41 protein-coding genes are annotated in these 41,983 nt (G+C 31.6%); 24 read left to right on the plus strand and 17 right to left on the minus strand.

The window, feature by feature from the left end; genetic code table 11:
- Positions 1–174: 174 nt before the first annotated feature.
- Positions 175–780 (minus strand): DUF4126 domain-containing protein, encoded by a 606-nt coding sequence (locus HX088_RS09235; RefSeq protein WP_171622213.1) that lies wholly within the window; start codon positions 778–780, stop codon positions 175–177.
- Between the two features lie 337 nt (positions 781–1,117).
- Here HX088_RS09235 and udk point away from each other — a divergent pair, with 337 nt between their 5' ends.
- The 10 genes from udk to HX088_RS09285 all read left to right on the plus strand — a co-directional run bounded on the left by udk (position 1,118) and on the right by HX088_RS09285 (position 13,418).
- On the plus strand, positions 1,118–1,786 hold the full coding sequence (udk, locus tag HX088_RS09240) for a uridine kinase (protein WP_348650875.1): 669 nt from the start codon (positions 1,118–1,120) through the stop codon (positions 1,784–1,786).
- Complete coding sequence (locus HX088_RS09245) at positions 1,786–2,175, plus strand: FtsB family cell division protein (protein WP_171622215.1); 390 nt, start codon at positions 1,786–1,788, stop codon at positions 2,173–2,175. The genes udk and HX088_RS09245 overlap by 1 nt, the downstream gene beginning before the upstream one ends.
- Complete coding sequence (locus HX088_RS09250) at positions 2,168–3,442, plus strand: methylmalonyl-CoA mutase family protein (RefSeq protein WP_225539509.1); 1,275 nt, start codon at positions 2,168–2,170, stop codon at positions 3,440–3,442. The genes HX088_RS09245 and HX088_RS09250 overlap by 8 nt, the downstream gene beginning before the upstream one ends.
- Before the next feature lie 123 nt (positions 3,443–3,565).
- Positions 3,566–4,732, plus strand: coding sequence for an RsmD family RNA methyltransferase (locus tag HX088_RS09255; RefSeq protein ID WP_286483986.1), 1,167 nt, complete (start codon positions 3,566–3,568; stop codon positions 4,730–4,732).
- A gap of 57 nt (positions 4,733–4,789) precedes the next feature.
- Entirely contained in the window at positions 4,790–6,973 is a 2,184-nt protein-coding gene (locus HX088_RS09260) for an FUSC family membrane protein (protein ID WP_286483987.1), read from the plus strand.
- 130 nt (positions 6,974–7,103) lie between these two features.
- The gene (locus tag HX088_RS09265; RefSeq protein WP_171622218.1) at positions 7,104–7,781 is read left to right on the plus strand and encodes a hypothetical protein; all 678 of its coding nucleotides are present in this window, start codon (positions 7,104–7,106) and stop codon (positions 7,779–7,781) included.
- A gap of 147 nt (positions 7,782–7,928) precedes the next feature.
- Positions 7,929–9,308, plus strand: coding sequence for a TolC family protein (locus HX088_RS09270; RefSeq protein WP_286483988.1), 1,380 nt, complete (start codon positions 7,929–7,931; stop codon positions 9,306–9,308).
- Between the two features lie 4 nt (positions 9,309–9,312).
- Positions 9,313–10,305 (plus strand): HlyD family secretion protein, encoded by a 993-nt coding sequence (locus tag HX088_RS09275; RefSeq protein ID WP_188319920.1) that lies wholly within the window; start codon positions 9,313–9,315, stop codon positions 10,303–10,305.
- Between the two features lie 6 nt (positions 10,306–10,311).
- The gene (locus HX088_RS09280) at positions 10,312–11,532 is read left to right on the plus strand and encodes an ABC transporter permease (protein ID WP_286483989.1); all 1,221 of its coding nucleotides are present in this window, start codon (positions 10,312–10,314) and stop codon (positions 11,530–11,532) included.
- On the plus strand, positions 11,529–13,418 hold the full coding sequence (locus HX088_RS09285) for an ABC-F family ATP-binding cassette domain-containing protein (protein ID WP_260542726.1): 1,890 nt from the start codon (positions 11,529–11,531) through the stop codon (positions 13,416–13,418). The genes HX088_RS09280 and HX088_RS09285 overlap by 4 nt, the downstream gene beginning before the upstream one ends.
- A 39-nt stretch (positions 13,419–13,457) precedes the next feature.
- Here the strand turns inward: HX088_RS09285 and HX088_RS09290 are convergent, their stop codons facing one another.
- Positions 13,458–14,945 (minus strand): helix-turn-helix domain-containing protein, encoded by a 1,488-nt coding sequence (locus HX088_RS09290; protein WP_286483991.1) that lies wholly within the window; start codon positions 14,943–14,945, stop codon positions 13,458–13,460.
- 117 nt (positions 14,946–15,062) lie between these two features.
- Between HX088_RS09290 and aceB the strand changes: the two genes are divergently transcribed.
- Together aceB and aceA are read left to right on the plus strand one after the other, a co-directional pair.
- A complete protein-coding gene (gene aceB / locus HX088_RS09295; protein WP_284584288.1) occupies positions 15,063–16,646 on the plus strand; it encodes a malate synthase A in 1,584 nt (527 codons plus the stop codon).
- Between the two features lie 67 nt (positions 16,647–16,713).
- Positions 16,714–17,991 carry an isocitrate lyase gene (gene aceA / locus HX088_RS09300; protein ID WP_348650874.1) on the plus strand — a complete coding sequence of 426 codons (1,278 nt, stop codon included), beginning with the start codon at positions 16,714–16,716 and terminating at the stop codon, positions 17,989–17,991.
- A gap of 156 nt (positions 17,992–18,147) precedes the next feature.
- On the opposite strand, the gene HX088_RS09305 is transcribed toward aceA, so the two are convergent.
- On the minus strand, positions 18,148–18,354 hold the full coding sequence (locus HX088_RS09305) for a hypothetical protein (RefSeq protein ID WP_286483993.1): 207 nt from the start codon (positions 18,352–18,354) through the stop codon (positions 18,148–18,150).
- A 47-nt stretch (positions 18,355–18,401) separates the two neighbouring features.
- Positions 18,402–18,746, minus strand: coding sequence for an arsenate reductase (glutaredoxin) (arsC, locus tag HX088_RS09310; protein ID WP_286483994.1), 345 nt, complete (start codon positions 18,744–18,746; stop codon positions 18,402–18,404).
- A 39-nt stretch (positions 18,747–18,785) separates the two neighbouring features.
- Between arsC and HX088_RS09315 the strand changes: the two genes are divergently transcribed.
- From HX088_RS09315 to HX088_RS09335, 5 genes are read left to right on the plus strand one after another with little or no spacing between them, the layout of a single operon-like run.
- Positions 18,786–19,193 carry a DUF6146 family protein gene (locus HX088_RS09315; protein ID WP_221411932.1) on the plus strand — a complete coding sequence of 136 codons (408 nt, stop codon included), beginning with the start codon at positions 18,786–18,788 and terminating at the stop codon, positions 19,191–19,193.
- 33 nt (positions 19,194–19,226) lie between these two features.
- The gene (locus HX088_RS09320) at positions 19,227–19,625 is read left to right on the plus strand and encodes a hypothetical protein (RefSeq protein WP_171622229.1); all 399 of its coding nucleotides are present in this window, start codon (positions 19,227–19,229) and stop codon (positions 19,623–19,625) included.
- Positions 19,626–19,667: 42 nt separating this feature from the next.
- Entirely contained in the window at positions 19,668–20,768 is a 1,101-nt protein-coding gene (gene prfB / locus HX088_RS09325) for a peptide chain release factor 2 (protein ID WP_260542719.1), read from the plus strand.
- A gap of 20 nt (positions 20,769–20,788) precedes the next feature.
- Entirely contained in the window at positions 20,789–22,156 is a 1,368-nt protein-coding gene (gene trkA / locus HX088_RS09330; protein ID WP_286483995.1) for a Trk system potassium transporter TrkA, read from the plus strand.
- A complete protein-coding gene (locus HX088_RS09335) occupies positions 22,156–23,697 on the plus strand; it encodes a TrkH family potassium uptake protein (protein WP_260542714.1) in 1,542 nt (513 codons plus the stop codon). The genes trkA and HX088_RS09335 overlap by 1 nt, the downstream gene beginning before the upstream one ends.
- On the opposite strand, the gene HX088_RS09340 is transcribed toward HX088_RS09335, so the two are convergent.
- Entirely contained in the window at positions 23,694–24,668 is a 975-nt protein-coding gene (locus tag HX088_RS09340) for a glycosyltransferase family protein (RefSeq protein ID WP_286483996.1), read from the minus strand. The genes HX088_RS09335 and HX088_RS09340 overlap by 4 nt on opposite strands.
- A complete protein-coding gene (locus HX088_RS09345; RefSeq protein WP_286483998.1) occupies positions 24,669–25,493 on the minus strand; it encodes a UDP-2,3-diacylglucosamine diphosphatase in 825 nt (274 codons plus the stop codon).
- 92 nt (positions 25,494–25,585) lie between these two features.
- On the opposite strand from HX088_RS09345, the gene HX088_RS09350 reads away from it, so the two are divergent.
- A complete protein-coding gene (locus HX088_RS09350) occupies positions 25,586–25,798 on the plus strand; it encodes a heavy-metal-associated domain-containing protein (RefSeq protein WP_225541465.1) in 213 nt (70 codons plus the stop codon).
- A gap of 62 nt (positions 25,799–25,860) precedes the next feature.
- On the opposite strand, the gene HX088_RS09355 is transcribed toward HX088_RS09350, so the two are convergent.
- The gene (locus HX088_RS09355; protein ID WP_225539501.1) at positions 25,861–26,631 is read right to left on the minus strand and encodes a T9SS-dependent surface endonuclease, AS87_RS02955 family; all 771 of its coding nucleotides are present in this window, start codon (positions 26,629–26,631) and stop codon (positions 25,861–25,863) included.
- 141 nt (positions 26,632–26,772) lie between these two features.
- Positions 26,773–28,164 (minus strand): dihydrolipoyl dehydrogenase, encoded by a 1,392-nt coding sequence (gene lpdA / locus HX088_RS09360; RefSeq protein WP_286483999.1) that lies wholly within the window; start codon positions 28,162–28,164, stop codon positions 26,773–26,775.
- An 87-nt stretch (positions 28,165–28,251) separates the two neighbouring features.
- Between lpdA and HX088_RS09365 the strand changes: the two genes are divergently transcribed.
- Positions 28,252–28,602 (plus strand): hypothetical protein, encoded by a 351-nt coding sequence (locus HX088_RS09365; RefSeq protein ID WP_286484000.1) that lies wholly within the window; start codon positions 28,252–28,254, stop codon positions 28,600–28,602.
- A 29-nt stretch (positions 28,603–28,631) separates the two neighbouring features.
- Here the strand turns inward: HX088_RS09365 and HX088_RS09370 are convergent, their stop codons facing one another.
- The gene (locus HX088_RS09370) at positions 28,632–28,838 is read right to left on the minus strand and encodes a hypothetical protein (protein ID WP_286484001.1); all 207 of its coding nucleotides are present in this window, start codon (positions 28,836–28,838) and stop codon (positions 28,632–28,634) included.
- A gap of 93 nt (positions 28,839–28,931) precedes the next feature.
- On the opposite strand from HX088_RS09370, the gene HX088_RS09375 reads away from it, so the two are divergent.
- Positions 28,932–29,537: an alpha-ketoglutarate-dependent dioxygenase AlkB family protein gene (locus HX088_RS09375; RefSeq protein WP_188319908.1), complete on the plus strand. Its 606-nt coding sequence runs from the start codon at positions 28,932–28,934 to the stop codon at positions 29,535–29,537.
- Between the two features lie 9 nt (positions 29,538–29,546).
- Here HX088_RS09375 and HX088_RS09380 read toward each other — a convergent pair whose 3' ends face one another.
- Together HX088_RS09380 and HX088_RS09385 are read right to left on the minus strand one after the other, a co-directional pair.
- A complete protein-coding gene (locus HX088_RS09380; RefSeq protein WP_286484002.1) occupies positions 29,547–30,119 on the minus strand; it encodes a hypothetical protein in 573 nt (190 codons plus the stop codon).
- Between the two features lie 63 nt (positions 30,120–30,182).
- A complete protein-coding gene (locus HX088_RS09385; RefSeq protein WP_286484003.1) occupies positions 30,183–30,947 on the minus strand; it encodes a M15 family metallopeptidase in 765 nt (254 codons plus the stop codon).
- A 51-nt stretch (positions 30,948–30,998) separates the two neighbouring features.
- Between HX088_RS09385 and HX088_RS09390 the strand changes: the two genes are divergently transcribed.
- Entirely contained in the window at positions 30,999–32,285 is a 1,287-nt protein-coding gene (locus HX088_RS09390; protein ID WP_286484004.1) for a hemolysin family protein, read from the plus strand.
- A 120-nt stretch (positions 32,286–32,405) separates the two neighbouring features.
- On the opposite strand, the gene HX088_RS09395 is transcribed toward HX088_RS09390, so the two are convergent.
- The 3 genes from HX088_RS09395 to HX088_RS09405 form a co-directional block, all read right to left on the minus strand.
- Complete coding sequence (locus HX088_RS09395) at positions 32,406–32,942, minus strand: hypothetical protein (protein WP_286484006.1); 537 nt, start codon at positions 32,940–32,942, stop codon at positions 32,406–32,408.
- 83 nt (positions 32,943–33,025) lie between these two features.
- On the minus strand, positions 33,026–33,463 hold the full coding sequence (locus HX088_RS09400; RefSeq protein WP_286484007.1) for a hypothetical protein: 438 nt from the start codon (positions 33,461–33,463) through the stop codon (positions 33,026–33,028).
- 9 nt (positions 33,464–33,472) lie between these two features.
- A complete protein-coding gene (locus HX088_RS09405; protein WP_286484009.1) occupies positions 33,473–34,663 on the minus strand; it encodes an MFS transporter in 1,191 nt (396 codons plus the stop codon).
- A 292-nt stretch (positions 34,664–34,955) separates the two neighbouring features.
- On the opposite strand from HX088_RS09405, the gene HX088_RS09410 reads away from it, so the two are divergent.
- Positions 34,956–35,831 carry a helix-turn-helix domain-containing protein gene (locus HX088_RS09410; protein ID WP_260542698.1) on the plus strand — a complete coding sequence of 292 codons (876 nt, stop codon included), beginning with the start codon at positions 34,956–34,958 and terminating at the stop codon, positions 35,829–35,831.
- 93 nt (positions 35,832–35,924) lie between these two features.
- Entirely contained in the window at positions 35,925–37,874 is a 1,950-nt protein-coding gene (locus HX088_RS09415) for an oleate hydratase (RefSeq protein ID WP_125349231.1), read from the plus strand.
- A 253-nt stretch (positions 37,875–38,127) separates the two neighbouring features.
- Here the strand turns inward: HX088_RS09415 and HX088_RS09420 are convergent, their stop codons facing one another.
- The 3 genes from HX088_RS09420 to HX088_RS09430 all read right to left on the minus strand — a co-directional run bounded on the left by HX088_RS09420 (position 38,128) and on the right by HX088_RS09430 (position 40,039).
- Positions 38,128–38,475, minus strand: a complete 348-nt coding sequence (locus tag HX088_RS09420) for a hypothetical protein (RefSeq protein WP_260542694.1) — start codon at positions 38,473–38,475, stop codon at positions 38,128–38,130.
- 146 nt (positions 38,476–38,621) lie between these two features.
- Positions 38,622–38,876, minus strand: a complete 255-nt coding sequence (locus HX088_RS09425; protein WP_312067372.1) for a helix-turn-helix domain-containing protein — start codon at positions 38,874–38,876, stop codon at positions 38,622–38,624.
- 521 nt (positions 38,877–39,397) lie between these two features.
- Positions 39,398–40,039, minus strand: a complete 642-nt coding sequence (locus HX088_RS09430; RefSeq protein WP_260542692.1) for a DUF6266 family protein — start codon at positions 40,037–40,039, stop codon at positions 39,398–39,400.
- 559 nt (positions 40,040–40,598) lie between these two features.
- Here HX088_RS09430 and HX088_RS09435 point away from each other — a divergent pair.
- Positions 40,599–41,765 carry a tetracycline-inactivating monooxygenase Tet(X2) gene (locus tag HX088_RS09435; protein WP_008651082.1) on the plus strand — a complete coding sequence of 389 codons (1,167 nt, stop codon included), beginning with the start codon at positions 40,599–40,601 and terminating at the stop codon, positions 41,763–41,765.
- Positions 41,766–41,983 lie beyond the last annotated feature (218 nt).

Here is a 41,983-nt window from a genome sequence, read left to right on the forward strand (position 1 = left end):
CATTCAACTTAAAAGACATACTGTAATCGCGCTGAGTACGTTTGACATAATTGCTTCTTTCTTCCATAATAACGATTATTTTTTTTGTGTCGCTATTTCAGGACGGGACAAAATAAACTAAAAAGGTTTACTCAAAATTTTGAATAGACCTTTTTTTATTCCTTAATATTTATTTTACAATTCTTCTGCTAATAATTGATCTCCTTTTTTTTGAACACTTTTATATGCTCTATAACAAACATATAATATAAACAATACAAAAATAAACGCTAATGGCGCTAATACAATTGCTGTAATACTTAATACAATAGAACTAAAAGTTTCACCTGTATTAACCAAAAAATTACCAGCACCAGCAGTTGTAGTAGTTGAAACTGCTCGTGCAGCAGCAGTAGTTCCGCTAATCGCTGCCGCAGTTCCACCACCAGCTATAATTGCTAAAGCCCAAGTTGCTACCTCATTCATTTCTGGTAACGTTATGCCAACCGCGATCGTTCCTGCAATCCCTGCCAAAGGTACCGCTACGGTATCTAAAAGATTATCAATAATTGGAATATAATAAGCCCCAATTTCAACCAACATCGCTACACCAAGCGTAATCAACGCTGGTGTACTTCCTATCCACATCCAACTATCATCAAGATTAATAAAACTTCCGCCAAATTTCACCACTAAACTTAAAACAAATAATGGTAAAAAAATCCTAAAACCAGCTGCAGCAGCCAATCCAATTCCGAGAAATAAAGAGAAAACAGTAGTCATTGATAATAAATCATTCATAGTATAGTATTTTATATAGTTCTGATTTAATAAATATAACAATAAAAAAGATAAAGTTTTTATTTTTTTTCTTTCCTTTGCATTCGATTAAGAAAAACCAAGTGCTACAAAGTACTTTTATTTTGTAATTAAGTCTAAATGTTTGAAGTACATCTAAATAATCGATTAATAACTCAACCTATATTGAAGTGGATTGATCATTATTTCTTTTCACAAAATCAATCAACCAAAACTTTTTCACGACACCCTTTAATATTTTGCAAGAATCCATTTCTTTTTATTTTAATTTCTAATAAGAAAATTTTATCTTTAAGGAAATTTTATGAGAACTCTTGCAATGGAAATATCAAACGAAATAAAAAATAATAATAAAACAAAAATGCTGGTAATAGGAATTGCAGGAGGTACAGGATCGGGAAAAACGACCGTTGTAAACAATATTTTGAGAGATCTTAACGCTGAAAGTGTCATCGTTATTTCTCAAGATAATTATTATAAAGATCATCCTGAATTATCATTTGATGAACGTTCTAAAATAAATTTTGATCATCCAAGATCTATTGATTTTGAATTGTTAAAAGAACATGTTGCTTTACTTAAAAATGGAGTTTCAATCGAGCAACCTGTTTATTCGTTCATTACGCATAGTCGCAAAGAGGAAACAATATTGACACATCCTCAGTCTGTTATTATCGTAGAAGGAATTTTGGTACTTACAGATCCAGAATTACGCGATTTGTTTGATGTAAAAATCTTTGTTCACGCAGATTCTGACGAAAGATTAATTCGCCGTGTACGCCGTGACATACAAGAACGCGGTCGAGATTTGGATGAAGTTTTAACGCGTTATCAAAAAACACTGAAACCAATGCATCAACAATTTATCGAACCTTCTAAAAACTATGCAGACATTATTATTCCAAATATGAAAAAGAAAAATTCTGTCGCAGTAAAAGTTTTATCAACTGTAATTAAAGAAAAACTTAACTCAAAAACTGCTGTATAATGAAAGAAAAATCGGAAGAAATCTTTGACGAAGAGCTAATACCAGAAGTGCCGAAAAGAAAAATTAAAGATACTTTTGTCTTCAAATTTGTTTGGAATCGTTACTTTATATTAACGGTATCGTTTGCTATTTGGATGATTTTTTTCGATCAAAACTCTTTTTTCGTACATCGCGAGTTAGATAAACAAATCAAATTATTAGAGGTTGATGAACAATATTATCAAGAACATTTGGATAAAGAAACAGAGAAATTAAATCAATTAAATAGTAATCCTGCTGAAATAGAACGCATCGCAAGAGAAAAACATTTCTTGAAAAAAGATGATGAAGATATTTTTATCATTCAGCAAGAGAAAATTGAGAAGCCACAAAATAAAGAAAATGAATAAATTATTTCAAGATTTCGATACGATTTCTGAAAAAGAATGGAAAAATAAAGTTCAAGTAGAACTGAAAGGATTAGAATATAATGAAACGTTGGTTTGGGGAACAAATGACCAAATTAACGTTAAACCATTGTATACAAAAGATGATGTTGATTATTCAACTATTCAACCTTTACCAAAATCTTCTAAAGATTGGAAAATAATTTCAAAATATACGGGAAATAAAAATCAAGATTATAGCTTTTTATATGGTTATTTGATCAATCAAAAAGAAGCAAATTCTACGTTAGATCTTCCTAATTACTTGGATTTATTTATTCAGTATGATGGCTCATCAGCTTTAAAATCTCTTGAAAAACTTCCGAATTTAAAATATTTGGATATAGATCCTTATGGTTATTTGGCTCAAAATGGCTTGTGGCAAAATGATTCTGAGAATGCAACAAAAGAATTGATAAAAGAAGCTTTAGCTTTAGAAAATTTCGAAAAAGTAATTTCAATTCAAGGAGATATTTATCAAAATGCAGGAGCAAATCATGTACAACAAATTGCGATTACACTTGCACATGCTGTCGAATATTTAGAGAACTTTGGTGCTGATGTTGCTGATAAAATCTATTTTAAATTTGCTGTAGGAAGCAATTATTTCTTCGAAGTGGCAAAATTAAGAGCGTTCCGTTTTTTGTGGAAAATGATTTTAGAACAATACAATAAAGAAAGTGAAGCCTTTGTTTTCACCTCAACTTCTGATCGTAATAAATCTAAATTAGATATTTACAACAATGTTATTCGTTCTACTGTAGAAGCTTCTTCTGCTATTTTTGGTTCGAGTGATGCTGTTTTTGTAGGTGCTTATGATGAATTAAATAACGAATCTGATTTTGGGTTAGAATTAGCAGCAAAACAACAATTGTTATTGCAAAAAGAATCCTATTTAAATCAATTTGCTGACCCTGCTGCAGGTTCTTTTTATATTGAAACCTTAACAAACCAAATGGCAGAAAATGCATTAGAATTATTCAAAACAATTCAAACTGCAGGTGGATTTATTAAAGCCTTACAAAGCGAAACCATTCAAGATTTTATTTATACAAGTGCGAAAAAAGAACAAAAAGATTTTGATGAACAGATTATCAAATTGATTGGTGTAAATAAGTTTAGAAACCCTTCTGATGTCATTGAAAAAATGCCAAAAGAAAAAATAGTTAAACCAGCTCTTTTTATTCCTATTGTACCAACTCGTTTAGCAGAAAAAGAAGAAAATAAATAAATTTCGCAAATGAAATTGACAAGCAATTTCATTCCGAACAAAATAATAATAAGACTTCAGTATCCTTGTGTTACTGAAGTCTTGTTTTTGATAAAACATTAGCTTATTTCTAAAAAAATCGTTTTGAATCAAAATATTTTAACACAAGAATTTCAAGATTATTTAAAAATAATCAAGCAAGAAGATTTCAAATCTATTAGTTTAAAAAAATCGTTATTTGATGGTATTTCTTCGGCAGAAATTGCACAACAATTAAAAGGAATTCAAGTAGCAAAACATAAATTCCCAACACTTTATTCGACAAAAAACATTTATTTTCCGCCATCTATCAATTTAGAACAAGCAAGCTCTGAAGCTGCTGCAAATTATAAATCGAGTTTGGTTAAAGGAAAAACATTAATCGATTTGACCGCGGGTTTTGGAATTGACACCATGGCTTTTGCTAAAAATTTCGAAAAAGTATATCATATCGAACAAAATCCAGAATTAAGTGAAATTGTACAACATAATGCACAAATTTTAGCTCCAAATTTAGAAACATACACTGGTACTTTTCAATCATTTTTTGAAACCAATCCTGAATCTAAGTTTGATGTTATTTATCTTGATCCAGCCCGAAGAAATTCGAGTGGAAGAAAATTTATTTTAGAAGATTTAGAGCCAAATATTTTAGAATGGATGCCAACTTTTTTCGAGAAATCTAATAAAATCATCATCAAGCTTTCTCCATTATTGGACATCACTTCTACCCTACAGCAAATTGATTCCATTTCAGAAATACATATCGTTGCTTTAAAAAATGAAGTGAAAGATTTTCTACTGATTATTGATAAAAATTGCTCCACTAAAAACCCTTTGATTAAAGCAATTAATTTAGAAAGTAATCAACCTGAATTTTCATTCAACTTTGAAGACGAATACAATTCTAATGCAAATTTTGGAACAGTACAACAGTATATTTACGAACCAAATGTTGCTATTCTAAAAACGGGCGCTTTCAAATTATTGTGCGAAAAATTTAATTTGTATAAATTACATCAAAACACCCATTTATATACGTCGAATGAACTTTTGAACGAATTTCCTGGAAAAATATATTCAGTGGAAAAACACATCAATCATCCTAAAAAAGAAATTTTAAAATCTAAAGCTAATCTTTTGGTAAAAAACTATAACCAAGCAATAGATGTTGTCAAAAAGAAATTTAAAATAACAGATGGTGGTGAAACAACATTAATTTTTACACAAAGTATATATGGTTTTCATATTCTAAAAACTTCGCGTGTTTAGTTGGGTTTCGAGAAAAGTTGTGCTAATTTTATACAACAATTTTACAACCCTATAATTTTGCATTTGAAACTTAAGAATAAAATCGAAAACTTTATATATGGAGAAGCGCTTTCTGATGGTTTAAAAACCTCTTTGGCGATTGTCATACCTCCTATTGTCGCAAGTTTTTTTGGCGATTTGTATGCTGGTGTTACCATAAGTCTTGGCGCAGTTTTAGCGCACATGACAGACACTCCTGGTCCATTCAAAGAACGTCGAAACTTGATGTGGCTTTCCGTTTTATTAATTTTTATTGTTTCATATTTAACAAAAACGATTAATAATTTTCCAATTTTATTAGGAATTTGTTTAACGATTATCGTATTCTTTTCTAATATTTTAACCGTTTGGGGACAACGACTAAGTGCACTCGGAATGGTCATCATGATGTCGATGGTGATGAATATGAACGACTTGAGACAAGAATTAACTCCATTACATACAGCCTTATACGTTACTGCTGGTGCGGCATGGTACACTATTTTTAGTTTAGCGATTAGTACATTTCGTCCCTACAGAATGGCGCAACAAAATCTTGCTGATGCCATGATTCATATTTCGGAATACATCCGAATTAAAGCTTCTATGTTTGATAAAGATTCTAATTATGATGACATTGTCCAAAAACTTATTGACGAACATGTTGTCATTAATGAAAAGCAAAATTTGGTCAGAGACTTAGTTTTTACCAATAAAAAATTGGTAAAAGACCAAACACCAATCGGACGATCGATTGTTTTTATGTTCTCAGATTTAATGGATATTTTCGAAAATATTACTGCAACTCAATACGATTATGTCAAAATTAGGGAAGTATATGGCGATACAAAGGCGATGCGCAAAATTTATAATATGATGAATAAATTAGCGCACGAACTAAAAATGATTGCTTATCATATCAATTCGAACAAACGTCCCAAAAAACCTTCTTTTGATTTTGATGCTGAATTAAAAAAGATTGATGACGCAATAAAAGAATTGTATGCTGAAGGCAAAAAACCTATCGTTTTATCCAAAATTTATATCAATCTAAAACAAGTTGTTTATAAAATAGAATTTATTCATAAATTCTTTTACGATGATTCTTTTACCGAAAAAAAGAAAAATCCGTTGGATCATGCAGAGCATTTTCAACCAACAGTCGATTATTCGTTCGGAAAAATAAAAGATCATCTCAACCTAAAATCTTCTATTTTCAGACATGCTATTCGTTCCTCTATTGTCATGCTTTTAGCATATTGTATAACATTTATTATTCCCATGACCTATCACAGTTATTGGCTATTAATGACTGTTCTTGTTATCTTAAAACCTGGTTTTAGCGTGACAAAAAAGAGAAACTTACAGCGTTTAAAAGGAACTATTTTTGGTGGATTAATCGGAATTTTAATCCTACTTATTTTTCCACAACTATCTGTACGATTTGTATTGATGTTATTCTTTATGTTAATGGCGTATACATTCATACGTCACAAATATGCTGTTGGCACCTTTTATTTAACAGCTTACATCTTGATTTCGTTTAGTTTTTATTCGCAAAAAGATTCACTTTATATCATACAAGAACGAACAATAGATACATTAGTTGGTGGTTTAATGGCCTTTATTTCATGCTACATTATTTTACCTTCTTGGGAAAAAAATAACATGAATGAATATATTCAAAAAGCGTTAATTGCTAATTACGAATTTGTTTTTCTTATTTTTAAAAAATTAGCTGATAATGACGTTACCACAACAGATTATAAATTAGCGCGTAAAGACGTGTTTATTGCAATGGCAAATATCAATTCAGTTTTTCAACGTGTCATTTCAGAACCAAAAGATAAACAAGAAAATGCAGATGATTTGAATAAATTTACCATTTTCAATCAATCATTTGTATCCTATTCACTTGGATTAGTGAAAATTCTAAAGAAAAACAACTCGGTTATTTTAACTTCCGAACACATACGATTAATGAAAAAAATATTGCAATTATTACTTCAAAATATTCGACTTTATGGTGAATATGAAACCGAAAATTTACCCAAAACAATCGAGTTTAAAGAAAAAACAATTGCATATACTGAAATCGAAACGGAGGCTTTACAAAATGACTCTGAGTTGATTGAAGATTTACTTGAGTATTTGTACGAAATCTCTTACGATTTCACGAAAGTTGGACATGTTTTTGTAAAAGAAAAACCGTTAAAAGAATAAATATAATTTAACTATTCAAAATCTAAAATCATACGTTATAACTACCTTTTTTGGTTCAATAAAAAATAATTTTAAAAAAAACATACTAAAACATTATTAATCACTATATTTAAAGAGTAAAGGTTGGTATATGAAAAAAATAGTTTATTTCGCGATAGGAAGCTTGTTTATAATGCAATCTTGTGAGCAAAAGAAAGAAGCTCCAAAAGAATTAGCTGTTAATACAACAACTACGTACGAGAGTGCCTTAGATGTTCCTGTGAGTAAAGTTGGTGTGGTAATTAATATTGATACTGTTGGATTTTTTAATCATAATTCTCAAGAATTAAACCATAATATCGATTCAAAATCAATCCAAAATCAATTGATACAATTAAATTCGAAAGTTGACATCATTAAAATAATTCGTGAAAAAGCAATCAAAATTTTAGACGATCATCAATATGATTATCAAATAATTGATAAATTTGACAATAAAAACGTACCAAACGAATTAATTACACAAGAAAATGTTCATTTAGTTAAATTTGATAACTTGAAAAATTTAATATCTCAAGATGATTTAGTCGTTATCAATGTAAAATCTGGTTTGGATTTTGATCCCGAAAACAAACTAAAATACATTGCTAAAACCTATGTTTATATCAATATTTTAGACTTAAAAAACAATTCGTTAAAATATAGCGAAACAATTGGAGGAACAAAATACATTGAGGAGACAATCAAGCAAGGATCAATAGATTATTTAGAGAAAATGATGAAAGAATCGTTAAACGAGACCTTAAATATAATTGATAATAAATATTAAATACATTGAACTATGCGCCAATTATGTTGGCAATTATTGGAAGTCCTGAACCTTTAAAAAGTTTCAGGATTTTTATTTTTAATCATATTCTAATACTAGTTTTTATTCATGGTATATTTTTTGTTAATTTTATGCCAAAATTGAGCAATGCCTATCCATCGATATTATAGTTATTTCGTTCTTATCTCTTCATTTTCTTTTGGTCAACAACTAATTGACCCTCAACTAAAACTACCTGTTGAAAAAGCAATTGAATCAAGTTACAATTTAAAAAATAAACAACTCGAAGTTGATAAAAACAACTCTAAATATGATGAAATAAAAGGTAAACAAAAACCAAGTTTGTCTGCAATTGCTTTGGGAAGTTATTTAAATTCGAACGGAACAATTGATATTCCTACAAAATCTATTGATCTTATTTCGACCGAATTATTTGCAGGAAATCAAAGATTTAATACCTCAACTGGATTATTTACAATTGGTATAAATGCATCTCAAGTCATTTTTTCAGGATTGCAAATACCAAATGCTTTAAACGCTATTCAAGAAAAAAGCGTAGCTTTAGATTACTTAAAAGATGCAGAAAAAGATGTCATAACAAAGGACATTTTACAAACTTATGATCAATTGATGTTGATACAAAAAGTAGAAGAATTGATTTCAAATTCTGCAAAACGTTTAGATAAAGAACATCTTAAAGTTCAGAAAGCAATTCAAAACGGTTTGGCAATACCATATGATCGTGAAAAAATAAAATTAGCATTGCTCGAGTTAGAGGCTCGACAAGTTGAAGTAAATGGAAGCCGACAATTACTTTACAAGAAATTAGAAACATTAACACATTTATCGATAGAAGATTTACAACAAATAGAGTATGAACTTACTCCTATTCATATAATTTCGGCTGAGTATACATTAGAAAATAAAAAGGAGTTGAAAGCGCTTGAACATTCAATAAAAGCATACGAATTTTTGTACAAGAAAGAAAAAGGTTCTCACCTTCCGCAAGTTTTCGCTTTCGCAAATACCAATTACACTTCTATTTTTGGAAGTCGTTTCAAGTTAAAAGATGTCGATTTATTAGGCGATGTCAATCTAAAAATGAACCAATTTACGTTATTCCCAAATATTTTGATTGGAATTGGTGCAAAATGGGAATTATTAGATGGTGGTCAACATAAAAATAGATTATTGCAAGCAAAAACAGATATCTTAATTAATGAAAATAAATTGAAAGATTCGCAAGAAAAATTAAATCTCTTGTTAAGTAAAAATAAGATTGATTACGAAACTTCTTCCGAAAAATTAAAAGTAAACCATCAACAAAATACCATTGCAACAAATAATTTAGAAATTGCTTCAAGACGATTTCAAGAAGGATTAATTGATGTAACAGAACGTTTGGCAGCAGAAAATGATTTTTATAAAGCAAATCTTGGTTACTATTCTCAAATTATAGATCAACGATCTAAAACCTATGAATTACTACAAACTTCTGGTGAATTATTTAATCAAATCTCAAATTAAAATCATGAAAAATACCTTATACTATATATTTGCATTAAGCGGACTAATACTTTTTTCGAATTGCACATCTACTGATAAAGAAAATAAATCAACCGAAGAAACTGTTTTTCAAGGAAAAATTGAACGTGATCAAATTACAGTTGTCACAAAAATACCAGGTAAAATAGATCAAATATTGGTTCACGAAGGCGATGAAGTAAAAAAAGGACAAACACTTTTTGTTTTACAATTACCAGAAGTTGATGCCAAAAAAAGTCAAGCCGAAGGTGCTGTAAATTCAGCTGAAGCGCAATATGAAATGGCAAAAAAAGGTGCGACAGATAATCAATTGAAACAATTACGTGCAAAAGTTGCTGGCTTGAAAGAGCAATTAGATTATGCTGAAAAATCGAATCATCGACTAAAAAATATGCTTCGTGATAGTCTTGTACCGCAACAAAGTTACGATGAAGTTTATGCAAAATATCAAGGTGCAAAAAATCAATATTTAGCCGCAAAAGCCGAATTAGCTGATGCCGAAAATGGAGCTCGTGTTGAGCAACAACAAATGGCTTTGGGACAAAAAGAACGTGCATTAGGTGCTTTGCAAGAGATTGATGTTGCAGAAGCAGAAAGATACATCAAAGCGCCACAAAATATGACAATCGAAACAATTAATCTAAAAGTAGGAGAATTAGCATTGGCTGGTTATGCTATAGCGAACGGAATTCTGGAAGAAACTACATTTTTTAGATTTACCATTCCTGAAAATAAAATTAGTCAACTTCAGAAAAATCAAATTGTCAAATTAAAGATTCCTTATAAAAATAATTTAGAACTCAAAGGTAAAATTGTTTCGATAAAAGCGCTGAATTCCTATGCAAACATCTCGACTGCTTATCCAGATATTGATCAGCAACAATCCCTATATGAAGTAAAAGTAGTTCCTGTTGATAACAAACAAGCTGCTCAACTCTTGACAAAAGCAACTGTTATTTTGGATCTTAACACTAAATAAATTCTAATGAAAACAATTTTTCATTTAATTATACGAGAGTTCAAACTTTTCTTCAAGAATCCTGTTTTACCCATTTTATTCTTGGGTGCGCCTATCATGTATGGTGTTTTGATTGGAAATGTCTATAAAAAAGGAAATGTAACCGATTTGCCAATTATTGTCGTTGATGAAGATCGCACAACAACAAGTCAAAAAATTATTCAAATGTTAGATGAAAATGAATCGGTTCACGTAGCCGAAATTTTAGCATCTACATTCGACTCTAAAAATAAAGCATTAGCAATCGGAGCAGAAATAGTCGTTGTGATTCCTCGCAATTTTCAATCCGATGTACAACAAAAGAAATTGCCCGAAATTACATATTTCGTAAATGGATCAAATACTTTAACATCCAACACAGCTGCTATTGCTGTAACAACAGTATTATCTACTATGAAAGCTGGAATTTCAATTGAAACAGCTCGAAAACAAGGCGTACCAGAATATATAGCGACTCAAAGTTACGAACCATTCAAATCAACTATGATTCGACAAAATATACGCAGTGGAAACTACTTATATTTTATGCTTCCTGGTGTATTACTAACTGTATTGCAACAAGTTTTATTATTAGGATTAGCGCTTTCTTTTGCATCAGAATTTGAAAATAAAACATTCAACACCTTAATTTCAAAATCATCCAATCCATTTACACTATTATTTACCAAAACATTTCCATATCTAATCATGTCGATTTTCATTTTCATACTATACTATTGCTTTGGAATGTTTTATGACATGAAATTAGAAACAGAATTTTGGCCTTTCTTCTCTTCTACTCTTGCCTTTATTTTAGCTGTTTGTTTTATGGGATTTTTAGTCAGCATCTTACTTCCAAACCAACTAAAAGCTACAGAAGTCTTGATGGTCGTGGCTACTCCAAGTTTCATTTTAAGTGGATTTACTTGGCCATTGAGTCACATGCCAAAATGGATACAAACAATTGCAGATGCCATTCCATTAACGCATTATCTCAAAATATTTCGTATTCTTTTTATCGAAAAAGGAGATCCAAGGTTAATTCAACCACATTTAAATAATCTAATTATTATAGGAAGTATTTGCTTTGTCTTATCTTTGGCTCTCTTAATCGTTAAAATAAGAAAAGCTAAACAGTCGATCAAGCAAATCGAAACAGAAAAAGATTTAGTTTCTTTTTTAACTCACAAAACAGATAATAAACCATGAATTTTCTTACAGTTGAAAATCTAACCAAATCATACGGAATCCGAACACTATTTAAAGATGTTAATTTTCATGTCAACGAAGGAGACCAAATCGCATTCGTAGCCAAAAATGGAAGTGGAAAATCTACTTTACTTAAAATTTTAGCTGGATTAGAAACAGCCGATTCTGGTGAAGTTCGCCCAAACAAAGGGGTCAAAATTTTAATGTTAGACCAAAGTGATGATTTCGACGAAAATTTAAAAGGTGAAGAATATATTTTTAATCATTCGAATGAAGTATTAGATGTTGTTCGTCAATATGAAAACATGATTGAGAATGACCCAACAAATCCAGAATTAGTTGATTTAATGGGAAAAATGGATGTCTTAGATGCATGGAAAGTCGAACCGACAATCAAAGAAATTTTATCAAAATTGAAGATTGATTTCTTGGGTCAAAAAATTGGAAAGCTTTCTGGTGGTCAACGTAAACGTATTTCTTTAGCAAAGTTTTTGATTGATTTGAGTTTCGAAACAGGATATGTTCTTCTAATTTTAGATGAGCCTACCAACCACTTGGATATCGAAATGGTAGAATGGTTAGAATATTTCTTAAACAAAGAAAACAAAACCTTGATTCTTGTTACACACGACCGTTATTTCTTAGATGCTATATGTACCAAAATTTTAGAAATGGAGGACAAAACATTGTATGTACATTCAGGAAATTACGAAACTTATATTACAAACAAAGCATTGCGTATCGAAAATCAGAACGCAACAATTGATAAAGCAAAAAATCTTTACCGCAAAGAAATTGAATGGATGCGTCGTCAGCCACAAGCGCGAACAACAAAATCTAAATCTCGTATTGATGCTTTTTATGATACAGAAAAAGTTGCCAAACATAAAATTGTCGATCAAAAAGTAAAATTAGAGATGGTCATGACACGCTTAGGTCAAAAAATCATCGAGATGGAACATGTTTCGAAAGCATTTGGTCAAAAGAAAATTTTAGATGATTTCTCGTATATTTTTGCACGTGGTGGAAAAATCGGCTTAGTCGGTAAAAATGGTGTTGGTAAAACTACTTTCTTGAAAATGCTTGAAGGAATTGAACCTGCTGATAGTGGCGTTATTGAACGTGGTGATACATTAAATATTGGACATTTTAAACAAGACGGAATCGACTTTAAACAAGATGAGCGTGTTATAGAATTTGTAAAAGATATTGCAGATTTCTTTCCTCTTGCAAATGGAAAGGAAATGCGTGCTGAACAATTCTTAGAAATGTTTTTATTTACGCCAGAACAACAACATACTCATATTTCTAAATTAAGTGGAGGAGAGAAAAAACGCCTTCAATTACTGGCTATTCTGTACAAAAATCCAAACTTCTTGATTTTGGATGAGCCTACAAATGATTTGGATTTACCGACATTAACTGTTTTAGAAAGTTTCTTAGAAGATTACCAAGGTTGTTTATTAGTCGTTTCCCATGACCGTTATTTTATGGATAAAGTGGTTGATGAATTAATGATTTTTGAAGGAGAAGGAAAGGTTTCTCGTTATATGGGAACATACACTGAATACCATATCGAGAATAAAAATAAACCTGAAATTGACGATAATAAAAGTGAAAAAGTAATCGCAACTCAAGATAAAATTGAATCTAAAGAAAAGATCAAAGAAACAAAACCTCGAAAGTTATCGTTCAAAGAACAACGAGAATTAGAAGAAATTAATAAATCTTTACCAATTCTTGAGGTTAAAAAGGAAGAATTAACAAATTTACTTTCAGATCCTAATTTAAGCTACGATAAAATTGCTACAATTGGAGATGAACTACAAAAAATTGTGGACGAAATTGAAGAAAAAGAATTTCGTTGGTTAGAATTAAGCGAATAAAAAAAGGAACTTTAAGTTCCTTTTTTTATTTTTCATATTTTATTTACTTTGTTTTTTTATAAAATCATTAATGGTAACATTTAAACGTTTGTTACGAATATCTTTTTCAAAACGAATTGGTTCAGCAGCTCTTTCAGCACAATCTTTCATTCCACAGTTCTCACACGTTACCGCCACTTCTTTTACTGGAATAGAAGGATCGTTCATAAATTTAATTTTACGTTGAGCCGATTTATATAAAACACCTATCGTTACACTTCGTAAATAACTTGGATTAAATGGATCTTTTGTCGCTGAAGAAATTACATAATATTTTTGATTATTATTGAATGGATACAACGAAATCTGAGCAGAAATTGTATGCTGATCTTCTGGATTATTTTCTAATTCTTTCAACACATTCAACGAAACCCAACGTCGACAATAATGTTCATCTGTTTCATTTGCTTGAGGCGATTGTTGTTGATTAAGATGTAATTCTTTGGTTAATTTAAACGAATTAGAACCCGCTTTAGTTGATAATCGCAAAAAGAATAAATCGCGAATATTGAAATGCTTCGGTAATAAATTAGTCATTCGTTGATATACAGTTTCTGGTGATTCGGTATATTTTCCTAAAATTTCTTGAAATTTAGACAAATCATGGTGCTCCACAGCAAATAGATCTTTCATATCCGCCAACAGTTTATCTTCAGGTAACAATAACGCTCCCGCAAAATAAGAAGCATAAAAATTATTCAACAATTGATCAAAATTGTCAAAACTAGCCCAAGAAAAAGTATACAAACGCTCCTTTAAATCTAAATAATTATACCCTAATTCTTTTGCTAAAATAAATCGTTTCTGATCGTTATCCGAAATCGAATTGATATACAATAATTTTTTATCCTTGATATAAATCGAACGGAGTTTAGCTAAATCTTTTCCTTCAAGATGGTCAAAATCTTCATAAACAATTGTATAATTAAACTCTTCTTTTAGAATTTCTTCCATGGTATCATTCGATACAAAACCATCATAATCAACTAAATATTCTTGTAAAAAACTTTTTGCAGCTTTTTCTATATCTGGAAAATAATTGTCGTTTGCTTCCTGAAAAGAACGCAAAGAAGCTAAGAAAAAACTTTCTCGTGTCAAATTATAATTATTCCCTATTTCGATCAAGGTTGATATAAATGCATTCACCTTCATAGGTGCATTCGAAATGATCTCAATTAAGTCTCTTTCTTCTATACCAAACAACTCTAATGGTATTTCTTGTAACAAATTAGATTGTAAAATTTCAGCAACTGGCGCTAAATTTTTATCTAATTTTAATGAAACTATCTCATCGTAAGGTATTTCCAAAGCCTCTGCAAGCAATACTATTTTATCAGTTTTCGGATATTTTTTACCTTTTTCGATCTCATTTAAATAAGATTTTGAAAGCCCTGTTAACTTAGATAACTTAAACAATGACAAATCTTTAGCAGTTCTAACTTGCTTTAATTTTAATCCAAAAATTAATTTAATGTATTCTTCTTGCATAATTTTCTCAAAAATATTTGGTAAATGTAAACGAATTTTTATAATTTAGCGAACGTTCGCTGGAAGTAAAATTCCGCTCGAATGACCAAAACCAAAATTACAACAAAAACACAAAAAATGGATACTATTACAAGTGAATTAAAATTATCGCACAAAGTGCTGGATAGTTATCCAGACATTTTGACAAATGAAGCTGTTACATTTTTGACAGCTTTACACAAAAAATTTAACGATAGACGATTAGAACTATTGGCTGAAAGAAGCGAAAGACAAATCTTTTTTGATTTAGGAAATTTCCCATCTTTTCTTTCAGAAACAAAGGATATCAGAAATAGCGATTGGACAGCCGCTCCTATTCCTGAAGATTTACAAGATCGTCGCGTTGAAATAACTGGTCCGGTTGACCGTAAAATGGTAATTAACGCCTTAAATTCTGATGCTAAAACCTTTATGGCTGATTTTGAAGATAGTAATTCTCCTACATGGGATAATAACCTTCAAGGACAACAAAATTTAAAAGATGCAATAAATGGTACAATTTCTTTCGAATCGAAAGGAAAAATGTATCAGTTAAATAATAAAACGGCAGTTTTAATGGTTCGTCCAAGAGGACTGCACCTTAATGAGAAACATGTTGTAATCAACAAGCAAGAAATATCAGGCTCACTATTTGACTTTGGTTTATATTTTTTCCATAATGCACACACGTTACTTTCCAAGCAAAGTGGGCCTTATTTCTATCTTCCTAAATTAGAACATCATGCTGAAGCCGCATGGTGGAATGATGTTTTTGTATTTGCACAAGATTATTTAGGATTAAAACAAGGAACAGTTAAAGCAACTGTATTAATTGAAACGATTACAGCAGCATTTCAGTTAGATGAAATTATTTATGCGTTAAAAGATCATATCGCAGGACTAAATTGTGGTCGTTGGGATTATATTTTTTCTTATATCAAAAAATTCAAAAAACATCCAAACTTTATTGTTCCAGATCGATCGCAAGTTACCATGACTTCTCCTTTTATGGCTGCTTACTCGCAGGCTGTAATTCAACGTTGTCATAAACGAAATATACATGCAATTGGAGGGATGGCTGCTCAAATTCCGATTAAAAATAATGAGGAAGCAAATCAAGCAGCATTCGATAAAGTAAAAAATGATAAACTGCGAGAGGTTAAAAATGGTCATGATGGAACATGGGTTGCACATCCTGCATTAGTAGAAATTGCACGAAATGTTTTTGATGAATATATGCCTCAAGCAAACCAGATTGATAACAAACGTGAAGACGTTTTAACTACTGCCGAAGCATTGTTAGAACTTCCTAAAGGAACAGTTACTGAACAAGGTATTAGAGAAAATATCAATGTTGGCATTTTATACCTTGAGAGTTGGTTAGCTGGTCGTGGAGCGGCTGCATTATACAACCTAATGGAAGATGCTGCGACTGCAGAAATATCACGTACACAGGTTTGGCAATGGTTACGTCAACACATCACGTTAGAAGACGGATGCGAATTTAATTGTGATAAATATAAAAAATTAAGAGCCGAAGAGGTTCAAAAAATAAAAGAATTAGTTGGAGAAGAAAACTACAAAAACGGAAAATATGAATTAGCAATTCAGATTTTTGACGAATTAGTTTTATCTCACAAGTTTACAGAATTTTTAACATTAGAAGCCTATAAGTATATCTAAAAGCACACTATAACCCAAGAAACACACAACACACATACACACACAAACAAAACACAAAAACACAATTATGAGCAATCAAGAAAGAATTCAGAAAATTCAGCAAGATTGGGCTACCAATCCACGTTGGAAAGACGTTACTCGTCCTTATACGGCAGAAGATGTTATTCGCCTGAGAGGTTCTTTGGACATCGATTACACTTTAGCAACTATGGGAGCTAAAAAGCTATGGGAAGGTTTAAACACTAAACCGTTTATGGCTGGACTTGGCGCTTTGAACGGTAATCAGGCAATACAGGAAGTTCAAGCTGGCTTAGATGCAATTTATCTATCAGGATGGCAAGTAGCAGCAGATGCAAATCTTTCTGCTGAAATGTATCCAGATCAATCGCTTTATCCAGCTAATTCTGTACCGATGGTTGTAAAACGTATCAACAATGCTTTACGTCGTCGCGATGAAATTCAGTCCGTAACCGAACAAGGAAACATTGATTATATGGTTCCAATTGTTGCAGATGCAGAAGCTGGTTTTGGTGGAAATTTAAATGCTTACGAATTAATGAAGCAAATGATTGAAGCTGGAGCAGCAGGCGTACATTTTGAAGATCAATTGTCTTCTGCAAAGAAATGTGGGCATTTGGGCGGAAAAGTTTTAGTTCCTACCCAAGAAGCAATTAACAAATTAGTTGCTGCACGTTTAGCAGCTGATGTTTGCGGAACGCCAACTTTATTAGTTGCAAGAACAGATGCGGAAGCAGCTAATTTAATTACATCTGACATTGACGAAAGAGATCAACGTTTTATACTTACAGGAAGTCGAACTTCTGAAGGATTTTATAAAGTAAAAAATGGTTTAGAACAAGGAATTGATCGCGGATTAAGTTATGCAGCATACGCTGATTTGATTTGGATGGAAACATCAAATCCAGATTTGGGAATGGCAAGAGAATTTGCTCAAGCAATTCGAGAAAAATATCCTAATCAATTATTAGCTTACAACTGTTCGCCATCATTCAACTGGGCTAAACATTTGACAGAAGCTCAAATGGAGACGTTCCGTGAAGATTTAGCTGAAATGGGATATAAATTCCAATTCATCACATTAGCAGGATTCCATGCCATGAACACATCAATGTTCGAACTTTCAAGAGCTTATAAAGCAAAAGGAATGGCTGGATACTCGCAATTACAAGAACGAGAATTTGCGTTACAAGAAGAAGGTTTTGCAGCCGTAAAACATCAATCTTTTGTTGGAACTCAATATTTCGATTACGTACAAAATACCGTGCAACAAGGTATTTCGTCTACTACGGCTATGGCCGAAAGTACGGAAACCGCACAATTCTAATACATACTTTTCAATAAAAAGGACGTACCGCAACTACGTCCTTTTTTCATTTTATTCACTTTTTTATAAGTTAACACATAATCAACTTTAATAATCCGATTAAATAAATTAATAGCTATGAATACATTTTTTTAATTATTCAGCCAACTAATTAAATTATTGATTAGCGTTCAACTTTTTCTCATATCTCTTGCGAATATATTCGGCAGCTAATGTAACAGCAATTCCACCAACTATTCCATATACCGACCGTTTACCAAAAAATTTTGCTACAGTAACACCAGTTGTAGCCGCTGTTGCTAATAATCCTATTTTGGTATTTTTCTCTCTTCGGTTTTTTATAAATTTATTTAAAACATTCATCGTTAATTGTTTAATTTTATAAAAACTAAACAATTATCAAACCAAATTTACTTTATAAAATCCTCTACTAATTCTTTTGGTCGTCCAACTACTCCACTTTTTTCATCAATTACAATCGGTCTTTGAATTAACTTTGGAAATTCTATCATTGCGTTCAAAACCTCATCTTCAGACAATTCTTTGCCTTTAAAATTAAGTTTCCATTCCTCTTCATTTGTTCTTACAATGTCTATTGGTTTCAAACCTAACTTCGTCAAAATATCTTTTAATTCTTCTTTTGTTAGAACTTCTTTTAAGTACTCTCTCACTTCAAAATCTTTTCCAGATTCTTCCAAAACTTTCATCGCTTCTCTACTTTTTCCACAGCGTGAATTATGTAAAATCGTATACATTCTCGTTATTTTTTAGTAAATTTAATCAAATTAAAAATTATGAAAAAGCTATTTTTATTAATATGTCTTCCTCTCCTATTTTTTGCGTGCACTACCAATCAAACATCCCAAAATTCTGTTGCAAACAATGATGAAAATTCTCTTAAATTTGAACCTAATGAAGATGGAGATTATGATATTGTAGTTTTTGATCCTCAATACGACATTTACCTTAAAACAGTTGCTTTGCCTAAAGAATATTATTCAAAATCATATTACGAACAAAAAAATCGTCAATATGTGATGATTTGGAATCAACGTCACATGCAACCTTTTGTTTATAACCCTGATTTGTACGCGGTTAGTATAGATTTAGATCCTACAATTGATTATGGATTAGAGTTTGAATATAAGTTATTTAACTTTTTCCGATTTATTGAAAGTAAATATCGTGTCAGAATTAGATAATATCGTTTATTTTTGTAGCCTAATTTTAGAAAGATGAACGATTTTTCAACCACTATATACAATCAAATTATAGAAACCATGCCTGATTTGGCAGGACTTCATAAAAAAGATACTGAGTTATTAGAGTTTCATATCGAAAATGAATATAAATCATCCTTTGGAGATTTATATATTCAGACTTCAGAAGATGATAAAATTTGGATTAGATCTACTTTTCCTTTTACAACATACGAAGTGGACTCTGTTGAAGAACTTTTGTATATTATTGAAGGATTATTATTTAACGTATTATTTTGGGTAATCAGTTACGAAGATAACGATTGGGACGATACATTCTTAATTCTAAAAGATCAAGAAATTAAAACAGAACAAGGCTTTACTTATAAAATCCTTTCGTGGAATGGAAAAGATGATAAAGTGATTAATGCTTAAACTCGTACCTATAAAATCTCCTATTTTTATACATTTGCAATTATGTTTAACAACGAATTACTAAAAGACATCCAAAAACGTACGCAGGATTTGCACGAATATTTGGAAATCGAGCAAAAAGAAATCGAAGTTCAGAACGAAGAAGAACATGCAGCTTCACCTGAATTTTGGAATAATCCCAAAGAAGCGGAAGCTTTTATGAAAATTTTGCGTGGAAAAAAGAAATGGATTGAAGAATACCAAACCATTGCAAATGCGGTAAACGATGTAGAAGTTTTAGTAGAATTTAACCGCGAAGGTGAAGTGACAGATGAAGAAGTGACGGAACAGTATAATGTTGTCACAAAACTTTTAGAAGATATCGAATTCAAGAATATGCTTTCAGAAGAAGGAGATAATCTTGGAGCTATCTTACAAATCACTGCTGGAGCTGGTGGTACTGAATCATGCGATTGGGCATCAATGTTAATGCGTATGTATTTGATGTGGGCCGAAAAACATGGGTACAAAGTAAAAGAATTAAACTTCCAAGCAGGTGATGTTGCAGGTGTAAAAACAGTGACATTAGAAGTTGATGGTGAGTTTGCATTTGGCTATCTAAAAGGAGAAAATGGTGTACATCGATTGGTACGTATTTCACCTTTTGATAGTAATGCTAAACGCCACACAAGTTTCGTTTCGGTTTATGTTTCACCGATTGTAGATGATTCTATCGAAATTGAAATCAGTCCAGCTGATATCGAGTTACAAACATCTCGTTCTGGTGGAGCTGGAGGTCAAAATGTAAATAAAGTAGAAACTAAAGTTCAATTAACCCACAAACCTACAGGAATTGTAGTTGTTTGCCAAGTTGAGCGTTCACAATTAGCAAACCGTGAACGTGCGATGGAAATGTTAAAATCTGAATTATACAAAATAGAATTAGACAAAAAAATGGCTGCTCGCAACGAAATTGAGGCAAATAAAATGAAAATCGAATGGGGTTCTCAGATTCGCAACTATGTGATGCATCCATATAAATTAGTAAAAGACGTCAGAACAGGAACAGAAACAGGTAACGTGGATGCTGTAATGAATGGAGAAATTGACGAATTCTTAAAATCGTTCCTTATGTTAATGGGACAAAAAGAAACGTCTAAATAATTATATCCTAAATTTCTTTCATGAAAATATTAATCGGAGGTGCTGGAGAAGTTGGTTTTCACTTAGCAAAATTACTTTCCAACGAAATGAATGACATCGTCATCATGGACATGGACAAAGACAAATTGTTGATGATAGAAAACAGTTTGGATGTAATGGCTTATCGAGGCGATATCACTTCTTTCAAAGCTTTACGAGAAGTTGGAATTGATGAAATAGATATTTTTATATCAGTTACTCATCTACAAAATACAAATCTTACAAGTGCTTCAATCGCAAAAGATTTAGGTGCAAAACGCACTTTAGCTCGAATTTCGAATCCCGAATTTTTGTACAAAGAAAATCAATTTTGGGTGCAAGGTATGGGAATTGATGCGCTTATTAGCCCCGAAAAATTGGCTGCTGACGAGATTTATTCCCTTGTTCAACAATCTGCTTTTAATGCCATGCATCCATTTGCAAATGGTCAATTATTTATGGTTGGAACCGTTTTGGATGCGGATTGTAAAATTTTGGACAAAAAATACAAAGACATGTATTTGACAACAAAAGGTGGTGAAGACAATCTTTTGATGCCAATTGCTATTATTCGAAGCAACGAACGTGGCGAATACAAAACCATTATTCCAGAAGCTGAAACTGAATTTTACATTGATGATCACGTCTATTTTATAGTCAAAAAAGCAGGTATTTTAGAAACTTATAAAATTCTTGGCAAAAAACAAGAATATTACAAAAATGTAATTGTACTGGGAGGTGGAAGTATTGGAGTTAAAGTTTCTAAACTTTTAAAAGATAATAAACACAATGTTAAATTATTGGAAATCAACCGAAACAAAGCATTTGATTTAGCCGATGATTTAAATAATATATTAATTATAAATGGTGATGGTCGAGACGGAGAATTGTTATTAGAAGAAGGAATCTCAGATTCTGATGCATTTATTGCCGTTACTGGAAGTTCTGAAACCAATATTATGTCATGTTTATTAGCAAAATCTAAAGGTGTTAAAAAAACAATTGCTTTAGTCGAAAATATCGACTATATTCATCTTAGTCAAGAAGTTGGAATCAATGCTTTTATCAATAAAAAACTTTTAACAGCTGATAGCATTTTCCGTTATATTCGACAAGGATCTGTGATGGATGTAACAGGTATTTCGGATTTAGATGCGGAAGTGTTAGAGTTTAGAATTCATGAAAATTCTGAAATTGCAAATAAATCCGTTTCTGATTTCCCTTTTAAAGAAGGTGCTATTATTGCAGGAATTGTTCGTGGAAATGAAGGGTCTATTCCAACTAAAGATTTCATTATCGAACCTAAAGATCATGTGGTTGTTTTTAGCCAAGCGAATTTAATTCCAAAAGTGACCAAATATTTTAAATAATGAAATCGCTTAACATCAAAGTAATCCTGAATCTTTCGGGTGTTTTATTATTATTAAATGCACTTTTCATGTTTATTTCAACATGTGTAAGTGTTTATTTTAATGACAATTTAATCTACCCTTTTTTACTATCGGGAAGTTTAGTGGGATTAGGAGGTACTGCAATGATGTATTTTACACGAGACAGAAGAAAACACATCAATAAACGCGAAGGCTATATTGTGGTTTGCGTGGGATGGCTTTTCTTGATTCTTTCTGGCTGTTTACCTTATGTCACCTCTTTGATATTATTGCCAAACGATCATATTATCAACGAAAATTTTAGTTTTGTCAACATCATTTACGAAACCGTTTCAGGTTACACTGCTACCGGAACTTCGATTTACGATGATGTAGAAAGTTTGCCTAAAAGCATTTTATTTTGGCGAAGTACAACCAATTGGATTGGCGGAATGGGAATCATCGTTTTGACAATTGCAATTTTACCATTTCTTGGAATTGGCGGTCGACAGCTCTTTATGGCAGAAGCACCCGGAATTTATACCGATAAAATCCATCCACGAATTACTGAAACTGCTAAAAACCTATGGTTAGTATACTTAGGTTTAACTGCTTTTTTTGCCTTGTTGCTTTATTTTGGAGGAATGAATTTATTTGACGCTGCAAACCATTCGATGAGTGTGATTGCAACAGCGGGTTTTTCGACCAAAAATGAGGGATTAATGTATTGGAATGACAATGTTTTTATACAATATGTTCTAATTGTCATGATGTTTTTGGGCGGAACTAATTTTGCATTAATCTATTTATTAATCAAAGGACAATTTAAAAAAGTATGGAGTAACGAAGAGTTTCGCTGGTGGGTTGGCTTACTTGCAGTCGTAACATTTATAGTTTTCGTTGTATTATTTTTTAATATTTATCCCAATTATTCCATCGAAACCTATTCTTGGTCCAACTTAGAACACTCATTTAGAAGTTCCTTATTCCACGTCGTTTCTATCGCTTCCACAACTGCTTTAGCTATGGAAGATTATACCAGTTGGTTAACCGTAACCACGTTAATCTTTTTCTCTTTATTCTTTATTGGCGGTTCAGCAGGTTCTACTTCAGGTGGAATCACGGTTATTCGACACGTTATTTTATTAAAAAATAGTTGGATAGAATTCAAACGTATTTTACATCCAAACGCAATTATTCCTGTTCGTTATAACAATCGTTCACTGAATCAATCCATCGTTTTCCACGTCATGGCATTCTTTGTTATGTTTATGTTTACGTGGATTGTAAGCTCTATTTTATTTGCTCTTTTAAATTATGGTATAACAATGAGTTTCCAAGATATTTTGGCCTCTTTAACATTAACTGCTTCCACTTTAGGAAATGTTGGTCCTGGAATCGGCGAATTTGGACCAGGAACTTCAATGAATTCTTTAACAGATAATGCAAAATTATTATGTTGTTTTCTAATGGTTTTAGGACGATTAGAGCTTTATACAATCTTAATTTTATTTACGCCAGCATTCTGGAAAAATAATTAATGAGACGCTTCTAAAATTACTTTCTGAATGATTTCTTCAGTTTGATCTGGGAAATCTTTCTCAATAATTTTATTCGAATCCACCCAACATTGCAATTGTTGGACATTCAAATCATATGAATAATCAACGCCAATCATTTTTAAAGCTTCGCAATTACATAATTGTTCGTATTGACCTTTGATCGGAATCACAAAAAGCTTCTTTTTAAGATAAATACTTTCGGCTGGTAATTCGAAACCTGCTCCACATAAAACACCTTTACAATTTTCGAGCGCTTTTGTAAAAAGTCGTTCATCAATAGGATAAATTTCAACATTAAATTGCTTAGAAATTTGCTTCGTAAAAGGTGAGAACACTTTCCATTTAGAATCTTTAATAAACGATAATTTTTCAATGATTTCTGAAGGATGAAAACTTGGTAAATAAACCAAATAATAATCTTCTACTTTTGGATTGAGCATTCGAATTTTATCTCGGATAATGGGCAAAAAAATAGAATCATTGTATGCTTCGAAATGAAAACCATACTGTTTAGTGGTTGGTGCATAATATTTCAAAATTGTTTCACCTGTTTTATTCTTCACCTTAGGCGTTTCATCAAATAATAATGACGCTTGATGACTTAAACCTATACTAATTTTCTTTTTCTTACGAGCTGAATGAGCTGTAATTGGCTCAAAATCGTTAATAATCAAATCATATTGCTCTATTGGAAAATGATTCACTTCTTTCCAAAATGATTTAAAGCTATTTTCTTTCAATATTTTTTTATACGAAACTTTACCGACTTGATTATAAAACAACGATAGCCCCTTATGATGTTTAAATTGATAATTTTCGAGTTGCAATTGCGAATTAGAACCACTCACAAAAACGTCTAAATCTCCGTATTCTTCGAGAATGGGTAATATTTTTTGCGCACGAGCCAAATGTCCATTTCCTGTCCCTTGTAAAGCATATAAAATCCTCATTTACTTCTTATTAAGAATAGAAACAATCAACTCATCTAATGAATAATTAAATTCGATTTCTTCTAAATTTTGCATCAAAATATCGTGATGTTCTTCAAAATAAAATACAGACCAGTTTCCATCTACACACTCTAAAGCCGATAAATTCTCGATCCAATCACCCGAATTCATATAAACACAACTACCTTTTTCTACTATAACGTGACGCATTTGTGGTTGATGAATATGTCCACAAATCACATAATCATATTCATTTTCTATCGCAAGTTCAGCAGCTGTTTGTTCAAAATCATTGATATGTTTAACTGCTTTTTTAACTGAATTTTTTATCTTTTTTGACAAAGAATAACGTTCACGACCAAAAAACTCTAAACATTTATTGATAAAATAATTGAATTGTATCAATTTATCATATCCCCAACCTCCTAATTTCGCAATCCATTTCGAATGTTGAATCGAAGCATCAAACACATCTCCATGAAAAATCCACGCTACTTTATCACCTTGTTTCAATATAAATTTATCAGTTAACAGAATATTCCCAAAATGCATAGTCGAAAATTTACGTAACAATTCATCGTGATTTCCTGTAATGTAAACAATTGGAATTCCTCTCTCTGAGAGGTTTATTAGGTAACTGATAATTTGAAAGTGAGATTCAGGAAAATAACTTTTCTTAAAATTCCAAATGTCTACGATATCACCATTTAGAATTATTTTTTTTGGATTGATGGATTGAAGGTAGGCTAATAATTCTTGAGCCTTACAACCAAAAGTTCCTAAATGTACATCAGAAATTACAACAACATCAAGATTACGTTTCATAGATTTTTATTTAAATATCCAAATCAAATATTACTTGAACGTTTTTTTAATCTTATGAAATCTTTATAAATTTGAATTTAAATTGTAAAATTATGAACGAAATAAAATTCAAAACAAATATAAATTGTGACAGTTGTATCAAATCTGTGAAACCTTTTTTAGATGAAGCTGTTGGAGAAAATAACTGGAAGGTCGATACGACTGACGAAAGAAAGGTATTAACTGTAAATACGACTGAGGACGAAGAAGAAATTGTGGAAGCTGTAACCGATGCAGGTTTTAAAATTCAGAAAATAGAGGAATAAAATAAAAAGGGATTCAGTGAAGTACTGAATCCCTTTTTTTATTAATTGAAGAATATTAATTCTTATTTTTTAACTACTTTTTGAGTAGCTGTTTTCCCATTAGAAGTTGTTTTAACAATGTAAATTCCTTTTGCTAAAGAAGACACATCAACTGTTTGAACTCCTTTCACTTCAAAAGATTTTACTAATTGTCCGTTCATGTTGTAAACTTCTACAACCGATTTTTCTTTTACATTAAAAGAAGCTGTATTTGTCCATAAAGTATTAGAAACTGCTTTAGCTGCTTCAGAATAATCAATAGTAGCTAAAGATTCTTCTACTTTTACATCATCTAACATAAAACGAGCAGATGCAGGTTGAAATCCTTTAAAAGTAATTTTTGTTTCTGAAGTCCCACCAATAATATCTACAGAAAAATCATTAAAAGCACCTTTTGTTAATTCTACTTCAGATACACTTAATGTACCTCCACCAGTAATTTCTAATAATAATGTAGTTTGCTCACTAGTAGAATTCCAAGCTCCTGCTCTAAAAGTTAATTTAGCATTCCCGTTTAGTCCAGCTAGTTTAGGAGTTGTTGCAAATCCCTGTGCTTTTCCAGTCCCAATTTTAACTGCACCATCAGCTTGATAAGCTTTTAGATATTCAAATCCTGTTGCTTCATCAACACCATCAGCTATAGCTGGTTGATTCAATCCACCGCTCCATCCACCATCATTTCCTCCTTCACCTTCATAAGTGTCAAACGTTTCATTAAAAATAACATCTTGTGCTTGAGCAACACCAAAAGAAGTAAATGCAGCAACTGCTACTAAAGAATAGAATTTTTTCATATTTATTATTTTTAAATTATTTTAACGCAAAGGTACTTAAAAAAAGTAAATTAATCTCAATCTATAACAAATTAACAATTTAGTAATAATAAAAAAAGCAGCTATAAAGCTGCTTTTTAACTTATATTATTATTTTTCGTTTTAGATGTGAATTGCATGTCCATAAGCATCTTCAACAGCTTCCATTATAGCTTCTGCCATTGTAGGGTGAGCATGTACAGATTTCATAATCTCGTGTGCTGTTGTTTCTAATTTACGTGCAACAACTGCTTCTGCAATCATTTCCGTAACACCATCACCAATCATATGACAACCTAACCATTCTCCATATTTCGCATCAAAAACAACTTTTACAAAACCATCAGCAGCACCATTCGCAACAGCTTTTCCATTTGCTGAGAATGGAAATTTACCAACTTTAACTTCGTAACCTGCCTCAATTGCTTTTGCTTCTGTCAAACCAACAGATGCAATTTCTGGTGAACAATATGTACAACCTGGGATATTTCCGTAATTAATAGGTTCTACTTTTTCACCTGCAATATGCTCCACACATAAAATTCCTTGTGCTGATGCTAAGTGTGCTAAATCTGCTCCTTTTACAACATCACCAATTGCGTAGTACCCTTTCACAGAAGTTTCACAAAAATCGTTAATTACAATTTTACCTCTTTCTGTAGCGATCCCTACTTCTTCTAAACCAATATTTTCTGTATTTGGAACAACACCAGCTGCAGATAAAACAACTTCTGCTTCAAGAACTTCTTCTCCTTTTGAGGTTTTAACAGTCGCTTTTACTAAATCGCCAGATGTATCCACACCTGTAACTTCTGCATTGGTTAAAATTTTAATTCCAGATTTTTTCAAAGACAATTGCAATTGTTTTGAAATATCTTCGTCTTCAACAGGAACAATTCTTGGCAAATATTCTACAATTGTTACCTCTGTTCCTAATGTATTGTAGAAATGAGCAAACTCAACGCCAATCGCACCAGAACCTACTACAATCATAGATTTTGGTTGTTTCTCCATTGCTAAAGCACCGCGGTAACCAATAACTTTTTTACCATCTTGTGGCAAAGCAGGTAATTCACGAGAACGTGCTCCAGTTGCAATAATTATATTTTCTGAAGATAATTCACTAACAGATCCATCTGCAGCAGTAACTTTTACTTTTTTACCAGGTAAAACTTTTGCTTCACCTTGAATCACTTCAATTTTGTTCTTTTTCATTAAGAATTGAACTCCTTTACTCATACGATCTGCAACTCCTCTACTACGAGCAACTACATTTCCAAATTCGAATGATATATCTGAAGGCAAGTTAATTCCGAAATCTTCTGCATGGTTCAAGTATTTAAAAACTTGTGCAGATTTTAATAATGCTTTTGTAGGAATACATCCCCAATTAAGGCAAATTCCACCTAATTCCGCTTTTTCTACGATTGCTACTTTTTTACCTAATTGTGCTGCTCTAATTGCTGCTACGTATCCACCAGGACCACTTCCAATAACTATAATGTCGTAACTCATTTTTTCCATAATTTGAATGCTAATTTAAACATTCTGCTTCGAAAAAAAAGGAATTCCAGAAAATAGATTAAAATTTCTTACTTTTGCATGGTGAAAATATTCTTTGAAAATTACGCTGACGACTTACAAGTCGAGACTGAATTACCTTTGGATGGTAGCTTGTCTCAAGCTATCGAGATTTTTCATAACCTACCAGATTATGACGGAAGTTTTATTGGTTTGATTAATCGAAATGGGAATACTGTTCAAATTTCGAAATATGATCGATTTCTATTTTTAGTAGAAATACCTGTCTATCATGAACAAGCTTCATATTCTACATTGTTTACTTATTTTCAAGTAATGCAATTATTACACGATTTGTACAAAGGATTTGATCCTTACAAAATAAAAGGACTAAAATTTGAACAGTATTTAAGTGAAAAAGCAACGAAATAATCGTTGCTTTTTTAGCTTAATCAGATTCATTAATTCGCTAAATCAGAATATTTTTTTCGAGATACATTTATACGAATTAATGCATAGATTAAAGAAATCACGACTAAGGTATAGGTAACTTGTATTAACAAATCTGCTATATCTACTTTTAACTTTTTTAAATATCCAGCTATGAACACTAAAATAAAGCTAATTACACAAACAAAAATCGGATGTTTAACATAAAAATTTCTCATATTTAACCAAAATTTAACTTTTATAAAAATATATATTTTTATAAAAGTTCCAATTATTATCAAATAAATATTCTTAAACATTTGTTTTCGCTTGTGAACTTATTCAATGACTTATATACTGCTGAAGAGAATTTATTGCCACAAGATGGTACAGTAAATTATTTTGGTCAAATTATGACTGATGAACAAGCGGATCTTTATTACAACAAATTACTTCATGAAATTGAATGGAAAAATGACCAAGCAATTATTTACGGAAAACTGATTGAAACAAAACGTAAAATAGCATGGTATGGTGACTTTCCTTTTACTTACACCTATTCTAAAATCACTAAAATTGCATTACCTTGGATTACTACTTTACTCGAGTTAAAGAAATTGGTTGAACATAAAACTGGTGAAACTTATAATTCGTGTTTAGTCAATTTGTATCACGATGGATCTGAGGGAATGGCTTGGCACAGTGATGACGAAAAACAATTGAAACAGTATGCCGCTATTGCGTCTTTAAGTTTTGGTGCAGAAAGAAAATTTGCTTTCAAACATAAAGCAACCAAAAAAGTAATTGCTCTACAGCTTGTAAGTGGAAGTTTATTAATTATGAAAGATGAAACGCAAGATTATTGGTTACATCGCTTACCGCCTACAAAAAAAGTACATACTCCTCGAATTAATTTAACGTTTAGAACGATTGATTAATCGCAATAATTAGTTCAGTTTCCCTATTTTAGAATGATAAAACACTACACTTAGTTGATTAAATTTATTTAAAAACGAATCATTAAAATTGTTCAAACTTATAGATTCTAAATCAATTTTTGTTTTTAGCGTAGGTAGAGTGATTACTTTACTTGAAACAGAGTCTACACTATTCCATTTTGCTACAAGTTCTTTTGTCGAAACCAAGAAAAATGTTTCACCATTTTCTTTTGTCAAATCAGCACAAACAACCGTACGCTTTATTGCTGCCAATTCTATTCTTCTTGACTGACGATTATAACGGAAATAAGACACAAAAGTCGCATTCCCAATCGTATTTGTCATTTTAAACCCTTTTTTTGTTTCTTCAATTCTCGCATTTGGGTCCAATTCAACAAACGTTAAACTGCATTGTTTCTCATAATCAGAACTAGATAAAATAAATTCTATTCGTTTCGTTTCGAAATTAATGGATACTTTATCAAACTTTCCATCACCGTCAAAATCTTTCACAACAAAGCCTTTTGCAAAAATCATCAGATTCGTGCTAAAAAACAATGCTATAAAAAATAATAACCTCATCAAACTAAACCGTTTTATTTTACCTAAAGATACCACAAAAAAAGCTCCAAAAAGGAGCTTTAACTATTTTATAACAGGATTTATATCAAGTATATTTTCTGTTCGATATTTTTCAATAAAATCATCTGTAAAATTCTCGCTTCCTAACAATTTATTTTCTTGTAAAATCTTCTTGATATCAAGTTTTTTATACGCTTGTAACATGGGTTCTGAAATAGATTTATACGTAAAATGCCAAGGTTCATACTTAAAACCTTTTCGTGATGCTTCATTTGTATAGACCAAATAAAAACCATATTTAGAAGCATTTTCATCCAACCAAAGTTTAAATTTTCGCATTGATCCTCCTTCGTTAAAATGCTTTTCATTCAATGGATCAGCGGGAATTCCACGTGTTCCATCAATTATATCCAAATCAGTTCCCCAATGGTGACGAGATGTCCCAGGAATAGTTGAATACTCGATGATTTTTTCGATATTTTGTTTTGCTCCAATTTTTTTGGCTTGATTGGCTCTATATTTTCGTTCCCAAATGCCATTTTGGTAAGTATAATTTCTGTAACTCGAAATCACGTGTATTTTAAAGCCAGCTTTCAAGGCATCAGCCTTCATCAATTCAAACTGCTCTGCAACTTCTGGCAACAGTTTATATCCTTTTCCAACCATCGTTGGATTCCCTTTTCCAATTAAATCAGCTGTTGTAAAAGTTGGAGTTATCGTATCATTTTCTATGGAATTTTGTTCGTTGTTTCCAAACGCGCAGCCTGCATTCAACAAGAATACAAGTAAAATTAAATAAGAGAATTTTAAAATATTAAATTGAGACATTATGATCGGTATTGGTTTTTGGTTTATTTTTATCAAAATTATAAAATAAAAGTGGAGATTATTATAATAATTGTATTGATTTTATTGAACGGAATTTTTTCAATGTCAGAAATGGCTCTTGTTTCATCAAGAAAATTTAAGTTAGAAAATCAAATGAAGAAAGGAAGTTCTGGTGCAAAAACTGCTTTAGAATTGGCTGAAAATCCAAACAAATTTCTTTCGACTGTACAAATCGGAATTACCTTAATCGGAATATTATTAGGGGTTTTTTCTGGTGACAAATTAACGGCAGATTTAACGAGTTTTCTAACGAATATTACCTTTCTTGCACCCTATGCCAAAACTCTTTCTCCAATTATTATGGTGGTAATTATTACCTATTTTTCGATTGTCTTTGGCGAATTATTACCAAAACGATTGGGAATGAAGTTTCCCGAAACCGTTTCAACCATCGTTTCTAAACCAATGAAATGGTTATCTGCTATCACCTCACCTTTTGTTTGGTTACTTACGGCTACAAATGATTTTTTCTTGAAACTCTTCGGTATTAAAGATGATGGTAGTGAAGTGGTGACAGAAGAAGAAATTAAAAGCATTATCAAAGAAAGTACAGAAGGTGGTGAAATACAGGAAAAAGAACACGAAATCTTAGAACGTGTATTCGAATTGGGAGATCGACGCGTGAACACATTGGCTACACATCGTTCGGAAATTGCCTCATTGGATATTTCAGACGATTACGAAAAAGCACGTGCCAAAGTCAAAAAAAACAAATACTCTGCCTACCCTGTAACCAAGAATAATAACTTAGACGAAATCGTTGGTATCTTAAAATTAAAGGATATGTTTGGCGTAAGTAAAGAAGATTTTTCCCTAAAAAAATACATACACAAGCCTATATTTGTCAACGAAAATTCGTTTAGTTATCCTTTATTGGAAATGTTACAGAACTCGCAAGCACATTTTGCAATTATTTTAGATGAATATGGTACGACTGCAGGAATAGTTACTATAAATGATATTTTAGATGAGTTGGTTGGAGATACGCCAGAAAGCCAAAACGAAGATTATGAAATCGTAGAGCGCGAAGATGGCACATGGCTAATTGATGGACAATTTTCGATTTATGAATTCGAAAAATTCTTTGAAATTGATATAGACGAAGAAATTGAAAACCGCTATGTAACTGTTGCCGGAATCTTTTTAGATAAATACGAAACCATTCCAAATGTAGGAGATAAAGTAGAAGTAGATGATTTAACACTCGAGATTGTAGACAAAGATGGCAACCGAATTGATAAAATATTAGCCTATCGAAAATGTGAAACGTATCAATAATAGAATTTACAACTTGCATAAAACAAAATATCTCAACCTATGGATTGAGATATTTTTAGAACTATAAAATTACCTATTAGTTTACAAATCAGATGGTTTTGGAATATTTAAAGATCCACCTTATATGATAGCTCCAGTTTGTGCAGTTCCTACTTTAACCATAGAGTTGTTAATAACCAATATATCAAAAACCCATTCGTAGGTAGTTTTCGAAACAGGTGCTGCGTCTTTATAATCTGCATAAATTCTCCATGTTCCATCTTTTTGGAAAGTATGTACACCTTTATCAGCAACTGTTAATTTACCAAATTCTGTTTTAGCAGATCCAGCATCATTAAAAGCACTTGAAACAGTATTAATTGATTGATTGTTTAAACTAACTCCCCCCATTGCTTTACTTGAACTTTGTGCATCATTTAATAATCTAAATTGTGCTGAAGTTACAATAACTGTATAATCCGTAGTAGAAATATTAAGATTAAGATCACTAATCCAGTCCGAATCTTTTAAGCTAATAGTATATTTATAAGTAGTAAAAGGTTTAACTGTACCATTAAAGGCTTCTAAAGTTTTTGTAGTCTGATCCCAATACACAGGTTTAGATGTCGCTGAAGCATTTTCCATAATTGCAATACGTGCATTACCTTGTACATCCAATTTTGCAGTAGGCGTAACTGTTCCAATCCCTAAAAAAAGCGACCAACTTGGTCGCTTTTCAAACTATTTATTCATCAGAATTGCTACTCCACTTTCGTAATCTTAAACAATCTGCCATTCATCTCGAACGTATCTTTTTCCGATTTCCCGACCAAGATTTTAGCCAAAGGGGTTTGAGTTGATAGAACAAAAATCTTTTTATTCTCGAAAATAATTTCCCCAAAACTACACGCCATACAGAAATTTCCCATCGTAGTTTCAACATAACTACCTAAACCAATGGTTTTGTTCTCCACAATTTTTATTTTAGAAAACACGTCTTGCTGAATTAAAACTTCATTCAATTGATTTTGAATTCGAGTAATTTCCTGTTGCATCATTTCGCGCGACGTTTCATACTTATCACCCATACTACTTTTAGTATCGTTGTTTGAAGCACGTAAATCGTCAATCAAACCATTCAAATACGTTATTTTATCTTCGATTTGTTGTGCTATAAATTGATATAATTCTGCTTTCATTTCTTTCAATTAAATTGTTTGAGGCTTATTCTTAAATCTCAGCATGTAAATGGTTCCCAAAAGACAGATAAATGCCGAAACATAAATCACCATCGGAATGCGATCCAAATAATCCTGAAAATACCAACCCGCACACAATGCTCCAAGTCCTATCCCCGCTTCCATCGCAATATACATTGTTGCCATCGCCTTTCCACGTTCATCAGGTTTACTAAAATCTATTGTCCAAGCATTTAGTGCAGGTGAAAGAATTCCGGTTGAAATTCCATACATCAAACCCCCTAAAATCAACCCTATTTTTGCATCAATAGAAGCCAAAAGTACCAATGCAATAATCAATAAAACTAAGCCTAATTTTATCACCAACACACGCCCTTTTTGGTCAGATATCTTACCTGCAAAGAAACGAACCATCATCGATGATATTGTAAATACCATAAAGAAAACCCCTTTATTTTGAAAACCTAAATGTTCGGTCCAATCTGGAATTAATGTCAATATAGAACCATAAGCAACATACGAAAGAAACGTAATCAATGCTGCTGGAAGTGCCTCTTTTGCTACAACTTCATGTCGTGAAATTTTCAATAATCCAAACGAAAATTTTTGTTTATTTTGCAACGTTTCTTTCATGTTGAATAAAATCAATATCGATAATAATGCAAAAAACGAAGACGTAAAAAACATCACATTAATCGATGTATATAATGTAATTGTACTTCCCAATGCAGGTCCAATTGCCATTCCGATACTGAAACAAATTCCGTGCAAGCCCAATGCTTCGCCCCAACGTTCGCGCGGAATAATATCTGCAATATAAGCTGCTGTTGCAGTGGGTTTGAAACCTGTCGAAAAGCCGTGTACCAATCTCAAAAATAAAAAACCTGAAACGGTTGTTAAAACAGGATATAAAATTCCGCACACAAAACAGACAATAGAACCGACTGCCATAATAGGTACCCGCCCCACTTTATCGGTTAATTTTCCACTAAAAGGTCTCGAAATTCCCGCTGTCAAGGTAAATAATGCAATAATAAATCCTTTGTATTCTGCTCCTCCCATGCTGCTTAAATAAGCAGGTAGCTCGGGAATCATCATATTAAAACTCGCTGAAAACAACAACGAACTCAAACACATTAAAATAAAATGGAGATTATAAACGGGATCTGAATTTAATTTTTTATTAATGGCAGAAAACATAACGGATTTTTTGCAAAGGTAATTTATCTTAACCGAAACAAACTACACAATCCAAAAGTATTACTTGTTACAAAAAATTACTACATCATTCAACATTGTTAGCCGATATTTCATTGATTATATTCATGAAATTTCTTATTTAAGAACTACTTAGTTGATATGAAAATAACTTTTACATTAGAATACAGTTAAAATACCTTATTGTATTTAATTACTTACTAAATAATTCTTATTTTTGCTATATCAATTCTACTACCCTAAAAAACGATCTGACCAACTATTATTTTCAAGCATGAAAAACTATGAAAACCTAAAAGAGACCTTGTCTTTTTATGGCGTAAATTGTAATAAACTATATTATATCTCATCAGGAAATCCAATTTTTGCTTTTCCTGAAAGATCATTTCGAATCGACTTTTATGCATTTTGTATTTGTTTATCTGGCTCAATAGAAGTTGAGATAGATTCTCAGAAATATTTTATTACTCAAAACGAATTCTTGATTTCTGCTCCTTCTACTGTTTTGAAAATTCTAGATACTAACTCTAATTTTAGAATGAAATTGTTGTTTTTTGAGAAAAATTTTCTCCTTAAAAACATTTCTAATCCTTTCTTTATTGATAAACTTAATTTGTTTACACATCAAAACTTTACAGTTTGTAAGGCAAATAAAAAAGATGCGAATCATCTTTTAATGTTAATCAATTATCTTCAAGAACAACGAGAAAGAAATGTTTTGTTCTTAGAAGATATTATTCGATCGATTATTTTTACTTTACTTCTTGAATCTGCCTCTATAATTGCTGAACAATATTCAAAAGTAAATAAAAATCATTCCCGCGAAATCAACACTCTATTTTGTAAGTTTACACAACTTGTTCAAGAAAATGTTATCGCTCACAAAGACGTACAGTTTTATGCAGATCAATTGTTTATTACAAATAAATATTTGATTCACCTTGTAAAAAAAGCAACTAAGAAAACTCCACATGTTATTATTGACGAGTATTTATTAAAAGAAGCGTATGTTTTGCTTGGCTACTCAGAGAAAACAATTGTCCAAATAGCATTAGATCTAGGTTTCAACTCTTCTTCATCTTTTGGTCGTTTTTTTAAAAAATACACTTCTATTTCTCCTCAACAATATAGAAAACAACAACATATATAAAAAAAGAAATTTGGGATACAAATGACGAATTTCGGGATACTTTAGAAAAATAATAAAGCGTAATTTTATTGTAGAATCTTAAAATAAATAATTATGGATAAAGTTACTTCAAAATTTGACAACGTTTTAAATCATTCTACTATCTACGGAAATATTGATCATCAACCAGATGCGAGTAAAGAAACACCAAGAAACACTCCAGAAAAATCTTATCCTTTCTCTGATCAAATAGGAAATTACCAACGCAATAAAGGAATTCCTACAAAATCTTATAAGGACAGTAAGGTATATATTGTGGGAAGTGGTATTGCAGGTTTAGCTACTGCCTATTATTTTATTAGAGACGGACATTTCACTCCAGAGAATATCACATTTATAGAACAACTTCAGGTAGAAGGAGGTTCGTTAGATGGAGCTGGAAATGCAAAAGATGGTTACATAATTCGAGGAGGTCGAGAAATGGATTGTACCTACGAGAATTTATGGGATATTTTCCAAGACATTCCTGCATTAGAGTTACCAGAACCTTATAGTGTTTTAGACGAATATAGATTAGTAAATGATAATGATTCTAATTATTCTATTGCACGTTTAATTCATGAAAAAGGGAAAGTAAAAGACTTTAGTAAATTTGGTTTAAATAAGAAAGATCAATTAGCTATTATCAAACTTTTGTTAAAGAAAAAAGAAGAGTTGGATGATATAACAATTGAAGATTATTTTAATCAATCATTCTTAGAAAGTAATTTCTGGACATTTTGGCGTACAATGTTTGCCTTTGAGAATTGGCATAGTTTACTAGAATTCAAATTATATATGCATCGCTTTTTACATGCGATTGATGGTTTAAATGATCTTTCTTCATTGGTGTTCCCTAAATACAATCAATACGACACTTTTGTTACGCCATTAGGTAAATGGTTAAAAGAAAAAGGAGTAAAAATTCAGTTAAATACACTGGTTAAAGATTTAGATTTATTAATTAATACAGAAGGAAAAGTAGTCAAAGGAATTATAACAGAACAAGATGGACAAGATGTAATTATTCCTGTTACACCAAATGATTATGTTATTGTAACTACTGGTTCTATGACTGAAGATACTGCGTATGGAGATAATACAACGGCACCAGTTTTAGCGATAGATAATAATACTAGCGGTCAAAGTGCAGGGTGGAAACTATGGAAAAACCTTTCTGCTAAATCTCCTGTTTTTGGTCGTCCAGAAAAATTTTGTGGGAATATTGAAAAATCTTCATGGGAATCTGTTACTTTAACTTGTAAACCTTCTGCATTAGTAGAAAAACTAAAAGAATATTCTGTTAATGATCCATATTCAGGTCAAACTGTTACAGGTGGAATTATTACCATTACAGATTCTAATTGGTTAATGAGTTTTACTTGTAATCGTCAACCACATTTTCCTACACAACCAGATGATATTTTAGTACTTTGGGTTTATGCATTATTTATGGATAAAGAAGGAAACTACATTAAGAAAACAATGCCTACTTGTACAGGAAACGAAATCCTAACAGAATTATGTTATCATTTAGGAATTGAAGACCAAATAGACGACGTTATTGAGAATACAATCACTCGTTCTGCTTATATGCCTTACATCACATCTATGTTTATGCCTAGAGCAAAAGGAGACCGCCCACAAGTAGTTCCAGATGAGTGTAAGAATCTAGGTTTAGTAGGTCAATTTGTAGAAACCAATAACGATGTTGTTTTCACAATGGAAAGTTCTGTTCGTACCGCACGTATTGCAGTTTATGAATTACTTAATTTAAATAAGCAAGTTCCAGACATTAATCCATTACAATACGACATTCGTCATTTATTAAAAGCAACTAAAACGTTGAACGATGATAAACCATTTATGGGTGAAGGTTTATTGAATAAAGTTTTAAAGGGAACTTATTTTGAACATATTCTACCTATTGGATCAGATTCACCACAAGAGGAAGAAGAAAAAGAATCTTTTCTATTAGAACAATTTGGTAAATTCAAAGAATGGGTAGGACATTTTAGAGGTTAAAATCACCCTCAATTCAATCCTGAATACCAATACTATAAAACCAATAAAAGCTTCTAAATCTTTAGTGATTTAGAAGCTTTTTGAGTATTACTATATTTTTTCTATTTAAAAACTATACCAGCTTTTATTAATAAATATTAGCTATAGTGATATTATTATTGAATTATTAAAGGTTTTATTTCAAATTCTGATTCAATATTTTCCTTTAATTTTAGAAATTCTATTGTATGCATACTATGCAAATCAACATCAGTTAATCCAAATGGTCCATTTTCTCAGTAATATATAGTCCATTTTCAAGCTCAATTATTGCTTTCTCCATTTCATCAAGTTCATTTTCGAAATATTTAAAATGATAATTAATGATTTTTAAATTTAAAATTAATTCTATTGGTTTAGATTCAACTTTCCTTGCTAATTCAAACTTTTTTAAAGTTTCACTTTCATTCCATTCTTTTGTTGGAAAGTAAGGAATTTGAATTAGTTTATCATTATCAATTTTTATAAAAGACTCAAACTCCTGTAATCCATATTTATTTTCTGGGTTATAACAATATTTTATTTCGGTTATAATTTTTCCAATACTATCAGTCAGGGTCATTTTACAAAATTAAACTTAACAATATTTCTTTACAAGAATAAACAAAACCTGTTTTACAAAAAAGTTGTCATTTCTATATTTCATTCAACAACATTCCAATATACAAAATCTCAACCACTCCCAACACCCCACAAAAAAAGCTCTTATCAAAGAGCCATTTGGTTAAAGAACTGTTTTGGATAATAAAATTTATTTCCAAATTTTATATAAGGAATCTTATTCGTTTTCCTCATCCTATACAACGTTTTGTCACTCACGTTAAGCAAACTTTTTAGGTCTGCGTTATCATAGAATTTCTGATTTTCTTCTAATAGTAGAAAAGTTTTTTGGAATTCTATCAGCAGGAGCTTCATATCCTTTAATGCCTCTCCATCGTTTTGTAAAAATAAATCATTTTTCATATATTTAGTTGATGTTAAGATGTACTAATTTATAAAATAAATACTTAATAACCAAATATTTACCAAACAAACAATATTCCTTTACACGAAATCTAGCTATCACCCTACTTTTTGTAGAGTACTCAAATCGATTATGTTCGACAATAAACCAATGTATCGTTGAACAGTTTTAGGATTAAAACCATAAATACAAGCAAGCTTCTCCCAGAATTTTACACCAAACATAAAGTTGAAAAAAAAATACATATTCACTTTGCAAAAAAAATACCACATAGAAACATAGAACCAAATGATTTTGCTTTCCAATTAGTAGTCTACCTATTCGTATTTTCAACTAATCTTTATAAGCCATCACAACTAAAACTATGTTTCTATGTGGTCAAAATAAATTTGAACAATATCTATAAAATTCTATTTTCGATACGATTCTTCTTCACTCTTCTACGCCATTAATCAAAGTATTGTACCGAAAAATCACTCCAATCAACGAACTTCATTTTACTACTACCTCACTACTACCTTTACACAACCATATACTCGCCAAGATAAATACTGGTACTCGCCATAGCCTTTGTTTCACTATTCAGAAACGCCCAAAAATTCACTTTTTTGCCATTGTAATACGTTGGTAAAGTAACATCTATAATCATAGAATCACGAGTTACAACATTCTGAAACACTTCGAACGAATTTAGTTCCTCGCAATAACAAACAAGATTCACAAGATCCGAAGGTTGCGCATTGCCTTGCCCAGAATTATCTTCCCAATTCATTTGGAAACTATCCCCACCTGCCGTGTCTATCGTAGGTTGTAAAAAGCCAACCAAATCGCCTTTCGACACCAACACACGCTCTAATACAATAATGGGTAAACCATTCTCCATTTCCAATGCATTGTTCAGCATATAAGACGTCGCAATGTTGTAGCGCGATTTTAGCCCAACTCTATTCCCAAAATATAAATTAAGAATAAGACGAATTGGTTGCAAAAAACCAATAATTTTCTTAAATTTGATTTGTTGCATCAATTGCAAATCAGTAGGTTGGCTTTTAGATTTTTTTGGCAAACTACGGATAATGTCTTTGCCGCGCCAATTAACGCCTACTACAGTTCCTACTTTTCCTGAGAATCCACCAAGGATTCCTTTTTTAATTTCTGCCATAATTGCAAGTTTTTATTGTTAATATTCATAAAGTTAGCAACAGAAACAACACCATTTACAAAAACACAATTTTGTGCCCGCATTTGCCCTGCTCTGCCCGCATTTGTCCACTTCTGTCCAGTTGCTTTTTACACAATAATAGTAATATAACAAAATAAAAACCTCGCTAACCTCCTATTTATAAGTGCTAGAGAGAAGTTGAATTTTTGGTCAATTTTGGTCTTGTTCGACCATCGTTCGACCATTGTTCGACGAATCTTCGGAAAAACGGCATTCTCGTCGAAGAACGGTCGAAGAAAACACGAACAAAAGTGGGAGGAAATTGAAATTGTAAAAATAAAATGATGCAAGAATACTTTGTTTCGCTATCCATACATTCATTATTACATTCTACAATAAATTATTTCGTGATACATGAATATTTTTTTTATAAGTATCTTATTTACAAAAAAATAATTATATTTGCTTCTAATTTTACGAAATGCAGATATAGGTGATTTTTTACGAAACAAAAGCTAGATCAGTTTCGTGAAAAAACAATGTTATGTGCCATTTTTGAATGACAATGCGAATAGATACAGACAAACAAATGAATTTACTTAGTGATAAGAACGTTGCAATAATTGGTGGTGGACCCGTTGGACTGACTATGGCAAAATTATTACAGCAAAACGGCATAGACGTTTCAGTTTACGAAAGAGACAACGACCGAGAGGCAAGAATTTTTGGTGGAACCCTTGACCTACACAAAGGTTCAGGTCAGGAAGCAATGAAAAAAGCGGGATTGTTACAAACTTATTATGACTTAGCCTTACCAATGGGTGTAAATATTGCTGATGAAAAAGGCAATATTTTATCCACAAAAAATGTAAAGCCCGAAAATCGATTTGACAATCCTGAAATAAACAGAAATGACTTAAGGGCTATCTTGTTGAATAGTTTAGAAAACGACACGGTTATTTGGGATAGAAAACTTGTTATGCTTGAACCTGGTAAGAAGAAGTGGACACTAACTTTTGAGAATAAACCGAGTGAAACAGCAGATTTGGTTATTCTTGCCAATGGCGGGATGTCCAAGGTAAGAAAATTTGTTACCGACACGGAAGTTGAAGAAACAGGTACTTTCAATATACAAGCCGATATTCATCAACCAGAGATAAACTGTCCTGGATTTTTTCAGCTATGCAATGGAAACCGGCTAATGGCATCTCACCAAGGTAATTTATTATTTGCTAACCCCAATAATAATGGTGCATTGCATTTTGGAATAAGTTTTAAAACACCTGATGAATGGAAAAACCAAACGCAGGTAGATTTTCAAAACAGAAATAGTGTCGTTGATTTTCTTCTGAAAGAATTTTCCGATTGGGACGAACGCTACAAAGAATTGATTCATACGACGTTGTCATTTGTAGGATTGGCTACACGGATATTTCCTTTAGAAAAGCCTTGGAAAAGCAAGCGCCCATTACCCATAACAATGATTGGGGATGCCGCACATTTGATGCCGCCTTTTGCAGGGCAGGGAGTAAATAGTGGGTTGGTGGATGCCTTGATATTGTCTGATAATCTAGCCGATGGAAAATTTAATAGCATTGAAGAGGCTGTTAAAAATTATGAACAGCAAATGTTTATCTATGGCAAAGAAGCACAAGAAGAATCAACTCAAAACGAAATTGAAATGTTTAAACCCGACTTTACGTTTCAGCAATTGTTAAATGTATAAAATGGAATAAAACGGCACATAACAAACAAATTGGCAATAGAGCCGGTGAAGTACTTCTATTGAACTTTTGTGCAATGTTGAAGATTAGTAATTCTATTCAACATTTGTGCTAAAAGTCGGCTCCATCGCCAATTTGCCAAACGTTGTACGACATAGTAAAACCGAACCAAACAAAATGAAAGTCAGAGAAGAAAAGTTAAGAACAATTATAGAATGGT

Origin of the sequence: Empedobacter sp. 225-1 (genome assembly GCF_030328185.1) — a bacterium.
GTDB classification, from domain to species: domain Bacteria; phylum Bacteroidota; class Bacteroidia; order Flavobacteriales; family Weeksellaceae; genus Empedobacter; species Empedobacter stercoris.

Bases quoted from the DNA above. Each gene is read 5' to 3' on its own strand.
- HX088_RS09235 (WP_171622213.1), bottom strand. From the start codon at position 780: ATGAATGATTTATTATCAATGACTACTGTTTTCTCTTTATTTCTCGGA.
- udk (WP_348650875.1), top strand. From the start codon at position 1,118: ATGGAAATATCAAACGAAATAAAAAATAATAATAAAACAAAAATGCTG.
- HX088_RS09245 (WP_171622215.1), top strand. From the start codon at position 1,786: ATGAAAGAAAAATCGGAAGAAATCTTTGACGAAGAGCTAATACCAGAA.
- HX088_RS09250 (WP_225539509.1), top strand. From the start codon at position 2,168: ATGAATAAATTATTTCAAGATTTCGATACGATTTCTGAAAAAGAATGG.
- HX088_RS09265 (WP_171622218.1), top strand. From the start codon at position 7,104: ATGAAAAAAATAGTTTATTTCGCGATAGGAAGCTTGTTTATAATGCAA.
- HX088_RS09270 (WP_286483988.1), top strand. From the start codon at position 7,929: ATGCCTATCCATCGATATTATAGTTATTTCGTTCTTATCTCTTCATTT.
- HX088_RS09275 (WP_188319920.1), top strand. From the start codon at position 9,313: ATGAAAAATACCTTATACTATATATTTGCATTAAGCGGACTAATACTT.
- HX088_RS09280 (WP_286483989.1), top strand. From the start codon at position 10,312: ATGAAAACAATTTTTCATTTAATTATACGAGAGTTCAAACTTTTCTTC.
- HX088_RS09285 (WP_260542726.1), top strand. From the start codon at position 11,529: ATGAATTTTCTTACAGTTGAAAATCTAACCAAATCATACGGAATCCGA.
- HX088_RS09290 (WP_286483991.1), bottom strand. From the start codon at position 14,945: ATGCAAGAAGAATACATTAAATTAATTTTTGGATTAAAATTAAAGCAA.
- aceB (WP_284584288.1), top strand. From the start codon at position 15,063: ATGGATACTATTACAAGTGAATTAAAATTATCGCACAAAGTGCTGGAT.
- aceA (WP_348650874.1), top strand. From the start codon at position 16,714: ATGAGCAATCAAGAAAGAATTCAGAAAATTCAGCAAGATTGGGCTACC.
- HX088_RS09305 (WP_286483993.1), bottom strand. From the start codon at position 18,354: ATGAATGTTTTAAATAAATTTATAAAAAACCGAAGAGAGAAAAATACC.
- arsC (WP_286483994.1), bottom strand. From the start codon at position 18,746: ATGTATACGATTTTACATAATTCACGCTGTGGAAAAAGTAGAGAAGCG.
- HX088_RS09315 (WP_221411932.1), top strand. From the start codon at position 18,786: ATGAAAAAGCTATTTTTATTAATATGTCTTCCTCTCCTATTTTTTGCG.
- HX088_RS09320 (WP_171622229.1), top strand. From the start codon at position 19,227: ATGAACGATTTTTCAACCACTATATACAATCAAATTATAGAAACCATG.
- prfB (WP_260542719.1), top strand. From the start codon at position 19,668: ATGTTTAACAACGAATTACTAAAAGACATCCAAAAACGTACGCAGGAT.
- trkA (WP_286483995.1), top strand. From the start codon at position 20,789: ATGAAAATATTAATCGGAGGTGCTGGAGAAGTTGGTTTTCACTTAGCA.
- HX088_RS09335 (WP_260542714.1), top strand. From the start codon at position 22,156: ATGAAATCGCTTAACATCAAAGTAATCCTGAATCTTTCGGGTGTTTTA.
- HX088_RS09340 (WP_286483996.1), bottom strand. From the start codon at position 24,668: ATGAGGATTTTATATGCTTTACAAGGGACAGGAAATGGACATTTGGCT.
- HX088_RS09345 (WP_286483998.1), bottom strand. From the start codon at position 25,493: ATGAAACGTAATCTTGATGTTGTTGTAATTTCTGATGTACATTTAGGA.
- HX088_RS09350 (WP_225541465.1), top strand. From the start codon at position 25,586: ATGAACGAAATAAAATTCAAAACAAATATAAATTGTGACAGTTGTATC.
- HX088_RS09355 (WP_225539501.1), bottom strand. From the start codon at position 26,631: ATGAAAAAATTCTATTCTTTAGTAGCAGTTGCTGCATTTACTTCTTTT.
- lpdA (WP_286483999.1), bottom strand. From the start codon at position 28,164: ATGAGTTACGACATTATAGTTATTGGAAGTGGTCCTGGTGGATACGTA.
- HX088_RS09365 (WP_286484000.1), top strand. From the start codon at position 28,252: ATGGTGAAAATATTCTTTGAAAATTACGCTGACGACTTACAAGTCGAG.
- HX088_RS09370 (WP_286484001.1), bottom strand. From the start codon at position 28,838: ATGAGAAATTTTTATGTTAAACATCCGATTTTTGTTTGTGTAATTAGC.
- HX088_RS09380 (WP_286484002.1), bottom strand. From the start codon at position 30,119: ATGAGGTTATTATTTTTTATAGCATTGTTTTTTAGCACGAATCTGATG.
- HX088_RS09385 (WP_286484003.1), bottom strand. From the start codon at position 30,947: ATGTCTCAATTTAATATTTTAAAATTCTCTTATTTAATTTTACTTGTA.
- HX088_RS09400 (WP_286484007.1), bottom strand. From the start codon at position 33,463: ATGAAAGCAGAATTATATCAATTTATAGCACAACAAATCGAAGATAAA.
- HX088_RS09405 (WP_286484009.1), bottom strand. From the start codon at position 34,663: ATGTTTTCTGCCATTAATAAAAAATTAAATTCAGATCCCGTTTATAAT.
- HX088_RS09410 (WP_260542698.1), top strand. From the start codon at position 34,956: ATGAAAAACTATGAAAACCTAAAAGAGACCTTGTCTTTTTATGGCGTA.
- HX088_RS09415 (WP_125349231.1), top strand. From the start codon at position 35,925: ATGGATAAAGTTACTTCAAAATTTGACAACGTTTTAAATCATTCTACT.
- HX088_RS09420 (WP_260542694.1), bottom strand. From the start codon at position 38,475: ATGACCCTGACTGATAGTATTGGAAAAATTATAACCGAAATAAAATAT.
- HX088_RS09425 (WP_312067372.1), bottom strand. From the start codon at position 38,876: ATGAAAAATGATTTATTTTTACAAAACGATGGAGAGGCATTAAAGGAT.
- HX088_RS09430 (WP_260542692.1), bottom strand. From the start codon at position 40,039: ATGGCAGAAATTAAAAAAGGAATCCTTGGTGGATTCTCAGGAAAAGTA.
- HX088_RS09435 (WP_008651082.1), top strand. From the start codon at position 40,599: ATGACAATGCGAATAGATACAGACAAACAAATGAATTTACTTAGTGAT.